This window comes from Pantoea sp. R102, assembly GCF_004916815.1.
Classification (GTDB): domain Bacteria; phylum Pseudomonadota; class Gammaproteobacteria; order Enterobacterales; family Enterobacteriaceae; genus Pantoea; species Pantoea dispersa.
Map to the genome: position 1 here is coordinate 1 of NZ_SDFT01000041.1, position 54847 is coordinate 54847.

The following is a 54847-nucleotide window of genomic DNA, read 5'->3' on the forward strand; positions in this document are numbered from 1 at the left end:
CCATATATATATTTATCTTCTTAAGATTAGTATAATCCAGATTAGTTCTCCTTCTCGATCATTTAAAAACAAGATGCTGGATATTTTCAGGTTTGCTCATGATAAAGCTTGTTTCTTTGCTGTTAGAGAATTAATTGTTGCGGCTGAGTTTTTTGAAAAAGGGACGGATTTTAAATTTTTTAATAAAATACACAAAAATTCAAAAAATATTTGGCAAGCTCTTAGAGGCATGACTTGGGATCTTGTTCATTATAGGTACTTAGAGCAAGCAATAACTTTTAATATGGGAAATGGTGAAAGGTATTTCTTCCCGGGCTTGCTTACCTGTGATAAGGGGTTCATTGAGGTTATGGAGCTTACTTCTTTAAAAGCAGTGGCTTTCAATTCTAATGGAGGGCCACCAATTCCTTTCTTTCACTCTAAAGACATGGAGAAAATTACTGCAAATATACCAGAATTGTATAATTTTCATAGTAAACTGAGCACTAAAGAAAATGTTGAAAAAAGAGAAAGTATGCGTAACTCGATAGACTACAACTTAACTTCACTTGTCATTGAACTGGAGACAGAACTGGCAACTGTTTCAAATGTTGCTTGTCCAAAGTATCTTACCTAAGATTGCCTGGGCCATAACATCGCCTCAATTGAAGGTAACTGCTTTATTTTCAACAATAATATAACATTTGAATTTTCTCACCACAGCTCTTATTTGTCATGGCCGTGTTAAACAGTGAAAAATAAAAGTTTTCTAAATCTGATGCTTTTTAGCTGGAATAAAGGTGACCAAATCTAACCACTTAAAATTTTAAACGCGGTGCAGTCACCGCTTCGTCACACCAGAAATTTATCAATAAAATTTATTACCCCTTGTGTTAATCCGCCAGACGTGCGTTAATGCGTCTCCGGTCTGATAAGCAGACAGTCCCATAGTTAGTTCGTTTTGTATCTCTCATCTGTGTTAGTGCCTTTCCTGTGCCTTTCTCTTTGAGTTTTATCTCAGGTTCTGATGTGTCGCTGCGGTTCAGCCTCTAATGCCATATGGCTCATTATCAAGGTATAAACATGTCAAATAAAATGCTCGGTACAGTAAAATGGTTCAACGCTGAGAAAGGTTTCGGCTTCATTTCTCCGGAAGACGGCAGCAAAGACGTTTTCGTCCATTTCTCTGCCATTCAGGGAACTGACTTCCGCTCACTCGATGACGGTCAGAAAGTTGAATTCTCTGTAGAAAACGGCCCTAAAGGTCCGTCAGCTGTTAACGTTACAGGTCTCTGATTATTACAGTAATTAATGCTATGAGATGCCCACAATGTCAGGGCTCTCAATATCGCCAGTCCATTTTTGACAGGAACAGGCAAAATCCACTCGGCGCAAAATGTATTTTTTGTAAGTCGATTATGATTGCCATCGCCTCGTCGTTGTATGTGATGAAAGAAGCGAATTAATTCAGTTGTGTTATTCATGTGGCGAAATAAATTAATAACCACACCTGATGACTAACGCAGCGAGTACCCTATTATTGGTCACCTTCGGGTGGCCTTTTTTGTTTATCGCGTTAGCCGAGGGCAGGCGATAAGCAAAGCGTTAACCCATAACTAATTTACTTCTTACGCTTAATTCACAGATGCGTGATAAACCCGCCGGGCTGAAGGATAACGCAACTAAAATAGTTATTACCCAATGTGGGGTATGGAGGTGCTTATGTCAGAACGACCCGATGATGTCACTCCGCTGCCTGATGATGCGCAGGTGCCCGGCGAAGAGCCGCTTGATGACGATGATGATACCGGCACCGGATTGCCTGAAGACGATGGGCAAAAACCGATCTAATCGATAAACCTCCCGCGGGAGGTTTTTTTATCATGTGGGTATTGGCTGTGGTGGAATCAATAGCTTCCCCAATCATCCACATTTCCATTCAGCGCGGTGGTTTATGCTGTTCACGTTGAGGCGTTTTTCTTCGCGCGCCGGGTACGCAGATATTCTTCCAGATAAGGCAGCAGTTCAAACACCACGATTGCGCACAGTACGCCAATAATATAACCCTGCGGCAGCGGATCGGCACGTAGCGTAAGAGTAAACCGGGGCGTTTCATTGCCGGCCCCAAACAGCGCGAGAAATTGCGGCCAGTGACGGGAGATCACCAGTAGCAGCGCCATCAGCGGCACCATTTCGAGAAAACTGTGGATGTGTTGTTCGACCGGCGTCACTTTTCTGCTTTTCACCGCATAGCTGACGTCCCACAACGCAGTGGCTTCATGACAAAAAAACAGCACGATCATTAGCGCAATAATCAGCGCATTCACCTCAAGAAATAATGCCAGCAGCAGCGGAGTGCCCATCTCCAGAAACATTAAAATATGTATCCACGTCTCTTTAACGCCGGAGGTTTGCTCTATTTCGGTTGCGCGATGACAAAGCCAGTCGGCAAAACCAGCAATAAGCCAAACCGGTAAGACAAAATAGAGTAACAGCAACATCTGTGGATCAAGACTGTGCATCAGCATATCCTTTAGTTCAGCGTGATAACCAAGCATAGCCATGAAAATTTAATCAGGGTAATGGTGGTGGGTGTTAATTAAGCCAGACGTAAAAAAGCCGCCGGAAATAATACCCGGCGGCGATAAAGACGATAAATTTTCAGGACAGACCGTTATGAGCGCTGAAGCGGCTAACGGTCAGGCCTGCGGCTGACCTACCGGCCCTTTACTCATTGGACCGCCGGGCACCGGTTGTTCTGCAGGGACATTAGGGCGTCCGTCCGGACCAATTGGCCGTTCAGGTTGCTGACAGCCAGCCAGCGCGGTCAGGGTGGAGAGGATTAACAGACTGGCAAACAGGCTCTTCATGCGATGATTTCCTGCGAATGGGATGATAATGTCCGCCGCACACGCGACGGCGGACCGGACGATAACGCATTAAGGTTCTTCGATACGTGCAACATCCACACGGGTATTTTCGCCCCGGCCATACACTTTGCCGCTCACCCGGACCTGATCCTCGGCGTTATAGGTTTTGCCTTTGAAGGTATCGGCTGCAGCCTTAATGGTCACGGTGCCGGTGCTGTCGCGAAACTGATAATTATCACCGCTTAACTTTTTAACGATATAACCTTCCAGCGTGACATAGCCGCCCTGACGAAAATCCCGAATCTGTTCGATATGCGTCTGGCCGGTGTCTTCAGAACCTTTATAACCGGCGTCCTGTTGTTTCTGCGGCGGCGGGGTTTTACCGCCCTCAAAGCCGCCCTGTTCAGCGATAGCGCCCAGACTAAACACCATCAGCAGTGACGCCAGTACCGTTTTCTTCATCATAATCATTCCCTCTTGATTGCAACATTCCACAATGACTTAAGCCTGGCACAGGATCGCGCATCCCGGGAGCCGTTACGCTGAATCGTTATTTAACACGCTGGCCGGAATGTCGATGCGATCGCCCAGCGACCAGCGTTTTTGCCCCAGCACGCGCTGCGGCGTGGTGTCCGGTACGTTGAAATAGTAACCGGCGGCGCCGTTATCGTCGGGCTGCGCTTTAAACAGCGTGTCCGGACGGATGCCCATCTCATTGAGGTCGTCGTGGCTTAACGCAAGGTAGGTGGCTAATGCATACTGGCTCATGGCTTTCCTCCTGTCTTATGGGTACGTATTCAGTTAAGCATCGATTGGTATTTATGCCATCGGCTGCGCTTAATGCAGGCGGTGATGATTTGACGAACGCCAGATGCTGTTCTTGACTGAGTCGTACAGGCATTAAATTGAGGTCGCTACCATGACTGAGCTATTCCATATTATTTCCGTCGGTACCCTTGTTGCCGGACTTTATTTGCTCAATTAGCGCATTTATTAAGCGCAATAACATTGCGTGAGATAATACGCAAGTGACGTTGTCACATGTGATGCATTGTTATGCTGAGCGCAACACAGCGGATATTTGCAGCAGCCAGCCATAGCGAAAAATGGTATAACAGGGCGCATTGATTGATGGCCGCTTAACAGGATTTCGCATGGCAGCAAATACACACTATCTTCTCTGGGTAATGATTGGCACGCTCACCATTCTGAGCATTTTTATCGGCGCGATTGTCGGTCAGGCCAAAACGCCGCGCACCGGATTGCTGACCTTTGCCGGTTTGTTTGTCGGTTTTATGCTGGCGATCTTTTTAATCACGCGTTAACCGGGGATTCGTCATAGCCAACCTATGATTCTCTGCTGCGCCGTTACCAACCGCTGCCGTTGCGAATATGGCCCCAGCGCGGGGTGATATTCTGCTCAAGCTGATATATCAGCGCCAGAATCAGGTTGAGGTTATAGCGGGTCACCTCATTATGTTGCGTGATACAGGGTGATGACGATTCGATCAGATTGAAATTACTGTATTTTTCCAGCAGCCCGAGGTGCGGTAACACTTCCTGCTCGCGCTGATGATCGGCCAGAGCAGTAAACAGATAAATATTTTTCTGCGTCTGGCGATCGCGTCGCAGGGCATTGGGCAGGTATTTATTTAGCAACGCGACCGCAGCCGGGCTTATCTCTCCCATCATCGCTTTACCCACACTGGGCCAAATCTGGCTTGCATAGTCACCGAGAAAAAACTGCGGCACTGCAGTAATAATGTTTCTGATGTTGTGGCGGATACCGAAGTAGAGCGCGGCACTGCCGCCTTTCGACGCGCCGAGAATGGTCACGTCAGAAGGTTGGGTTAGCTCAATCACCGCCCGGATGAGCTGGCTGACGCCGTGCTCGATGTTGAACTGAAGATTGTTACACAGGTAATACGCTGGCAAACTGTTGAAATCGTCTTTGATCCATAACACGGCTGCGCGGGTGTGCTCCAGCAAAGTAAAATCATACACGGTAGGATCGGGCAGGTTAAACCCGGACATGACAATCAACAGATGCTGATTATCCAGACTGGCCGGTTTATAGCGATAGTGCACATCCAGGCCATCCAGATAGTTAAAGGTGTAGTCAGTGATCATGCGGGCTCCTGTGGGATTCAGCAGACAGAAGCGACACAAACGCAACGGGCATTAACAGCGTGCCAGATCAATAGTTGAGAATGATAGTTAATATCATTTAACTTGTTCGGAATAATCTTAAGCGTTACAGTAGATGCCGTCCTTTACAGAGCTAACACCTTGATTGAGTGCCGGAGATAAGCGCCGGGGGGAATTTTCACAGGGCTGCAGGATGCAGCCACTGCTGAAAACCTTACAGCGGCCTGCGCGCCGCCAGCAAAAACAGCATCGGACGCTCGCGCTCCTCGTCCAGCGCCGGATTCTCCGCTACCTGCTGTACATCCGGACCCCACTCATCCAGCCGTTCAATCACCAGACCGGCGGCAATCAGCGCATTGATCCACGTTGCCAGCTTGCGGTGCTGCTTCTTCACGCCAGCGGCAAACCAGTTGCTGATCCGTTCCCCTTCCTGCTGATACTGATTGACTGGCCAGCTGCGCTGCCCGGCATCATCGATGAACCACTCCTGCTGACGCGGAGCGGTATAAATCGGATGCTCGCATGAAAACACCAGCGCGCCGCCGGGACGTAACGCATGAAAAATCGTGGCAAACAGGGCGTCGATATGGCTGAGATAGTGTAGCGCCAGCGAACTGTACACCACATCAAAAGTGCTGCTGAGCTGCAGGGTTTCGAGGTCAGCGCGCTGGTAAGTGATGCCTGGCCGATCGGTCATGGCAGCGGCCTGCGCCAGCATTTTTTCTGACACATCCAGCCCCAGCACTTCACGCGCGCCTTGCTGCTGCGCATAACGACAAAACCAGCCGTAGCCGCAGCCCAAATCCAGCACGCGCTGGTCACGCAGTTCAGGCAGCATTGCCCGCAGCGCGGGCCACTCGGGCGCGCCGTCCAGTCCGTTGACCGAACGCGGCAGGGTGGCGTAGCCAGCAAAAAAATCGGGGTTATCGTAGATATTCTGACTCATGGCGACTCCTTTCAATAAGACGCAAAGGAGTGTAAGCGTTTAGCGCGGTATGAAACACCGCTCAGCCAACAAAAAGCAGATGCACCAGGCGCGCGAGCGACTCCAGCAGCAGCAGACTGCCAATAAAAATCATCACGAGGATGCCAACAAACTGTTTCCGACTGCTCACGCTGATGCCTCCGCGGCTACCCCTCACCGGACTATACTTTATGCCGGGTTTACTAAACTTCCAGTCAACCGGGGCAGATTACATGTTTTATCAGACGCTGCGTGCAAATAACTGGCGCAATATTTGGGTGGTCGGTGATTTGCACGGCTGCCGCGCGCAGCTTGATGCGCAGCTGCTGCGGCAGGGCTTTGATCGGCAACAGGATCTGCTGCTATCGGTCGGGGATTTAATCGACCGCGGGCCGGACAGCCTCGGCTGTCTGCAACTGCTGGAAGAGCCGTGGTTCCGCTGCGTGCGCGGTAATCACGAGCAGATGGCGCTCGATGCGCTGCAGGGCGACGATCCGATGCTGTGGATGATGAACGGCGGGGACTGGTTCTGGCAGCTGAGCGGTGCGCGGCTGATTGCCGCGCGTCATGCGCTGAAGCGCTGTGCCGAACTGCCGCTGATATTACATCTGCAATTCGAGGAGCGCGTCATCGTCATTGCTCATGCCGACTATCCTGCCAGTGCCTATGCACTGGGACAGGATGTCGACTGGCATCAGGTCGTCTGGAGCCGCGACCGGCTCGCTCGCCATCAGCGCGGCCGCTCGCAGCCGATCGCCGGCGCCAGTGCGTTCTACTTTGGCCATACGCCGCTGGAGCAGCCGCTTAACGCCGCGAATCAGCATTACATTGATACCGGCGCGGTATTTGGCAACCGGCTGACGCTGGTGCAATTGCAGTAATGGTTGTTAACGGAACAGCCGGCCGTCGCGCACCAGTTCACGCGGATAGCTGTTTTTGATGCGGCTTCCGACGCGTTTCGCCAGGCCCAGCGGCTGCTGCTGGTAAGTGACAATCACCTCATCGCGCACGGGCGGCGTGTCGGGATGAATATCCTGACCGCGATACCAGCTTTCCGCCTGCGCTTCGTCCAGTTCGAACGCCAGCGCGCTGTCCGGTTGCGCCAGCGCCACCACCGCTTCATGCTGCCAGCGAAAACCTTTCGGGAAGGTTTCTGCCAGTTTGAGACCGATACGCGAGAAACGCACTTTGCTGAGCCAGCTCTCCAGCGCCGCCGGGAACAGCCACAGCTCTTTGTCGCGCTGCCACAGTGTCAGGCTCTCATCCCAGTGCAGTCCCACCTTGTGCGCGGCCTGCGCCACCTCCGCCACCAGCTTGCGGCTGGCGGGCGAGAAGGGCAGCTTGCCGAGTTTGTAGGTCGGCGCTGGCAATGGCGGCACGCTGGCAGTTTTGCGCAGCCGCGCGACGAAAAAGCCTTCGCTGTCGAAGATATGCGGAAACACGTGCAGGAAGCCTTCCGGCGTCAGCGCGCGTTCGGCGCCAGCGAACAGATCGTTGAGCGGCACAATTTCCAGCGCCTGCGGATAGCGCTGCTGCAGCCAGGCAATCACCTGCTGGTTTTCGATGGTATTGAGCGTACAGGTCGAGTAAATCAGCGTGCCGCCCGGTTGCAGCGCGTGAAAAGCGCTGTCGAGTAAATCGCGCTGGGTGGCGGCGATGGCCTCGGTGCTGGCCAGCGTCCAGTTGCGCAGCGCGTCAGCATCTTTCCGTACCACGCCTTCGCCGGAGCAGGGCGCATCCAGCAGTATGGCATCGAACTGTTCCGGCAGCGCGGCACCAAAGACGCGCCCGTCAAAATGGGTCAGCGCCACATTGCTGACGCCGCAGCGGCTGATATTGGCATGCAGCACTTTCACCCGGCTGGCGGAGTATTCATTGGCGAGGATCGCGCCCTGATTGCGCATCAGCGCGGCCATCTGCGTGGTTTTAGAGCCCGGCGCAGCGGCCACGTCCATCACCTGGCGGGCATCCGGCGCGGCGTCAAACAGCGCGCTGACCGGCAGCATTGAGCTGGCTTCCTGAATATAGAACAGACCGCTGAGGTGTTCCGCGACGCTGCCGAGCGGCAGCGATTCGTCATCACGCGCAATCCAGAAGCCTTCCCGACACCACGGAATCGGCGTCAGCTGCCAGTCATAGCCCGCCACGCGCGTGAGAAAATCCTCCACGCTGATTTTCAGCGTATTGACGCGCAGACTGCGGCGCAGCGGCTGCTGACTGATGGCGAGAAAGCGTTCGAGTTCGGCCTCGTCGGCCAGGCTGGCGCGCATCAGCGCGAGAAAATCTTCAGGAAAACGATCGGACACGGATATCTACCGGACTAACAAAGTGAGGGCGAAGTGTAACGCCGAGCCCGGCTCAGGTACAGCCGTGCGCAATATCCCTGGCGCAAATAAGTCGGGCAGCCCGCAGGCTGCCCGTTGTCTTAGTTTGGCGACGGAATCGCCGTGCCCCAGTTGCGCCACTCTTTTGGCGCTTCATCCTGCAGCAGGAAGTGCTTGTCGGCACCGGCCTGTGGCGCCAGCGGCACCGTCGGTGGTGTGGCAAACTGGATGCCGCCGCGAATGAACTGCTGGAAGGTGCCGGTTTTCACCACGCCGCCAATCAGGCCAAAGTCGAGGTTATAACCGGAGGCCAGCCAGAACACCGAGTTGTTACGCACCAGATGCTGATACTTTTTGCTGATGCGCAGTGCGATTTGCACGCGGTCGGCCATGTTACCCAGCGAAGTGCCGGTTACCGTGCCGACTTCTACACCGCGGAACAGCACAGGCGTGCCAATCGACAGCGAACCGGCTTCGGTGGTATCCACATAGATATTCAGCCCGTTAAGGTAACGCGAGTCGGTAATGGTGCTCTCCTGCAGTTCAAAGCTGCGCGCCAGCGCGCCTTTGCCCGGATCCACGTTCACATACGGCTGCAGCAACGTTTCCAGGTGATTGACGCCGGCGGGCGAAATCTCCGGCGAGACAACAGAGAAGCGGCTGCCGATGCGCGCGAAGTCCTGCACATACTCCGGATAGAGCACCGCTTTCGCCACCACCTGGTTGTTATCCTGGCTCAGCGCCAGCGACTCCACCTGACCGACGTTGATACCGAGGTAGCGGATTGGCATGCCGGCCGACAGTTTGCTGGCATCAAAGGTGTGCAGGGTAATCTGGCTGCCGACCGCACGCGCGGCGGTTTCTGACGGATAGAGTACGCGCTTAACGCCTTTCGCCGCCTGCGCGCCCGTCAGGTTATCAAAGCTGATTGCGCCTTTCAGCGCGCGGTTCAGCGGTGAAGCCTGCACGGTCAGACCGCTGCCGTTGAGCTGGACTTTGGCACCGCCTTCGGCCCAGAACACGCTTTCGCTGGTCAGCAGCTTGCGATACTGCGGCTGGATATGGACCGAAATCTCAAACGCATCGGCGCGCGGCACCACATCCACCACTTCACCGACCTGGAACTTGCGGTACAGCACCACCGAGCCGGCCTGTACATCCGGCAGGCTGTTGGCGGTCAGTTTGAGCGTGGTCGGCGGCTGATCGCCGGTAATGCCTTCCGCCGCGCGCTCTGAGTCGGCGTACAGCGGATAGCGGCTGGACGGCTGACCTTTCGCACCCGGCACCAGCCGGATACCGCCGTCGACCCATTCGCGCGCGCTGGCGCCCAGCACCTGCATGCCGTCGAGGCCAAATTTAACGTCGAGACGGCTGTTAACAATGAACTTACTGTCGGCGTGCACCAGCTGGCGGTGCTCCGGATTGATGGCCGCCACAAAGCTGATGCCGTTTTCATCCAGCCGGCGCGAAATAACCTGACCGATCTTCACGCCATACAGCATCACCGGCTGTCCGGCGTCGATACCGTAGGTTTCCGGCGCGCTGAGCTGAACGGTGAGCACATCCGGCTTCTGCAACAGCGTTTCGCTGGCCGGCAGCACGCTGAAGTGATCCTGCGGCTCACCTTCGCCCGGGACCAGTTCCAGCGTATTGCCGGTCAGCAGGCTGCTCAGGCTGGTGTCGGTCAGGCTGAGTTTCGGTGCGCGCATCTCAATCCGCGTGCTGCTGCGCATCAGGCCGGTAACGGAGGGATCGATCGTCAGCTCGCCGGACACTTTACCGCCCGGCAGCAGCGTCAGTTTGGTCAGAGTGCCCACTTCCAGCCCCTGATACATCAGCGGTGTGCTGTCGGCTTTCAGGTTGTCGCCGTTGGGCAGATCGAGCGAAATCAGCACGCCGCGCTGGCTGTGTGCCAGATCCGAATAGAGCTGATAGTTTTGATCGCTATTGGCCTGTTCGCCGCTGTCCGGCGAGTCAAAGGCAATCGCGCCATTCACCAGCGCGGCCAGGCTCTCCAGCTTCACTTTGGCGCCGCTCAGGCTGACATCGGCGTCAACGCCCGACACATTCCAGAAGCGGCTCTGTTTTTTTACCAGGTTGGTAAAGCGCCGCTCAATCAGCACATCGATGGTCACGCCATCGGTATTACCGTTGATGCTGTAATCATAGACGCGGCCGACCGGAATTTTACGGTAATAGACCAGCGAACCGGTGTTGAGCGAGCCGAGATCGGGCGCGTGCAGATGAATCAGCAGTTCGCCGGTGTTTACCCGGTATTTCGGCTGGGTATCCAGCGCGGTGAAGTGATCGCGCTCTTTGCCGTCGCCGGGCATCATGCCGATGTAATTACCGCCCACCAGCGCATCCAGCCCGGAGACGCCCGCCAGCGAGGCTTTTGGCGTCACCAGCCAGAACTGGGTGTTCTCCCGCAGCGCATCGCGCATGTCGCTCTTGATGCTGGCTTTGATCTGAATGCTGCGGTAGTCATCGCTCAGCACAATGCCCTGCACGGTGCCCACTTCCACGCCCTGATAGCGAATCGGCGTGCGGCCCGGCACGATGCCGTCCGCGGTCTGGAAGTTGATGGTGATGGTGGTACCGCGCTCCTGATAATTGGTCCATAACAGCCAGCCGGCAATCAGCAGAGCGATAATGGGCAAAAGCCAGAACGGCGAAATCTTGCGTTTATTACGCAGATTAGCGCTAGTCGGTGTAGTCGGCGTTTCCTGTTGCATGTGCATCCCAGATCAGGCGGCTATCGAGCCACTCAACGGCCATAATGGTCAGGATGACTGCCGCGCCAAAGTAGAAGGCGGCAGGTCCCATGGTAAAAGCCAGCAGCTGGTCACGATTGACCAGCGACATGGTTAAAGCAATGACGAACAGATCCAGCATCGACCAGCGGCCCACCCAGGTGACGGCGCGCAGCAGACGGATGCGGGTTTTCAAACCCTGTTCACACTTAAAATGGATGCTGAGCAACAGCGTCAGCATCACTAACACCTTGGTAAATGGCACCAGAATACTGGCGATAAACACCACTGCCGCTACCGGCACGTTACCGGAGGCGAGGCCAAGAATACCGGAGAAAATGGTGTCTTCGCGCCGCGCACCGTTGACATACACCACCGAAATCGGCAGCAGGTTAGCCGGGATCAGCAGCACAATCGAGGCGATCAGCGCCGCCCAGGATTTTTGCAGGCTGTGGCGGCGGCGAAAATCGAGCGGCGTATGGCAGCGCGTACAGCGTCCGCGTTCATCGGGCATACCGGTATGGTGGCAGTTCAGGCAAACCTGCCACCGCTCGGGCGGTTCGTGCGGCACCGACTGCGGGTAATAATGTTCCCACAGCTCCTCCACGTTGAGATGAATCAGCGTCAGCAGGCTCATGATGGTCAGCGCGATATAGGCGACCAGCCCGTAGCCGACCTCCAGCGCGGCATAATCCTGCACCTTAATCGATGCCACCGCCACGCCGACCAGATAGATATCCAGCATCACCCACTCTTTGAGTTTCTCCAGCATCAGCAGGACCGGACGCAGGTTCATGCCGAGCGCGTGGCCAATCCACAAATAGCAGATGCCGGCCACCAGCGTCACCGGCGCGCCAATGGTGCAAAACGCCACCATGGCGGCCGTCAATACGTTGCCCTGTTGCGCCATCTGCAGCACGCCCTCCAGCAGGCTGGCGTTGATGCGCATGCCAAGCAGGCGGATATCCACCAGCGGCAGGCTGAAGGCGAACGGCATCAGTACGATCATCGTGACGGCCATGGCGGTGAGCCGCGTCATTGACCAGTCGCGACCGTTCTGAATACGGGCATGACAGCGCGGGCAATAAGCCGACTGATGCGATTTCACATCCGGTAAGGAAAAAAGGGTATCGCATTGCGGGCAACGCTGATAACGTGCGTGGGGCAACGTCTGGCTGATGGCGTGAATTTTCATAAATGACGCAAGGGGCCCATTGTTCGTTACAGTTACCGGCATACGGAGCAGAGCACGTCTGTCTGCATCAATCTATGGTACGAGAATAGTCTCAAGCATAGCGTGCTAAGGGTATAGTAACTAACACAATGATTCACCTTGTGGGGTTGGATTATTAGTGCTTATTTTAACAACTGAGTGACAACAAGGTCACGCCAGTGATGAGTTATGGTTAAACAATGAACAAAAAAGCCTTTTACGAGGATTTAAATCGCGATGTCCGCGCACTGTTAGCGGGCGAAACTTCTTTCCTGGCGGCGCTGGGCAACTGCAGTGCGCTGCTGTTTGAACGCCTGGAAGGGGTTAACTGGGCAGGCTTCTATCTGCTGACCGAGCCGGAGACGCTGGTGCTGGGGCCGTTCCAGGGCAAAATCGCCTGCGTACGCATTCCGGTGGGTAAAGGCGTATGTGGCACCGCGGTTGCGGAGGATAGCGTGCAGCGGGTTGAAGACGTACACGCTTTCCCGGGGCACATTGCCTGCGACGCCGCCAGTAACGCGGAAATCGTGATTCCTCTGAAAGTGAATGGCACGATGGTCGGTGTTCTCGACATCGACAGTACGGTTTATTCTCGCTTCGATAGCGAGGATGAAGCGGGGCTGTTAGCCCTTACCGACGGGCTTTGTGCAGTGCTGGCGAACAGCGACATTGAAAAATTTCTTCAGCTGACGCGCAGCTAATCGACTGGATCACATAGCATTTGGCGATGTTGTCATTATAATGTCGCCTGTTCATGCCTGCTCTGGTCGGCAAACCCGTTGTAATCAGGAAATTTCATGGAAAATCAACCTAAGTTGAACAGCAGTAAAGAAGTCATCGCCTTTCTGGCGCAGCGTTTTCCGCACTGCTTTAGCGCCGAAGGTGAAGCGCGTCCGCTCAAAATCGGTATCTTTCAGGATCTGGTGGAGCGCGTTCAGGGCGAAAACAGCCTGAGCAAGACGCAACTGCGTTCGGCCTTACGCCTTTATACCTCAAGCTGGCGTTATCTTTACGGCATTAAAGCCGGTGCCACCCGTGTCGATCTCGACGGCAACGCCTGTGGCGTGCTGGATGAGCAGCAACCGGGCTTCGTCGGCACCTACGCCGCCAGCGGCAGCCGCGAAACCGTGCGCGCGGCAATTGAAGACACCGATGTCACCCTGTGCGTCGGCGTGCGTTTTACCGACACCCTGACCGCCGGGTTTACCCAGCAGCTGTCGGCGCAGCGGGTGATTGATCTGCAGCCGTTTCATGCCAGCGTCGCCGGAGAAACCTTCGCACCGCTGAGCATGGCGCAGGCGCTGGCCGAGCTGCTGCCGGTTTATCAGCGCCACTGCGCGCACTGGGCTACGGGCGTGGCCGACATGCCGGACGATGCACCGCCCGCTGCTGCTGCCGTAATCAGTCAGCAGGCTTTCTGGCAGGCGATGCAGCGTTTCCTGCAGCCCGGTGATATTATCCTTGCCGATCAGGGCACGGCGGCGTTTGGCGCTGCCGCGCTACGTTTACCGCATGATGCGCAGCTGCTGGTACAACCTTTATGGGGTTCCATTGGCTATACTTTACCCGCCACCTTTGGTGCCCAGACGGCGCAGCCCGACCGCCGCGTCATTCTGATCATCGGCGATGGATCGGCGCAGCTGACCATTCAGGAACTGGGATCGATCCAGCGCGACGGCTTAAGCCCGATCATTTTTCTGCTGAATAATGAGGGATACACTGTCGAACGCGCGATCCATGGAGCGGAACAGCGCTACAACGACATCGCGCAGTGGAACTGGACCGCGCTGCCGCAGGCAATGAGCCTGAATTGTGCGGCTCAGAGCTGGCGCATCAGTGAAACGGCGCAACTCGATGCCGTGATGGCGCTGCTCAGTCAGGCGCGTTGCCTGTCACTGATTGAAGTGATGATGGAGAAACAGGATTTGCCGCCGCTGCTGCGCACCGTCACGGCGGCGCTGCACCAGCGCAATAGCCACAAAGTTTAGGACAGTTGCCTCTGTACAGTTGGGCTGGCGACAGTCAGGCTGTGCGTCGCACTGAATGACCAACGCTCATCGTGCAAGGTGAGCGTTGTTGTTTTATTGGCAGGCTTTTATAGTGTCCTGCACTTGTTTATGACCCAAGCGGAGCAGCAGAAGAATGACAAAATACGCCCTGGTCGGCGATGTGGGCGGCACTAACGCTCGTCTCGCCTTGTGTGAGGTGGAGACCGGCGCCATCTCCCAGGCCAAAACATTCTCAACATCAGACTACGACAACCTTGAAGCAGTTATCCGTCACTATCTGGATGAGCAAAAACAGGAAATTACCGACGGCTGCATCGCCATCGCCTGTCCGATCACCGGCGACTGGGTGGAGATGACCAACCATGACTGGGCTTTCTCAACGCGTCAGATGAAGGAAAGTCTGGGCTTTACTACGCTGGAAATCATCAACGATTTCACCGCGGTTTCCATGGCGATTCCGATGCTGACGGCGCAGGACGTACTGCAGTTCGGCGGCAAATCGCCGGTGCAGGATAAACCGATTGCCATTTACGGTGCTGGCACCGGGCTCGGCGTCAGCCATCTGGTGCACGTTGATAAGCGCTGGGTCAGCCTGCCGGGCGAGGGCGGTCACGTTGACTTCGCGCCAAACAGCGAAGAAGAGGACGCGATTCTCGAAGTGCTGCGCGCCGAACTGGGTCACGTTTCTGCCGAGCGCGTGCTGTCGGGTTCCGGACTGGTTAACCTGTATCGCGCGATTGTGAAATCCGATCAGCGCGAGCCGGAAAACCTCAAGCCAAAAGATGTCACCGAGCGGGCACTGCAGGATAGCTGCATTGACTGCCGCCGCGCGCTGACGCTGTTCTGCGTCATCATGGGACGGTTTGGCGGCAACCTGGCGCTGAACCTCGGCACCTTTGGCGGCGTGTACATTGCCGGTGGCATCGTGCCGCGCTTCCTCGAGTTCTTTAAAGCGTCCGGCTTCCGCGCGGCATTTGAAGACAAAGGTCGCTTCCGCGATTATCTCGTCGATATTCCTGTTTACATGATTACTCACGACCAGCCGGGCCTGCTGGGTGCCGGTGCCCATCTGCGCCAGGCGCTGGGGCGCGTGCTGTAATCTGACGGGCGAACGGCTTCCCGTGCCGTTCGCCTTCAAAGATGCATCAGCTGGCGAAACGCCTTCACCTTGCTGCGACTCACCGGCACCTGCGCATCCATATCGCGCAACTTCACCAGATAGGTGTTGTTAAACCACGGTTCGATCTCGCCAATTTTGCTCAGATTAACGCAGTAGGAACGGTGGCAGCGAAAGAACATCGACTCAGGCAAACGGCTGCAAAACTCGCTGATCGCCATCGACATCACATAGGCTTCGCGCCGCGTGTAGACAAACGTCAGCTTCTCATGTGCTTCAACGTAATAGATATCGTTGATATCGGTCACGATAATGCGCTCATCTTTAACTAAATTCACCGTTTGCGGCGCGCTGGCTGCCGGATTGTGCTGCTGCGCCTGCTGCTGTTGTGCGCTGGCCTCCAGCTTGTTCAGCATGGTGATGATGCGCGACTCGTGATACGGCTTGAGGATGTAGTCAAACGCCTGCAGTTCGAAGGCCTCGACCGCGTGCTCTTTCCACGCGGTGATAAACACAATCAGCGGCTTATGGATAAACTGGTTGATGTTCTGCGCCAGCAACATGCCGTCAAGCGACGGGATGTTGATATCGAGAAAAATCACGTCCACACGATGAGTCTGCAGATACTTCAGCACTTCCAGCCCATCATCAAAGCAGGCTTCGATGCTGATCTGGCTATGCTGCTGGATCATCCAGCTTAGCTCCTGCTGCGCCAGGAATTCGTCTTCGACAATAATGGCTTTCACGCTGAGGTTTCCGCTAACGGGGTGAGCGGGCCGGACAGCCGCTGACCACTTTTGCTGAGGGTAAAGGCGATTTCCGTACCGGGCTGATGACGGGTGATGGTTAAGCCGTGGCCGGACAGCAGTTTCACCCGGTGATGCACATTCAGCAGGCCAATTTTATTGCCCGGCATTTCGTTGCGCCCTACCCGGCTGACCACCTCTTCGCTGATGCCGGCACCGGTATCGCGCACCGCCACGCGCACGCGATCGCCCAGATCTTTCACGCTCAGCGTGACCACGCCTTTGCCGCGACAGGGCTGAATACCGTGCACGATGGCATTCTCTACCAGCGGCTGGATCAGCAGGCTGGGCAGCGAAAAGTGCAGATCTTCATCGATGTCGTAAATCATCGACAGCTTGTCGCCAAACCGTGCCTGCTCAATGGCGATGTAATCTTTCACCTGCCACAGCTCTTTTTTGATGTCGATGGGTTCATCGTCGTTGAGTTCCAGGTTGTAACGCAGGTAGCGCGACAGATTAATCACCAGCTGGCGCGCCGTGTCCGGATTCAGGCGAATCGATGAGGAGATGGCATTCAGCGCGTTAAACAGGAAGTGCGGGTTGATTTTGCTTTGCAGCGCGCGCAGTTCCGCTTTATTGGCCATCTCGCGCAGCTGCTCGGCACGCGAGACTTCCAGCTGCGTCGAGATGATTTGCGACAGACCGACCGCCATCTCTTTCAGTGAACCAGTAATACGATGGGCGCGGCGATAGTAGATTTTCAGCGTGCCGGTCACTTCCCCTTTTTCCCAAAGGGGAATCACCAGCATCGAGTGAATATCTTTGGTGCGGTGTGCCTCATCATTATTCTTAATGATAATTTTACCGCTGGCGATCGCCTGCGCGGTGGTCGGACTGATGCCGTCGTCGCCGTTGTGGTAGTTCTGCTCGCCGTAGCCGACGTAAGCCAGAATCTGTTTGGTGTTAGTGATCGCCACCGCATCGGCATGGATGTCGCTGCGAATGATGGCGCACACTTTGCGCAGCGAGTCGCTATTAACCTGACGAAACAGCGGCAGGGTTTTGTTGGCAATCTCCAGCGCCAGCTTGGCCTGACGCGCGGCAATCGCCTCCTTTTCCCCTTCGACGCTCTGCACCAGCAGCACAATCAAACCAATGCTCGACGCGCCGAGAATCATCGGCAGCGCAATTTCCGACACGATGGTTAAACCGAGTGACATCGGTTTCGCCCACAGCACGATCAGCAGCATGGTCAGGCTTTCACACAGCATGCCGCCGAGGATGCCGGCGCGCCAGCGCTGCTCTTTGCTGACGAAGCGGTTGATGGCACCGGCGGCGATACCGGCGATGATGCTGGTAATCAGACAGGGCACCGAGGTGATGCCGTCGATATCAATCAGGAAGCGGTGCACGCCGGCAATCACGCCGGTTGCAATGCCGACCCACGGCCCGAACAGAATGCCGCCCGCCATGACCGCAATCACCCGGACGTTGAGCAGTGAGCCGTCAACGTTGATGCCGGACCAGGTGCTGAACAGCGCAAACAGCGAGAAGATGGCGGTCACCACGGCTTTTTCGCCGATTGAGTGTTCATCTTTTTGCAGTAGCTGACGAAATACGCGGGTGCGGGTCAGGAAGAACAGGCAGATCAGCATCAGCGCGGCGCGGTCAAACACCGCCAGCAGCATGTCGAAATGGGAAGGCACGGTGTTCTCCGGAGCAGGCAAGGTTGCGGACATGATAAAAAATGTGATCGCGATCCGCCAGCGTCCCGGCAAGCTGCAGACGTTTCTCATAGCCTGGATCAATTTTTAAGGTGCGCGCTGCCGGTGCGCATCAATGCGCACCCTACAGGACCGCAGATGCATTGCAGGGGCGCCATTTATGGCGACCAGATTGGAAGATGCGCGCCGTGTAAAATTGGCCACTGACACACCGTAGGGGCGCCATTTATGGCGACCAGATCCGCCCGTAACACCCGTCCCTGAAAGGAAGCAAGGCAGATTATCCGCTATGAAACCTGAAAAGAGGAAATCCCGAGTGCCAAAAAGAGGATTGCTCAAAGCGTGCAGCGGTCACTGGTTGTCACGGATGCGGTTTGCTATGTTGCCGTAAGCACAACAGCGGAGCGTGGCCATGCAATTACTCACCCCTCGTTTGTCCCTCAGCCGGTTACAGCCGGAAGACTGGCAGATTTTCAAAGCGGTCCATGAAGATGCCGCGACCATGACCTGGGTGAGCGAGATCCCCGATGAAAACGATATCCGCCAGCGCTTTAACGAGCGGCTGGCACCGTGGCAACCCAGCAGTTTTCACATGCTGTGCCTGGTGGCGCGCCTGCGCGACAGCGGTGAAGCGATTGGCCTGTTTGGCTGCAGCGCCGAGTGGCATCCGTATCGTCAGGCCGAAGTGGGTTACATGCTGCGCCACGCCTGTACCGGTCAGGGCTACGGCAGCGAAGCGTTGCAGGCGTTGTGCACGTTCCTGCTGCAGGCCGACTTCCATAAACTTAAAGCGCTGGTGATTGAGGGCAACTGGCCGTCGCGGCGCATTCTGGAAAAGAACGGTTTCGCGCTGGAAGGCACGCTGCGCGATAACTACCGCCTCAACGGCCAGTGGGTAAACGATTGGGTGTTTGGGCGCTTGAACGAAGCAGGCTAAGAAAATTTGCCGTCCCCCCTCGACAATATTGTTATCAGCGCGTTATGTTCTTGTTTCGGTCACGGCAGTGACCAGCGTCGCTCGGACGGTCCGGGCGCTAACGTAATCCAGAGGACATCATGGCTGATAACAGCACACCCCGTCGTTTCTCGCGTATTGAACGTCTGCCCCCCTATGTATTTAACATCACGGCTGAATTGAAGATGGCTGCGCGCCGGCGCGGCGAAGACATCATCGATTTCTCCATGGGCAACCCGGATGGCGCGACACCGCCGCACATCGTGGAAAAGCTCTGTCAGGTGGCACAGCGTGAAGACACGCACGGCTACTCTACCTCCAAAGGGATTCCGCGCCTGCGTCGCGCCATTTCGCGCTGGTACGCCGAGCGTTATCAGGTGGATATCGATCCGGAATCCGAAGCTATCGTTACCATCGGCTCGAAAGAGGGGCTGGCGCACCTGATGCTGGCGACGCTCGATCACGGTGACACCGTGCTGGTGCCCAATCCCAGCTACCCGATTCACATCTACGGTGCGGTGATCGCCGGCGCGCAGGTGCGCTCGGTGCCGCTGGTCGCTGGGGTAGATTTCTTCAATGAGCTGGAACGCGCCATCCGCGAAAGTTACCCGAAACCGAAGATGATGATCCTCGGCTTCCCGTCCAACCCGACATCGCAGTGCGTGGAACTGGACTTCTTTGAGCGCGTCATCGCGCTGGCGAAACAGTACAATGTGCTGGTCATCCACGATCTGGCCTACGCCGACATCACCTATGATGGCTGGAAAGCGCCGTCAATCATGCAGGTGCCGGGCGCGCGCGATGTGGCGGTGGAATTCTTTACCCTGTCAAAAAGCTACAACATGGCGGGCTGGCGCATCGGCTTTATGGTCGGCAACAAAGAGCTGGTGGCGGCACTGGCACGCATCAAAAGCTATCACGACTACGGCACCTTCACACCGCTGCAGGTGGCGGCGATTGCGGCACTGGAGGGCGATCAGCAGTGCGTGCGTGATATCGCCGAGCAGTATAAACGCCGGCGCGATGTACTGGTGAAGGGGCTGCATGAGGCAGGCTGGATGGTCGATCTGCCGAAAGCGTCCATGTACGTCTGGGCGAAAATCCCCGACCATTACGCGCATTTAGGCTCGCTCGAATTCGCCAAACGACTGCTGCAGGAGGCGAAAGTGTGCGTCTCGCCGGGCATTGGCTTTGGTGACTACGGCGATACCCACGTGCGTTTTGCCCTGATTGAAAACAGCGATCGTATTCGTCAGGCGGTGCGTGGCATTAAAGCGATGTTCCGCGCCGACGGTATTTTGCCGGGAACGGTAAAAGCGGTGGAAGAAGCAGAGTAACTACAAATCGGGGCGACTGAGCGGTCGCCCCGGCTGGCGTCTTTACAGCATCAGCACGAAGGTGCCGACCCAAAGTAAGACGAAGAAAGAGATTCCCATCAAGGCGTATTTCACAAAACAACTCCTCTGAGCGGTTACAATGATGGCGATCCCAAACCAGCGTAACCCGAACAGAATAAGAGAAAGGTGGAGTTCATCATCGCTACACGCTTTCTACTCAGGTCGCTTCGGGCTGCCCCGAAACAGGATCGAGCGCTAATTTACGCGGAATCGATCCGAAAATAAATAGGTCACTTCTGAGAAGTTGCTCACATTTTCATCGGGTCTCAATCTGCGGAATCGCCGACATGCCGACACGTAATTGCGCCAGATCGCTCTGATGCGGATCCAGCACAATTTTCACCGGCAAACGTTGAACCACTTTAGTGTAGTTGCCGGTGGCGTTATCGGGGGCAATCGCGGAAAACGTGGCGCCGGTAGCGGGCGCAATACTGTCAACGTGACCGGTGAAGGTCTTGCCGGGCAATGCATCAATCTTCACCACCACTCTCTGGCCCGGGCGCACATCCGCCAGCTGCGTCTCCAGATAATTGGCGGTGATGTAAGTCTGCTGTAGCGGCACCACGGCCAGCAGACGCGTACCCGCGCTGACCCAGGCTCCCACGCGCACCGAACGCTGACCCACCATGCCATCCACCGGCGCAATAATACGCGTATAAGAGAGATTCAACCCAGCCTGGTCGACGCTGGCCTGCGCCGCCGCGACATCAGCCTCCGCCTGACGCAGCGCGGCCTCAAGCACCTTCACCTGCTGTTCGGCCGCCGCCAGCGCTGCTGCGCTCTGGCGCACCGTGGCGGCGGCGGAACGCTGGGTTGAGCTGGCTTTCTGCTGATCGTCAGCGGCTATGGTGCCGCTCTTGTACAGCTGGTTGTAGCGCGCCGCGCTCTGTCCGGCATACTGCGCCGATGCCTGACTGGCGGCCAGCGTGGCGCGGGCCTCGGCAATGGTGGACTGCTGCTGGTCGAGCTGCGCCTGCGCGCTCAGCCGTTTGGCGTCGCTGACCTGCAGATTGGCCCGTGCGGTCTCCAGCGCCACGCGATAGTCGCGGTCGTCGAGCGTCGCCAGCACGTCGCCAGCCCGCACGCGCTGGTTATCCTGCACGTTGACGTGGGCGACATAGCCGGACACCTTCGGAGCCACCAGCGTATAATCGGCATTCACCCAGGCATCATCAGTGCGATGATCGTTGCCGGTCATGGCTGACCACAGCCAGAACGCCATCGCCAGCAAAACCAGCAGCAGGGCGCTCAGCAGGAGTGTTCGTTTCATAGCAAAAGCGTGCATAACAGTTATTCCGGAGTTTTGGTAACAGGTTGAATCAGGGTTTGCGGTGGCCAGACGCGTTTCGCCAGGCACAGCGTCAGCACTAACAGCCCGACAGCGAAAGCGATCAGCATCAGATACGCATCGCTCAGGCTCAGCACCATGGCCTGATGCTTCAGCAGGGTGGCGAAGCCGCTGAGATTGGCCGCGCTGCTGGCGCTGCCGTTGGCCAACAGCGGCAGGCTGCTGCTGGACTGCTGGCTATCCGTTGCGGTCATCAGCCAGCTGCGACTGGCAGCCTGATCGACCAGCACGCTGGAGTGAAACTGCTCACGATGGCTGATAAACCACTCCACCAGCGTGCTGGCGGCAATGCTGGCAAAGCCGCGTACGGTATTGAACATGGCGGAGGCGAACGGTCCTTCCGGCGGCGCGACCACGCTGGTGGCGCTCATCAGCACCGGCAGAATCACCATCGGCTGACCAAACGCCTGCAAGACCTGCATCAGCCAGAAGTTTTGCCGCGCCCAGTCGGTGGTGATCTGCATGCCCAGCAGGCAGGCGGTCGCCAGCAGCAGCACACCGGCGCTCAGCACCCAGCGGCAGTCAATCCAGCGGATATTCAGCAGGCTGGCGACCAGCGGTGCAATCAGCAGCTGTGGCAGGCCGATGGTCAACGCCAGCGGCGCGAACTGCAGCGTGCGAAACCCCTCCACCTGACCAAAATAGGCCGACGGCAGCGCCGAACCGGACAGCGCCAGAATCAGTACACCCGCCAGCGCCAGCAAACCGTGCGACAAATTACGGCGGCGCAGCATCTGCAACTTAAACAGCGGCAGCGGGTGAAACCATTCATTAATAAAGAACACAATCAGCAACGCCAGCGCGCTGAATAATAGGGCGACAAACAGCGGCGAGCTGAGCCAGTCGAGACGCTCACCCTGCGTCAGCGCCAGAATCAGCAGCGCCATGCCCGAGCAGCCGCTCAGCATGCCGAACAGGTCAATCTGTTTAAATCGCTCAGTGCGCAGCGGATCCTGCGGCAGACCCCAGCCGATCAGCAGCATGGCGATCAGCATGGCCGGCACCACCTGCCAGAACACAAACATCCAGCTGACGTCATCGGTCCAGAACGCCGCCAGCGACGCCGCCAGATTCGGGCCAAACGTGGCGGTGAGGGCGTAAGCACTCAGCCCATAAAGTTTGATCGGCGGTGGCAGAAAGCGCAGCGCCACCGTCATCAGCAGCGGCGGCAGAGCGCCGCCAAACAGTCCCTGCACCACGCGCAGCGCAATAAACAGCGGGGCCGTGGGCATAAAGGGCAGCAGGACACCGCACACCATGAAACCGGCCGACACCGCCAGCGCGAAGCGGCGCAGCGAAAAGGTGACGGCGAACCACGGTGCAATCATCATCGCGGCGACTTCCGCTGCCTGATAGGCCGAGATAATCCAGCTGCCGTCATCGTAGCTAATGCCGATTGCGGCACGAATATCGGCCAGCGCGATGTCGGTGACGCGATCGTTTAATCCGGAGGTCAGCGCGGCGATCAGCACCCCTACCAGACCCAGCGCGAGGCGCAGGGTAAAAGGATGCGGTGCCGGTGCCGCCACGGGCTGGGCATTCATAGCAGGTGTCTCGTTATTGGTTGATGCAGTGTATTGCGATGTGATACAGCTCGCATCTTACATTTCGATATGGTGTATTGCAATGTGATACAGGGTGTAAAAGTGCGATCGTTCGCGCTAAAGTAGGGCAGGCCAAAAAGGAACGTATCATGGTAGAACCTCCCTCAAGCCGTGAGGATGAAAAAGCGGGTGGCATTCAGGTCATTGCGCGTGCGGCAAAAATTTTAAATGCGCTCGGTGAGCATCCGGGCGGCATGAGTCTGGGTGAAATTGCGCAGGTGGTCGATCTGCCGCGCTCGACGGTGCAGCGCATCGTGGCGGCGCTGGATAGCGCGCAGCTGGTGCGCAGCGGCGGGGCCGGCGGGCTGCGCCTCGGTCCGGCGTTGCTGAAGCTGATCTCCAGCGTGCACAGTGACGTGGTGGAAATTGTCCGGCCGTTCCTCGAACAACTCTCGGCGGAAATCAATGAAACGGTGTCGCTGGCGCGGGCCAGCGGGACGCAGCTGGCGATTGTCCATTACGTGGTGGCCACGCGTGAGCTGCGCGTGGTGCCCCACATCGGCCTGAATCTGCCGCTCTACAGTACGTCCGGTGGCCGGGCGCTGCTGGCGCTGGAGAGCGACGAAGATGTGCGGGTGATGGTCGGTGAAGCCTATGCGGAACTGACGGAAATGACGGTAAAAACGCTGCCGCAGTTGCTGACGCTGATTGCGGAGGTGCGCGCCAGCGGACTGGCTATCGATCGCGGCGAAACGCTGGAGGGCATTTCCACCATGGCGGTCGCGATTGATACGCTGTTCGGGCGCTTCTCGATCTCACTGCTGGTGCCGACGGCACGTTTTCACCGCCAGGAAGCGCATTACCGGACAGCGCTGATAAAGTGTAAAGAGGCGCTGATTCGCGAAATTGGCAAAATAACTGCTGCGGAAGGATAACCGACTGATGAAAACCTTGCTGATGGCCATCGATAACTCACCGGTGGCGGAAAAAGTGATCGCTCTGACCATTGAACAGGCGCTGGCGCAACAGGCGCAGGTCACCGTGCTGTGCTGTGTCGATCCGGCTTATTCGTCGTGCAATCAGCCGATTGAGATTGACGCCGGGGAAGATCCGGACGATTTTGCCGTGGCGCAGGATGAACAAAACACGGCTGAAATGGTGGTACGCCATGCGCTGGCACCGCTGCTGCGCGCTGGCACCGCTGCTGCGCGCTGGCATTGACGCACGCGGGCTGATTCTGGCCGGTGAAGCGGCGGAAACCATTGTGGCGCAGTCTGAGGCGTTGCACGCCAGTATGATTATAATGGGCCGTCGTCACCTGTCGCCGCTCAACCGCCTGCTGAAAGGCTCGGTAAGCGCAGCAGTGATTGAACGCGCCAGCTGTCCGGTTTTAATTGACGTTCGCAAGGATTAATGTCGCTCCATGTTCTCGCTTTTCCCGCTCACGCTGGCCGCTTTTGTGCTGCTGGCGATCATCATCGTGATACTGCTGCGCACCACCGCGCTGCGCGTCTGGCAGGGTGTCCTGCTGTTTTTGCTGCCTGTGCTGCTGGCCAATCTGCTGTGGTTTAGCTGGCTGCATCCGCGTCAGGAGCGCGAGGCGCTGGCGGCGCAGGTGGCTACCCAACTGAGCGACGCGCCGGGTTATCGCGTACTGAAAGTGCAGGAGCCGGCGCTGTGGCAACTGCTGAATCGCGAGTTGCAGCACAAGCTGGCAGAGGGCGTACCTGCGGAGCAGGCGCTGGGCGATATGCGCGGCTGGCTGATGGATTTGGTGAATCAGCGCATGGCGCGCGCCAGCGATGCGGCGATCATCAACTACATCCGCGTTTCGGTGCAGGAGATGCAGGCGCTGCAGCAGCAGGATACGCAGCGCTGCTTCCGTTTCCTCTATCCACAGGTCAGCGGTGGCGTCAATCTGCAACAGGTGCTGTCGCCGGAGCTCAATCAGCGCGATGGTGAAGCGCTCGAGGCACTGTTGCAAAACAGTACCGGCGATGAGCTGGCGGTGGATCAGCCTCAGGCGCAGCGCGATCTGCAGCGCGTGGTGGAAAAACTGTATGGCAAGTGGGGCGATAAGCTGCAGCAGCTGAATATGCCGGCGGATACGGCGGTGGATCGCGGCACGATGTGCGCGATGTCGATTGATCTTTACAGCGGAATTCTCGCATTGCCGGACAAACAAGCGGCCAATCTTTTGCGTAAGATGGTCAGCCTTACCGGATAACGGGCGAAAAAAAAGCCCGCTCAGCACGGGCATAAAGGTCACTTTCAGTATGTCTTTTTGTGGGTATCACCTGGTGTGGTGCAGACTTCGTTTTGTCTGAAGTCATCTTCTCACTGCTGATGTGATAAGGAAAACCGTTTGGTTTTATTGATTTGATTGGCGAAAGCTTTGCATTAATCGGACATTTCGCGTCTTTTTCCTATAGAGGCGTGTGACGTTGCCTTTTACACTGCAACGTCTGATGAGGACACCCTAATGAATAAAATGCTTATTAGCGCGTTAGCGCTTTTTATGCTGGCCGGTTGTAGTGTCAGCAAACCCGGGGGTTTTGAGCGCGTGGATGAAGATGCCCGTTCAAATACCGTACAGTATCGTTACGATCCACAGAAGCTGGATAAAGATGCGCTGGAACTTGATCTGGCGAATTACTGTAACCAGCGCGGCTTCGATAAAGTCGAGTCGCTTCCGGCGCAGGACAGCAATTTGCCTGGCCTGAAGAAAGTCTGGTATCAATGTAATTACGCGGTGAAAAGCTAAAAAATAAGGGCGGGATTGATTCCCGCCCTTATTTTATTCATTTTTTATTATGTGCTGTGTGTGCTTTGCCCAATTACCAGTGACGATAGCCGCCATGGCCGTGATGCCAGCCGCCGCCGTGCCCGTGGCCCCAGCCGGGACCGCGTCCATGATCGTGCTCGATAATACACCCGCTTAGCATGGTCATAATCGCCACCACCGAAGCAGCTTTTATTAACTTCTTCATGGAGAGTCCTCCTCTTTTCCAATGAGGCCAGATTAACCGGGAAAAGTGGAGTGAAGATGCAGTGAATGTAGAGTTATTTCCGTAATTATTACCAGATATGTCAATTAAAAGCTAAAAGTGACAGGGCGGGAAATAAACCAATCGGAATAAGCTGAATAGCGCCTGATAATAACCCGATTACTCTGAAATGCAAGGTTAAATAACAGTCATTCTCAACGCGTGATCAATTCTGTGGTCATCAGTAAAAAGCCTGCCGTGCAATTACACGGCAGGGTGGTGAATTAATTATGCAGTACCGGCGCGGCCAGGTTTTGACGATTTGGCAGACGGATACTGAGCGACAGCACCAGCGAGATCACCAGCAGTGTCATAATCAGACTGAAGGTCACGGTGAAGCCGCCGAACACCGAAGCCACCAGCGAGCCAAGCACGCTACCGATGCCGAAGCCGAGATAGATCAGGCCGTAGTTTTTGGTCAGGTTGTTAAGGCCGAAGAAATCACTGACCAGTGACGGAAAGACGGTGATGGTGCCGCCAAAGCTGAACGCCACGCAGGCCAGCGACAGGAAGAAGGTAGTTTCATTCATGTGGGTGAACAGCAGGATGCTCATGCCGCTCAGCGAAACCAGCTGTGCCAGCGAAATAACCCGGATGCGCGCCATTTTGTCCGACAGTACGCCGAGAATCAGTCGTCCGCTCAGGTTGGCAATGGCAATTACCGTCACCGCATTGGCCGCCGTTTGCGTACTCAGGTGCACCAGGCCTTCACCAATATCTTTCGCGACGCCAATCACATACAAACCACTCATGCAGGCCGTCAGGAACATCAGTGCCAGCATCCAGTACTGCGGCAGACGCACCGACTGTGCCAGCGTAAACTCCTGTGCCGCCTGCTGCTGACGTGAGCCAGCCTGCTGCAGCGGCGCATCGCGCATCATCAGGGCACCGGCAATGATCATCGCCATCGCCAGCACGCCCCAAATCATAAAGGTATTTTCCAGCCCCTGACTGCTGAGCAGCGCGCCGCAGATAAATTTAAAGCCGAGGCTGCCGAGGCCGTAAGCGCCGATCGAACAGGCCGAAATCAGCCCTTTGCGCTCCGGAAACCACTTCACGCAGTTAGAGAGCGTCATCAGATAGCCCGCGCCATCGGCCAGCCCGACCAGAATACCGGCGCTCAGGTACAGCATCATCAGGTTGTCGGCATGAGCGGTCAGCCAGAAGCCAATCGCCATCAGAATACCGGCGCCGATGGTGACGTTGCGCACGCCAAAGCGCTCCTGCAGCTTGCCGGCCAGCGAGGAGGCAATCGCCAGACCAAGACTGAGCAGACCAAAGGAAAAAGCCACCTGGCTGACTGGCGCATCCAGCTTTTGTGCCAGCTGGCCGTTAAACAGACTCCAGGTGTAAACCGAGCCGAGCGCGAACTGGGTAATGATGGTGCCGACGAGGGTAAGAATACGAATACGCTGATGATTAGGGTTAACGGCTGTTGTCATTTTCTCTCTCCCATCCGGGAATACGGAATCTGCAGCGATAATAAGCCTCACGCGGGCGCGGGTGGTGCGGACGGGCGTGAACGGAGCGGGAGACGGAATGAAATGCTGTGAAACCGGTATGAATGGTATTGCGCCTTTGCTTAAGCGCAGCGCGGATGTCGTCACATGAACAGGCATTGCGACAGGTGAGCATGTGTAACAGGGTGTTTTAAGCGCAGCATCTGCGCGGCAAAACGCAGGAACTTTGCCAGGCTTATAGTTCATTCAACAGGAGGAAATATGAAAGACCGGGCATATGAATCCGTATCCAGCGGGGATGAGGTTTGCTGCATCATCGGTCAGGCGGTTATCGAGTTAAGCGATGAACAGCAGCCTGTGACCAGGTCCACCCTGTCGCTGAAATTACTGGCGATGGCCGACCGCGACAGAGATGATGAACGCGTTCTGCTTTACTGGATTGCCAGAAAAGCCATTAACCAACCTCACCAGCTCAACATCGGCGTCGGGGGCTGGCGCTAGAGGAGTGACAGAGCGGGCGCCATGCCCGCTCTTGCTTCACGCCAGACGTAACCGGCGATGAGCCGGCCAGCGCACGAACATCACCATATTCCCTGCCAGAATCATCACCAGCCCGACGATAGCATTGCTATGCCACTGATAGCCTTCATACAGCGTCGAAAGCGTCAGCGCCACCAGTGGAAACAGCAGGGTGCTGTAAGCCGCCTGGCTGGCACCGATGCGCCCCACCAGCGTGAAGTAGGCACCAAAACCCAATACCGATCCAAACAGCGCCAGATAGCTCATCGCTCCCAGCCACTGCAGATTGAGCGCCGGCGCCAGCGCGTCGCCATTTACCAGCGCCAGCAGGGCCATGATCAGCGCACCGTACAGCATGGCGTAGCTGTTGGTGGTCAGCACGTCGCGCTGACGATGCTGATGGCGGGTGGAAATCATATTGCCGAAGGAGAAACCGAGCGTGCCCAGCGCGCTCAGCCCCACGCCCGACAGCAGCTGCGGCGCAACATGGGCTGACTGAATATCCTGCCAGAACAGCGCGACAATCCCGCCCAGACCCAGCGTGGCGGCGGGCAGCAGGCGGAAAGGCGGGCGCTGGCGGAAAAAGATCCAGCTGTTGAGCGCGTTATACAGCACCGCCATCGAAAAAATCACCGACTCCAGTCCGGTGCTGATCATCGCTGCCGCGTGGTAAAAGCAGACAAAATTAAAACCGAATACGCAGCCGCCCTGTAACAGACAAAACAGGTGGTCACGCGCATCCAGCGTACGCAGACGTTTCAGCAGCCGGAGAAGCACCAGCATGGTCAACGAGGCGAACAGGAAGCGCCAGAATACCGCCACCAGTACCGGCGTATCGGCGGCCTGCTGCTGCAGAAAAATCGCAATCCAGGTGGTGCCCCAAATCAGCACCACCGCGAGGTATAACATCAGGTTCATCAGAAACTCTCCGGCGGAATCAGGCTCGCAGTGTGCCTGAGTGACAGGAGCGCGGCTTGCATGGCTTTGCGCAGCACTTGCAAATTCTTGCGCTTTTTCCCGCCTGGTCCGGCATTGGCCTGTTTTCTGTCCGGTCAGTTGCGTAAACTACAGGACATCAACCCAGAGAGCGATGTCAGACCATGCCGGAATATCAGACATTTACTATGCTTCAGCGTCACAAAGCACAGCTGCGCGATAGCGTGCAGCTGAGCGGCGGCATTCGGCTGGCGGCGTGGTTCAACAGTGGCGATCGCGTGACCAACCTCAGCGATCACCATACGCTTAGCCTTTATGTGGCTGACGGTTACGATACCTGGCACAAAACACCGCACGGCTGGCGCAACGGCGGCGCGCCGGATCGCTTTTGCCTGATGCCGTCTGGCACTGAGTCGACCTGGGATCTGCGCGCGGATTTATCCTTCGTGCACCTCTACTGCACCGATGCGCATTTGCGTCACCTCGGTGAGCAGGTGTGGGATCGCAGCCCGGCGCAGCTTAACCTGCATGAGAAGATTTTTGCCGACGATGACCGCATCACCCAGCTGTATCGTCATTTTCTGCTGAGCGCCGACTGGCAGCAACCGGCCAACCAGCTGATGCTGAGCAGCGCCTCAACACTACTGATGACCCATCTGCTGCAGCGCTACAGCGAGGTACAGTGGCAGCTGCCGCAGGTACGCGGCGGACTGGCGCCGGCGGTATTGCGCCGCGTGCTGGCGCTGATCGATACGCAGCTGGATCAGCCGTTAACGCTGGCCCAACTGGCGGCAGAGGCGGTGCTTAGCGAATACCATTTTGCACGTATGTTCCGCAGTAGCACCGGCGAAGCGCCGCACCAGTATGTGATGCGCCGCCGTATGGAAGCCGCGCAGCAGCTGCTGCAATTCAGCACGCTGTCGCTTACCGAGATTGCCCTGCGCTGCGGTTTCCACTCCTCCAGCCACTTCAGCAACCGCTTCCGCCAACTGCACGGCATGGCACCGTCGGCATGGCGTCAGCGCTGACGGGGCAGTTGGAATGAAGTTTGTGAGGAATAGATTACTGAATTAGCAGCGGCGCGATTGATCGCGTACGTCATTATGTCGTGAACCACGCTATCCTGATTGATTCCCTCTGGTCGCATCCGAACGTTATTTATACGAAATTTCCCACATGGGTGGTGATTTATACGATTACGTTGAACGGATGTAGCACGGGGCTTAGTTGCGCTCTGTTTTACCTGAAATCTTTACTTCATCTCATTACCGTCCTGTATGAAATTCCGCACTGCTTTTATCCGCAATTTTTATCTTTTTATGTCATTTCTTTCTTGATGGTGGGATGGTTTCTGGCGGATTTTTTATTTTGACCTGAATCAATAAATTCACGCTTTGTTAATATTAATCCACAACTTTATTTTTTATTGGCATTAATGTGCGGCCTTTAATGTCTTTGCCAGTTTTTTTAGCTGGTTTCTGGTGACAATGATCTGCCTTTTTTAGTTTTAATGGTTTTCGTGTGTCACTTTAGCAGCTTAAAGATCTGTGTATTTGCTTTTCTGTCGATCATTGCTCTGTTGTTACCTCTAAAGTAGTATGGCGCGAAAAATGTGCGCTGAGATAAACAGAGGGATGATGAAATGGCAGATAGTTTCCAGAATGAAGTGCCAAAGGCACGTATTAACTTAAAACTTGACTTGCATACCGGTGGCGCAAGCAAGAAAACCGAGCTTCCGCTGAAATTACTGGTGGCGGGCGACTTCAGTCATGGTCAGGCGTCCGCACCATTATCAGAGCGAGCCAAAGTTAATCTGAACAAAAATAATTTTGACGCAGTGCTTTCCGAATATACGCCCAAAGTCACGGTTGCCGTTAAAAATACGCTGGCCGATGACGGCAGCGAAGACAGCATCAGTCTGACTTTCCAGAGCATGAAAGATTTCTCTCCGGAACAGGTCTCCCGGCAAATACCTCAGCTGAAGGCCATGCTTTCCATGCGCAATTTACTGCGTGATTTAAAAGCCAACCTGCTGGATAACCAGGCCTTCCGAAAGGAGCTGGAAAAAATTCTGCTGGACCCGGCGTTAAGCGCAGAACTGCGCGCTGAGCTCTCAACCCTGGCACCAAAACAGCCATAACCATCACGATGATTTAACGGATTAATAAGGAAGATGCTGATGTCTGTAAATAATGAGAATGCGACGGGTGGCGAGAGCGTGGTGCTGGAACGTCCGGCAACCGGTGGGGTCTATGCCACCCTGTTTGAAAAAATCAATCTTAACCCGGTTTCTGAGCTGAGCGCGCTGGATATCTGGCAGGATGCGCAGGCGATGTCGGATGCAACGGCGGATGAGCGTTTAACCGCCGGCATGCAGGTATTTCTGGATTGCCTGAAAAAATCAGGCGCAAAAGTTGAAAAACTCGACAAAAACCTGATTGACCACCATATCGCCGCGCTGGATCACCAGATCAGTCGTCAGCTGGATGCGGTCATGCACAGCGAAGAGTTCCAGGCTGTGGAGAGCCTGTGGCGCGGTGTGAAATCCCTTGTCGATAAAACCGATTTCCGCCAGAACGTGAAAGTCGAACTGCTGGATATGTCTAAAGAAGATCTGCGTCAGGACTTTGAAGACAGCCCGGAAATTATCCAGAGCGGCCTGTATAAACACACCTATATTGATGAGTATGACACACCAGGCGGCGAGCCGATTGCGGCGCTGATTTCCGCTTATGAGTTTGATGCGTCTGCGCAGGATGTTGCCCTGCTGCGCAATATTTCAAAAGTGTCTGCTGCGGCGCATATGCCGTTTATCGGCTCTGCCGGCCCGCAATTCTTCCTCAAGGATTCAATGGAAGACGTGGCGGCCATCAAAGATATCGGTAACTATTTTGACCGCGCTGAATACATCAAGTGGAAATCCTTCCGCGAGACGGACGATTCGCGCTACATCGGTCTGGTGATGCCGCGTGTGCTGGGTCGCCTGCCGTATGGCCCGGACACCGTACCGGTGCGCAGCTTCAACTACGTTGAAGAAGTCAAAGGCCCGGATCACGACAAATACCTGTGGACCAACGCCTCGTTTGCCTTCGCATCCAACATGGTGCGCAGCTTCATTAACAATGGCTGGTGCGTGCAAATCCGTGGTCCACAGGCCGGTGGTGCGGTGCAGGATCTGCCGATTCATCTGTACGATTTGGGCACCGGTAATCAGGTGAAGATCCCGAGTGAGGTAATGATCCCGGAAACCCGCGAATTCGAGTTCGCCAATCTCGGTTTCATTCCGCTGTCCTACTACAAAAACCGCGACTACAGCTGCTTCTTCTCAGCCAACTCCACCCAGAAACCTGCGCTGTATGACACTGCGGATGCCACCGCCAACAGCCGCATTAACGCCCGTCTGCCGTATATCTTCCTGCTGTCGCGTATCGCGCATTATCTGAAGCTGATTCAGCGTGAAAACATCGGCACCACCAAGGATCGGCGTCTGCTGGAACTGGAGTTAAACACCTGGGTGCGCGGTCTGGTGACCGAAATGACCGATCCGGGCGATGAGCTGCAGGCTTCTCACCCGCTGCGCGACGCGAAGGTGGTAGTGGAAGATATCGACGATAACCCGGGCTTTTTCCGCGTCAGGCTATACGCCATCCCACACTTCCAGGTGGAGGGCATGGACGTCAACCTGTCACTGGTTTCCCAGATGCCGAAGGCGAAATCGTAAGGCGAGGGGAAATCAGGGATGAAAATTTACCGCCCACTTTGGGAGGATGGGGCCGCTCTGGCCCCGCAACAATTCCAGCAGCAGGCTCGCTGGAATGAACACGTTGCCGACATGGTCGCGCGGATGGGGGTTTCTCATCCCTGGGGCGTGGTGGCGGCAGAATTTGACGATGCAGCACTGGCGCTCTCGCGCCTGAACGCCACCCGTCTGGTGGTGCGCTTTCAGGACGGTACCCTCATTGATACCGACCTGGCTGACACGCTTCCTCCGGTCTGTGATTTGTCTTTTGCCGCCGGCAGTGAAGCTGTTGACGTTATTGTCGCTCTGCCGCTGCTGAGTGCCAGCGGTGGCACGCCATCTGAAGCAACAGCAGTATCTTGATACCACAACCCGTCTGTAAGGTCAGATAGCATCATGTCAGTAAAGTCACAGTTTCTCGAAAAACTACAGACCAGACAGTCTGCACCGGCTTCATCTGTCAGTAAGAATCAGGCAGATATTGCGGAGTTTTGCCTGCGAATAACGCAACTTCAGGAGCAGATGAATACGTGGCTGGAAAGTACAGGACTGCATGTTGAGACGTTTACCGTCTCTGTTACAGACTTGTTGCTGGAGGGCGGGGCTTTTGATATTGCCGCCGTCGTTCTGCGTATGGACGACCGGTATGTAAAATTTGTGCCGGCATTCCTTTATGGTCAGAGTGTAACCGGGTGTGTGGAGGCGACCTTCCATAATGGAAGACTCGTGACGCCTCTGGGGCGATTATTTATGCGGTCTGGAACGATGAACAAGTGGGCCTTTACTCCGCCTGGTGCTTTATCTCCCTCAGGACAGGTTTTTGATGAGAGCACATTTTTTGGTTTAATTCTGGCGCTCCTTTCGTAGCAAAACCGGAATGAGCAATAGTTTTTTGCATATCAGTCATTGCATCCAGGCATGAAAAAATACTTAAAGTTGACGTGGAGAATCCCAAAATAACGAAATACACCACAGATCTGGAAATGTGAAAACCTACCAACTAACATGCGCGCCTCTGATATATGGTGATCAAGCCGTGATGGGGGCGTGTCGACGTCAATAGATATTTCTTGAATATCAATGCTACTTATAAAAGGAATGACTTTGGATAAGTTTACAAAAAAATTGCTTAATAGTCTTTCGGTAGTGCTGACTATCCTGGTTTTGTCAGGTTGTGCAACAAAACAACTGAGAAATGACATAAAAAATCATGAAAATGGCCGAGAGTTGTATAACGATGATGTGATCACTGCAGCAACCATCACCGAATCAGTAAAGGAAAATTACAGCTGGGTTTTTATTGGTAATCATTTTGATTATGCCCTTACCTCAGGCGCGAGAGATTTTTTGCGCGCACTGGTGTCTGGTAAAATTGATAAAGGCAGAGTCAGGGTATCTGAAGATGGTACATTCATGCTGAATAAAGGAAAAAATCAGTTCAGCGGCGAGATTACCCTGAAATATAGCTATCGGGATCAGTCTGAGAAAATGCTTATCTTAAATATTCTCAAGCTATCAGAGTGGTATTGCCTCGGTGATAATAAAGGTGCTGGTGAATGCGAAATCAGACTCTCTGAACTTCGGGGCACCATACATCAAAAAGCGCATGTTCCTGCTGATGTTTTCCGGTTTGACCATCCGATTAAGGTGAAATTCTATACCAATAATACTCTCTCTGCGAAACGACTTCTCTATCCGGCTGCAGTGGCAACAGATGTTGCGCTGTCACCACTATATCTTCTTGGTGGCGTCGCTGTTTTATCTTTCTACGGCATTCTGCTGCTGCATTAATAGTCAAACCCTATTTGGGGGGCATCAGTTTGATTAATAAAGGAACTAACAAGTCGAGTAGGGATGGCGAAATGTGCAGGTATACCTGCGCGCTATTAAATGGATAGTGATGTCAACGAACACCATAGCCAGCATATTTAAAATGTGCGGGAATTTCACTGTGTCTTATTATTGGCAGTGAGTATTGAAATGCCAGGTAGTGAATGTTTTTTATGATAAATGGACTATCAAATTAAAATATGACTCTTTACGATATTAAACCAAAATTTCAGGATTTATTACGGCCATTAGTCCGCGTGTTGTTTCTGCGGGGGGTAACGGCTAATCAGGTAACCGTCAGTGCGGCAATTTTCTCGATGATGCTCGGTGCGGGGTTGATGCTGTTTCCCGACCCTTGTCTTTACATTTTACTACCCGTCTTTCTGTTTCTTCGTATGGCGCTGAATGCGATAGACGGCATGCTGGCACGCGAGTTTAATCAGAAAAGCCAGCTTGGGGCCATTCTTAATGAGATCGGAGATATCATAGCTGATGCAGCGCTTTATCTTGCATTTGCATTTTTGACCGGTATATCGCCATGGCTGGTTGTTCTGGTTGTGTTGTTGTCGTGGCTGACAGAGTTTGGTGGTGTTATCGCTCAGACGCTTACAGGCATACGAAATTATCGTGGTCCGATGGGGAAAAGTGACCGTGCCTTTGTGCTGGGGGCTTTGGGGCTGTTTATCGCGCTTTGGCCGCAGTACATCATCGTCGCCAATATCGTCTTTGGTATCCTGGCTGTGCTGCTGGCCTGGACCTCAATCAACCGCTGTCGCAGTGCGCTGGAGGTCACCAATGCCTGATTCCCTGCACACGTTGTATTACTGCCTCGGCGGGATCTTCAGTGTTTTAGTGCTGGCGACCGCCATCATTTTCATCTTAGAAAAGTGCCACCCGCAGCGTGACTGGCTGGAACTCCAGCAGCGTATCAACAGCTGGTGGGTCATCGTTGGCTTATTTTCACTGGCGATGCTGTCACCCAAAGGGTTGGCGCTCACCTTCTTCGGATTTCTCAGTTTCCTGTCCCTGAAGGAATATCTGACGCTCGCTCCGACACGCCGCTCTGACAGCATGCCGTTGCTGTGGATGTATGCCGCGATCCCGCTGCAATATATCTGGGTGGGCATGTCGTGGTACGGCATGTTCATTATCTTCATCCCAATTTACGTCTTTTTATTCCTGCCCGCCCGCATGGTGCTCGTTGGTGATACGAAAGGGTTCTTACACTCAGCATCCGTTATGCACTGGGGCATGATGACGACGGTTTTTGCTTTAAGCCATGTTGCGTTCCTGATGGTGTTGCCGGGCATGGATACCAAAGCGGGGGCACTGCTGGTGATCTTCCTGGTCGCGACCACCGAGCTTAACGATATTTCGCAATATTTGTGGGGGAAATCACTGGGCAAAATCAAGGTTACGCCGAAGGTTAGCCCGAATAAAACGCTGGCCGGATTGCTGGGGGGCGTGCTGACCACCACGCTGCTGGCAGCCATTTTCGGTCCGTTGCTGACGCCGATGAACTGGATCCATTCGCTGGGCGCCGGAGTGATTATCGGCCTGAGCGGATTTTGTGGCGATGTGGTGATGTCGGCCATCAAGCGTGATTTTGGCGTGAAAGATTCCGGGAAACTGCTGCCGGGGCACGGCGGCATCCTTGATCGTCTGGATTCGCTGATTTACACCGCGCCGCTGTTCTTCCACTTTTATTACTACTTCTATGTATAAGGGGCGCAGATGAACCGTTTTCTGCGCTGGATCTTTACACTGTGCATTGCGTACCCCGTGGTCTGGGTTTGGCTGGGCGTTCGCGTGTCGGGTCGTCAAAAGCTGCCTGTGGAAGGCCCGACCATTATCGTAGCGAATCATAACAGCCATCTGGATGTGCTGACGCTGTTCACGCTGTTTCCACTTTCAACGCTGATAAACGTGCAGCCGGTGGCGGCGGCAGATTATTTCCTAAGAAATAGAGTGATTGGTTGGTTCGCTCTAAAGGTCATCGGCATCATTCCTGTTTATCGCGGAGTCCATCAGGCTAATCCGCTGCAAGCCTGCATCGATGCGCTGGCAGCAAAGAAAATTGTGATTATTTTCCCCGAAGGCACGCGCGGCGAGCCGGGGAAATTCTCTGAGATCAAATCCGGCATCTGGCATCTGAGCCAGCAATGCCCGGAGGTGCCGATTATCCCCATCTATATGCACGGGCTGGACCGCTCAATGGGTAAAGGTCAGAAAATTCCCGTGCCGTTTTTTATCGACATCTTCATCGACGAACCGCTGTTTTACGACGCGGATAAAGCCACGTTTAAGCAATCGTTATTCACTCGTTTTGTCACGTTACAACAGCAGGCAACAAGGAAAATCACATGAGTAAGGAAGCACGTTTATTTCAGGAAAGCACATTTGCAACCAGCGATGATCAGTCGCTCTATTTTCGCCACTGGCCTGCAACGGAAGGCAACGCTAAGAAAGTAATTGTGCTGTTTCACCGTGGACATGAACATTCCGGACGTCTGCAACATATTGTCGATGAGCTGGATATGCCTGACACGCATTTTTACGCCTGGGATGCTCGCGGCCACGGTCAGTCGCCGGGTGATCGTGGTTACAGCCCGAGTCTGGCTCGCTCTGTTCTGGACGTGGATGAGTTTGTGCGCTTCGTGGCGAAGGACGCGCAGGTCAGCCTTGAGGACATCGTAGTGATTGCACAGAGCGTGGGGGCGGTACTGGTCTCTACCTGGGTTCACGATTATGCGCCGAAAATTCGAGGAATGGTGCTGGCTTCTCCGGCCTTTAAGGTCAAACTGTATGTGCCCTTCGCCAGGACGGGCCTTGGTTTGATGCAGCGTGTCCGTGGCCTTTTTTACGTCAACTCGTATGTGAAAGGGAAATACCTTAGCCACGATCCGGAGCGTGTCGCCAGTTTTCAAAAGGATAAGCTCATCACGCGGGCAATTGCGGTGAACATTCTGCTCGATCTCTACAAAACCGCTGAGCGCATTGTGTCCGACTCTGCTGCCATTACGCTGCCGACCCAGTTACTTATCTCTGGGGATGATTTTGTAGTACACGCAAAGCCACAAAAACAGTTCTACGCCGGTCTGCGCAGTGCCATCAAAGAGCAGCATATTTTGCCTGGCTTCTATCACGATACGCTGGGCGAAAAAGATCGCGCCCAGGCCTTCGATAAAATCAAAACCTTTGTCGACAAACTCTATGCGGCAAAACCCTACACCTTCGATTACAGCTATGAAGACCAGTGGAGCCCGAGTGCCGACGCCTACCGCGAACTGCAGGCACGACCGAAAGCATGCTCTCTGGAGAGCATATTTTATTCTTCGTTAAGCTATGGCATGAAAACCGTCGGCAGACTGTCAAATGGGATGCGCCTGGGCTACGAGACGGGTTTTGATTCCGGCAGTACGCTGGATTATGTCTACCGAAACTCCCCGGAAGGCAAAAGCATTCTGGGCCGAATGATAGACAAACACTACCTCAACAGTGTCGGCTGGCAGGGGATCCGGGTTCGCAAAATCAATATTCAGCAGGTCATAGAACAGGCTGTCGCAAGGCTGAAAGAATCAGATATGCCGGTACGCGTAGTGGATATCGCGGCGGGACATGGCCGCTATGTGCTCGACGCACTGGAGAAACATCAGGATATCGAAAGCATCCTGCTGCGTGATTATAGTGATCTGAACGTTGAGAAAGGTCAGGCCAAGATTGAAGAGCGAGGGTTAAGCCACGTAGCTCAGTTCAAAAAGGGCAATGCCTTCGACTATGACTCTCTCGCCACACTTGATCCCGCTCCGACATTGGGGATCGTTTCCGGGCTGTATGAACTCTTCCCGGATAATGCCTTAATTAAAGCCTCGCTCGCCGGGCTGGCTGCGGCAATACCGCCTGGCGGTGTGCTGGTCTACACCGGGCAGCCGTGGCATCCGCAGTTAAAAACTATCGCTTATACCTTAACCAGCCATCAAAACGGCATTCCGTGGATGATGCGTGTGCGCACGCAGAAAGAGATGGACACGCTGGTGGAGCAGGCGGGCTTCGAGAAATGCCATCAGATGATTGATGAGTTTGGTATTTTCACCGTCTCGCTGGCCGTGAGAAAGCCGCATGGCTGAATCCGCGCTCATGCAGAACAACGCCAGCCTCTGGAAACGGGGGCTGTGCTGGCTGGTGTTGCTGGGACCGCTGTTTTTCCTCAGCTATGGGCAGGTTAATCAGTTCACGGCTACACGTCATGATGTGGGAAGCATGGTCCTTAAGTGGGAACATGCTATCCCGTTTATGCCCTGGACCATCGTGCCTTACTGGAGCATTGACCTGCTGTATGGTATTTCGCTGTTTATCTGTACTTCGAAGCAGGAACTGACCCGCCACGGCTGTCGGCTACTCGCCGCATCGCTTATTGCCTGCGTGGGCTTTCTCCTGTTCCCGCTGAAATTTACCTTCGTGCGCCCTGAAACGCAGGGGATGTTTGGCTGGCTATTTCACCAGCTAGAACAGTTTGATTTGCCTTATAATCAGGCCCCGTCGCTGCATATCATCCTGACATGGCTGCTGTGGCTGCGTTTTCGTCATCATCTGGGGAAGGTGGCAAGGCTGTTTTCCGGTGCGTGGTTTTTGCTGATCGCGGTATCGGTTCTCACCACCTGGCAGCACCATTTCATCGATGTTGTTAGCGGGATTGTGTTCGGGTTGCTGATTAGCTATGCCATCCCGGTTGAAGGCGGTTGGCTGTGGCATCGTCCGTCAGCGCATGCCTTGCGGCTAGCCATGAAATACTGTGCTGGAGGAGTCATGTTTTTGATGGCGGGATTATTGCGTTCTTACAGCTCTATATTACTGTGGCCTGCTGCAGCATTATTGACGGTGGCGGCAGGCTATGCCGGGCTCGGGGTGACGATATTTCAGAAAAACAACCACGGCGAGTTATCCCTCTCTGCCCGCTTGTTGTTGTTCCCCTATTTAGTCGGGGCAGGGCTTTCGAAAAAATGGTTTTCCAGACGAATATCTCTGAGCAGCGTTATTTATGACGGTGTGTCTTTGGGCCGGTTTCCTGACACCACCGTGGCGCAGGCTGCCGTTTTTGACCTGACAGCTGAATTTCATAAAGGCAGCCACAAAACTAAACACTGGAAAGCTTACCCGATGATGGATTTGGTGGTGCCAGGTGTACGGGACCTCCGGCAGGCCGTGATGAAGCTCAGCCAACTGCAGCAAGTACATAAAAGTGTGCTTGTATGCTGCGCCTTAGGCTTATCACGCAGCGCAACGGTTGTAGCGGCCTGGCTGCTAAGTGAAGGGCATACCGAGTCTGTATCGCAGGCTGTGGCGTTAATTAAATCCCGGCGCCCTCAGGTAGTACTTACGCCTGCCCATCTTCAGGTTCTGGAAACGTTTCACAAGGAGTTGAGATGTCGAATACCATCATGACCAGCCGAATCATGCAAATTCATCTGTCGAGCTGGCGCTATTTTGCAGTGCTGACTCTGCCACCGATGGTGCTGGTTTTTAATCTCTTATTTTTAGTCGATTGCGTATTACTGATGGGACTCTTTTTGTTGACTCATTATTACTGCTGGCGCCTGTGGCTGGATGAACGACTTTTTCAGCTTATCGCGAGTCAAAGCGATATCACTGAGTTCGATAACGGGATGGCGCATATGTGGGCAAAAAGAAAGGAGGAGACACGCTCTATGGCTGAGCGATATCACGGTGCTAAAATAATATTTTATAAAGCTATTTTTTCATTGCTAGCGCTGTGGTTTGCTTCATTGTGCATACTCTTTTACAAGACTCCTGTTTGAACAGGCAGGACTTAAACGTCTATCAATCCCTGTATCTTTTGAGCGATTGATTCCTGGGTTTTGCATCATAAAAAGACCTTATCAAGCATCGCTCTTGCTTAGACGAATCGATAGAAGAGCTTTTGACCAATATGTTTCAGATCCGGTGGCATCATCGTATCTGCAGAGTCTCGAACAGGCAAAAAACCAAACTGCGTAATTAAGTATCCTCCCACGCTGTACATACCTCACAGGGACAATAAGTCATGAATGACATGCTTGCCCGTCGGATTAAAACCGGCAGCGACCCGCGTAAGCTGCCGGATTATGCTGCTCTGCGTGAAGAGCTGAGCAAATTGACCCATCCGGCACGGCCAGATATAGACTGGCTTTATGTTGAACAACGCTGCCTTTCTCTGTTCAAACAAAACGGAGTGGAGTTGCAGACCGCGGCCTGGTACACGCTTGCCCGCCTGCAACTGGCTGGTTTGGTCGGATTGAATGAAGGTCTGGCGCTACTGGAAGCGCTGGTGAGTCATCAGTGGGGTGTGCTGTGGCCGCAACCGATCCACGCGCGCATGGACATTCTCACCAGCCTGAGCCAGCGCGTGCAGCAGCAGATGCGCACCCTTTCCCTGAATTATGGCGATCTGAGTCAGCTTTATCGTGCTGAACAACTGCTTACCCGCCTGGGGACCGTATTACAGCGGCTGGAGCTTAAACACCTTAGCCAGCTTGATACATTGCGTGCTCTGATGCACAACAGTGCCACCAGGCTGGAAAGTCGTGACGGTACGACCAGCGACATCTTGCCCGGCACCACGATAGTTAACGGGGCAATATCCGCACATCCGCATGAAACGAAAACTTCGCATAGCGCCAGATGGGCGTATGTCGCGCAGCAGCAACATCAGCCAAAGATTAAGGTGCAGACAGCGGCGCTGGCCCGTCGTAATAACTGGCAATTTTTCAGTGCCGGGATGTTTACCATGCTGCTTATCAGCGTGGTCGCGGTGGGCGGCTGGCAATATCTGCACCGGCCCGATCCACTGCAGGCTCAGCTGGTGGCATCGCTGGGTCCTGTGCCCGCCACACTCACGCCACAGCAGCGGGATGTGCTGCGGCAGCGGACCTCCTTACCATCAGCCTTGATCGCCGACACGCAGCAGCAGTTATCTCGCCTGGAGCAACTCGCGCCCGACTGGAATATTGCGTATGGCCAGCAGCTGGTGGAGCAGGCGCAGGCGCTGTGGCCCGAACAGACGGGTTCGTTATCTGCGCGGTGGCAGCATCAGCTTGAGGCCAGCACGTTGCCAGCGCAAAACCTTGCGGCCTGGCATCAGGGAATGATGAAGCTGGCACAGTTAAGCGAGCGGCTGAATGGACTGGATGAGCAAAAAGGCAAATACATCACGGTGAGTGAGCTGAAGTCCTCGGTATTTGGCATGATGACCCGTTTTCAGCAGGCTGAGCCCATCGAGGAACAATTGCGGCAAATTCACTCGCTACCAGCCAGTGCGCCCCAGCGGCAGCAGCTTATCCGCCAGCTCGAACAGCACCTGCGATCGCAGATTTACACCTTGTGGCAGATGAAAAACAGCATTGAGGTGGCAGAGGGAGAGGAGCAATAAGCGAAGCGGCAAACCAAAGCAGAAGAGCTGTTACTGGTGTCCCCTGCAGACATCATTTCTGCTGGACAGTTATATGATATGTAAGCGGTTTTCGAGTTCAGAAAATGGGCTGTGCCCACAATTATGCCCACAATGAAACAGGTGTACGTTCAGGCGTCTGATTTTCGCGAAAATGACGCCTTCCAGCGCCGATATTCCTGGTATTCCCACCGGGACACCCGACCATACTTACGGGGCGGTGGCAGTCTGCCTTTCTCGATTTGCTTGTAGAAGTAGCGGTCGGTAAAGCCAGAATCCTGCATCATAAATTTCATGTCAATCAGTGAATCGTCACGAAGTTCCATCATTTTTCTCTTGGTATTCAATCTGCCGGTCTGTTCACGATCACCCGGCGCAGGACTGCCGGATACAGGGGCCGTCAGAAACGGTGCCCGGCATTAAAACCGGGCACCGGCTTCAGCGGCTGATGAGCATGGCCATTACGGATGAGGCCACTGCCACACTGACCAGACCGGTCATCAGACCGGCCCCGATCGCTAGCGCGACCATGTAGATGTACCCTAACTGGCGCATCGATTTAAACCTCCGTTCATGATCGGTTTTCAATGGAATTCCTCCTCTTTGCAGATGCCATCACCTCTCCCTGGCGTTACACCGTCGGCACGGTGGGTCAGTGCCGGATAAAACGCGAAAACGGTGATGCAAATCTGAAATAAAAGCCCTGACGCAATAAGCAGGGTGATGGTCAGAAAGCTCCCGTCAGCGACAGCTGGCTGCTCACAAAGGGGATCAGGAAACCACGTCATGTCTTTCCTCCTCCTGGCTATCAAGGCGCCCCCAGTCACGCTTCAGCGCGTTATTGCAGAGCGCTGAGCGTTCATTTGCCCACCGGCGATTAGCGTCACGTCGTGCCAGTCCGGCAGCCGCCGTCCATGCCGCTGCGGCAAATCCGTAAGCGCCGGCGTTCTCAGCTTCTGCAGCAATAATGGCCAGCCGTACATAAGGCGCAGGCTTCTGCCGGGAAGTGTCTTTATTCATGGTGTCCCCCTTAACGGGCTGGCGGCATCTGGCCTGTTAAGCCGGATGAGACGCCCGGCTGACAGGTCCGGCTGGTGGAGAGTTCAACAGCGCTGAGAGGCGGATAATTGCGCTGCGCCTGGCCATAAGCCAGTTGCCAGATGAAATACTGATACGCCTCCTCCGCATCGGCCTGTTCACAGCACGCCTTCACTTCGGCGTCCTGCCGCCAGTGACGAAAGCCGGAAAGGTAAGGAGGAAAGCGCTGCAGCAGGCGTGCAGTTTCATCATCAATCCACTGCTCTTTTTTAATAATTTGCTGCTCTTCCTCGCTGAGTTCATGTCGGCGATGTTCCAGCTGGACAAACGGCATCATGGTTTGCCCTCCTGCACCCAAATACGCACAACATGTTTCAGCCCTTTCTTCAGCGCCGGCAGAGGGGGCAGGGGAGGCAATGCGGGGGGCGCGGAAGAGGAAAAGCTTGCGCTGGTCAGAATGTTCTTACGGTCAAACTCAATATCGTGTATGGCGTCAAAAGGGCGAGCAAAAGCGGCATCGCCCCTGATGTGTTGTTGCATCATGGGAAATGTTCCTTTGAACAGTCAGTTAACGATAATGGGTGCCGATACGTCCGGCTGTAGGGCGAAGCGGCAGAGGTGAGGCAGGCGTTACGATTTCGGGAAAAGCCGGCATCTGAGCCCGCCGTTATCCTTCTTCTTCACGACGGGCAGCGCGGGTCGCGTTGAGAATTTGTGCCGGATCGCCGGAGATGCGCGTATGAATCACAAACGTGCCCGTGTGGGTGACGCGGGCACCCGGCGCGGCCATCAGTGCTGCCCTGATCACGCGATCATGCAACCACGCCCGAAAAACGCTGGTTTTGATCAGAAGCGTGGCGTGCGTGGGCGTCGCGCTGTAATGAATCTTCATGGCTGTCATTCCTCTGGATGAATAAAAATACCGAAAAGCTGTCAGTCACGGCTGGCAGACCCAGTCAGGCCGTTCACCCACACCGAGATAACAATCGAGAATATCCAGCAAGCGCGGGTAAAAGCTGAGCGCACGTTCCCCATCCATTTTAAGGATGTCCCCGCGGCTGAATGCGCGCCATTGCGCTGGCGTATGCATCTGGCAGCCTGCTTTTACCCAGTCGCCGTGGGTGATCTGGATGTCGTAGGTCTCGCCCAGGATTAACCAAGTTTTCTCCGGCAACCTCGTGGTCAGCGTTATCACGCCGCGCAGATCAGTCCCGTTCAGGCGGGCATCCCGCAGGTCAGCCACACGCAGATCGGTCGACAGAAACGTTGCATGATTCATCGACGCATGATTGAGCTTTGCGTGAAACAGTGAGGCAAAGGAGAGATTGCACCTGTCCAGGGCTGCGTATCGCAGGTTTGCCATTCGCAATTGGGCGCGCTCAAAATCGGCCCCGTAGAAGAGGGCATGTTCAAGATTTGCCCGGGTCAGATCGGCACCGGCCAGGCACTGACCGCTCAGGTTGAGCCGTTTGCCCTCCGCGCCCGCAGTTACAAGCCAGCGTTTATGTTCTTCAAGGTGATGGTGTAGTTTGTCCGGTTCCATAATGCGTTTCCTCTCTGGCCGGTATAGCCGGTTGACGAATGACAATGCCGGTTCAGATTTGTTTGTCATAATCGGCGTGGCTGAGTAATTCCCAGCTCCGACCGTTGTTGCGTGAAAGCAGGCGCCATTGCGGGTTAACGCGCAGCGACAGATACTTTTCACGGTAAGTGCGTCTCGCATGGATCTGTCCGGCACGCCACTTTTCGAGCTGCTGTTTTGCGCGCCGGGATATCCTGTCGGGTACATGAGGCTTGGACATCACGGAAACCTCATCTCAGCGGCGCAGGCGGCGGCCAGCCTCTGCACAAACACCCAGGCAACGCCTTCCCCGAAACTGACAATCTGCCGGCTTCTGTTCAAAACGCTGGCGGTGAAGGTGTACCGGCCAGTGCGGATCTGAATAACCATAGAGAACCTCCTTCAGGCATAAAAAAACCGCCACAGCGGGCGGTCTTTAACGTTGTGCTCAGGTGTTCAGCTGCCATGCTGTCCCTTACCTTCATGGGCGATTGCGCAGGAACTGGCAGGACGCAGCTCTGGATAGCGTTCAAAAACGGAGGTTAAGGTGGATACCAGCATCTTATCCAGCGGGCCCATCACGCTTTGACGATACAGGTCTGCTTCCGCCGAACTGACTTTCCCTTCCTGCACCAGGGCATTGATTTGCTGGACTGACGTCGTAAGAGTGTTAAAAACGGCGAGCATGGTCTCTGTCACGTATTGTGCTGCTTCACGGTTCTGCATGATGACCTCCGGGTCAAATGATTACCCTGACGGGCGGGGTTAACGTGGTGACGCATCAGAACTCATGGTGACCCTGATCATCTATCACGATGATACGTGTGGTCCTGATAAACTCAGCCAGATTAGCGCCGGTATGTTGCCAGTGCTCCAGCGCCAGAAGCACATCGCTGCGGGTCTGGCAATGGCAGGCATTCACATATGCCTGAATGTGGGTGAGGGTGAGGCGTTGCATCTCTTCCTGAGACAGTACTTCAGAGGATTTGTTTTTATGCATGGTGTTCTCCGGGTCTGGACGAAAAAAAAGCCGCATAAGCGGCTGTCTCAGCTCTCCCTGGCGAGGATTGAAAAGGGGGCCAGGAACAGCGCTCCTAACTAAAAAACGTCGAAATGCCTCCTTGTGGCAGGTTAGCCGGGTGTCCTGAATGTGGCGAACGCAAGGCTCCATTCGGTTGCAGATTAAAGACAGCAACATTCTTTGCCGGCTTCAGTTTTTAGTGGGGGGAAAGGGCTCTGTCCATTAGCCACACCGCGCCTCCCTTCGCAACCGTGATACTCCGGCCTGTTCAGATAAGCGGTATACTTCGTTTGTACGGCTTCTGCACTGCGCTGATCTGGCGTCCTGCTTCGTTACAGACCTTCTGGTATTTACTGCTCATGCGCTGCTCAACGTACTTCGCCGCGCTGTCCAGAATCTGTTTGTGATACCCCGTTTCCGTCTCCACTGCTTTATCTACGCGATTAGCTGCCGGACATTTGTACTGTAACGTGACATGGTCTGGATCAGGGCAACTCACCACTTCTACGCTTAAGTTGGCTTCACGCTGAAGATGAACGCGGCGAGCACGACGACGGCTTGACGCTGTACCTGTGAATGGAGTTCTTCGAGTCATAGATACCTCCCGAGTGAATTTTGGTGATGGTTTGCGCCCATCCCGAAACTCACGCTTTGGTAATGACTGGCTTTTCAGCCACGTAGGTGCTCCGTCACCATTGTTAAAGAGCGTGCTATCCGTTTCGTACTGCGCCAGCGTCCTGCTGACATTGATGATGTTGAACCTAAAGTACGATTAAATCAAGTACCAAAGGTACGGAATATTATTCAAATATCGTACATTTGGTTTATGAGGTTGAATTTACTAGAAAAATAATTTCATGCACAAGAAAGCCCGCTTGGTGGCGGGCTCTTAGCTTTTAGTTATCAGATTGAGAATCTGACGTAGTTCATGGCTAGCTCTCCAGATGTCGTCCTGAGTGTCGCCATCCCATTCGGGCGTCATTTCTCTCTCAGCCTGAAAATACCGTAATCTGATGTGTATCTCTGCGATTTCGTCCCGCCCGCATTTTGCTGCGATTCGGTGAAGACCCTCAATTGGTGTCGGCTCCCAGGGCCTCAGGTTTAGTCGTTCTCGCTTGAATAGTAGCGCTAGTTTTTTGCTCATATGGTAAGTGTAAAAAGCCCGCTCAGTGGCGGGCTGGGTTGCTGCGGTCATGAAAACCCCGCGCGGGGGAAGGGTTTCTAAGGTTAAAGTATGCTGGCGAGATATCTAAGCTGTTTCTGATAACGGGTTACAGACTGGTTAACTTGGAGTCTTTTACCTTCACTGACAGTGTGGAATCGGCCAACTTTAAGTTGAGAAATGGGGATGCTTTCTGCTCCGCTTATTTGCCCGCTTGAGACGAAATCATCCGTCACAACAAACGCCTTGCTAACATCCTCATCTGCAAATAAATGACTATATTTATTTGCAATTCCAACAGCTCTTTCAATATACATCTGAGATGCTTTGCCGGGGGTTGAGGATAAGCGGCTTTTAGAACCCGCCATTGTCATTACAATAGCTGCCACCTTAGGTGAGCTTAAACCGCCAGCCCTTTCATTCCACATCTGAAAATCTTTTTCTTTCTTAGAAAGCATATTAAGTGTCAGATTTAACGACTCAATAGAATGCTCATCAACCCTAACAGGGATGATTAATGCTTCTGCCGCACACCACGCTAAGTGCGTGCCTCCAGCGTAAAATGGACTCGTGTCCATGAGCAAAATTTCACATTTCTTGTCTGCTGCTTCTTCTTTCATAATTGTATGCAGCGAAGTCAAGAGGGTAGCTACAGCCTTAGGCTCACCTCGGGATAATGCCACTTGTAGCTGTTGATACATGCTTGATGGAAAAGCGAAAAGTTCAGGATCACCTGGAATCGCGTAGCAGGATTTACCACCTTTAAAGTCATCTATGTAGGTGCTAACTCTGTAAGAGATATCTTCAGGTTTTTCACCAAATGCAGGACCTAGCATCTTGGGGGTCAAGGCATGCGCGACAGTAACTTTTGGGTTGGCACCCTTTAAAATAGTTTCCGTTAAATTACATTGAGGGCAAAGATCAGCGACTAATACTGAATTTCGGCGGGATATCTCATATGCCAAATTGAACGTCATTGTGGACTTACCAACACCACCACGAAGATTAGAGACAGCATAGCTCTTGAAGCGTGGGCCGCCTTCTGCAACATATCCTTCTTCAACTACCTGCGCATATCTTGTGAGAACTTCTTCTACTAAAGTTGGCATGATTTTCCCCTTTGATTGATGATGAGCATTTAACCACCACAAAACCGCAGGATCAAATAAAAAGTGCAGGTTTTAAAAATTAAAGCAGGTTTTGCATTGAAGTGCAGGTTTTAATATTTGCTGCAGGAGCATGGAAATTGTGCAGGACCGCCGCCCTAAAAGGGAAAAGGCCGCATCTCTTCGACCTCTTCTAACCCAAACGTCTCTTCCGGCCACTGAGCCTTAAACCAGCCGCATCTTCGTCTCGATCGCTACACCTATTACCTTGCAGTTTCCATTAACCGGTACCATAGGCCATTGTGGGTTTAGGCCTTTGAGATACTTTTGGCTGCCGTCGATGATGAGCTTCTTGAATGTAGCTTCGTTGTCGTCAGTGAGTTTGGCCACAACCAAGCTCCCATTCACTGCTTCGCGCCCGGTATCAAATAGCACAAACGTACCTTCAGGAATACTGAGACCCATGGGTGCGGTCATTGAATCGCCTTCAACTTCAAGCCAGAACGCATCGCCTTGTGTATGCGCGTCAGACTCAAGCCATAAGTCGATATCTTTAAGAGTATAGGGTTCGCACGCTTCAGCCCACGCGCCTGCCTGTACCCTACTCAAGACTGGATATCGCACTCCACGGGAGGGGATTGGATTAGAGATGTTTGTATCAATCCCTTTATTATCGTCGTTGGACTTTTCGCCCTCATATTTACTCTTTAAAGAGTCGGCATGCAGACCAACAGCACCATGCTGTAACCAAAAGGGACTCACATCCAGGTAATTAGCAAGCTCATTCATTTTATCTTGCCGTGGCATAGCCTCAGCATTGAACCATTTGCTGACTGCTTTAGATGTGACGCCAAGCGCTCTTGCGATGGCTATTCCACGACCATGCTCATCTAACTTTGCACGGCGTGAGGCCTGCGCCAGCCTCTTGGAAAATTCTTCGCGCAATTTATCTCTTTGAACCATGAGTACGATAGTAAACCAGTTGTAAAAACTTTCAGTTCATCTAATATGCGTACTGAAAGTACGAAAGAGGAAGGCCCATGCATAACTTAGATGAGCCGATCAAATTTATCGGCATTCCCGAAGTAGCTAAGGCTTGCGGAGTCAGTGAAAGGGCCGTCTATAAGTGGCTTAAAAACGGATTTCTCCCCAAGACAGAGTTTTTTGGGAAAACACAATACGCATTAACAATTCAAGAGATTTCCAACGGGAAAATTCAGGCTAAGGATTTATTGGATTTAAGCCGTAAGAATCTTCTCGCTGCTTGATTATTAACCGCTCTCTAAAAACGGACATGAAGTCCTACGTCGCTGAAAAGCGAACCTTTCAACAAACGATTCTACACCGTGACCATCATTCAGCTGTCACACAATTAATAATTCAAGAGCAGGCGACACCGTTGCTTTGTAGTGAATGCTTTAGGGCAAATCTTTGACCACGACATTAACACGAAACCAGTACAACTCTTTTACTTTGCGGAGGATAAATGAGCCGTGCAGCAACAGAATGGGTCTGGGGCCTTGACCTTAAGGCTTCACAAAAACTTCTTCTCCTTTCCCTGGCAGACCGGGCCGACGAATTTCACCGCTGTTATCCAAGCACGATGAGGCTGGTTAACGACACAGGCCTCGACAAGAAAACGATCGGTAAATGGATCAATCAAATGATCAGCGAAGGCCTGATCACAGACACTGGTGAGCGTAAAGGTCCCACAAAACGGGTCCGGGTTCTGCAGCTAAATCTCGATTTTGAATTTACCCGAAAACGGGGTAATTCAGTCAGAGGTAATGAACCCAAAAACGGTAATGTTCCCAAAAACGGGAATGTACCCAAAAACGGTAATGTACCCAAAAACGGGTCTTTGAATGTACCCAAAAACGGGTGTTTGAATGTACCCAAAAACGGGTCACAGAATCAGTCATTAGAACCAGTCATAGAATCTAAATATATAACACCCGTTGCTGACGCAACGAATGCGGAATTTATACCGCGATCGCGATACGCCTTCGAAGGCAACATCGTGAAGCTCAACCACGCGGATTTCACATCGTGGCAGAAGCTTTATGCAAACGTGGATCTGGTTTACGAGCTGCGAAAACTTGATATCGAGTTCACGCATGAAAAACCCAGGAACTGGTTTATCACAGCCAGCCAGAAACTCAGCTACCAGAACAAACAGGGAGCCTGGCACGGTCAGCCATTGACGGGCGTTGTAAACCAGCCCCACTGGAACGATCTCAGCGAGTGGGAGAATAATTTCATATGACGCATCGTGAAGCCGTTTTCTATGACCTGCCACAAAGCAAAGTAGCAGAAACGGAGGGGAGCAGCGCGCAGCCTGACAATCGCGGTTTTAGCTCAGCCATTGAGCAGCTGGTGGACATGCTCTTCAGCGCGCTTAAACTGGTCTTCCCTGCATCCATCAGCACGACGCTGAAAAACCCCCGGGACGAAGCCGCAGCAAAGCGTCAGTGGGTGGCTGCATTCGCCGAAAACGGCATCACGTCCAGACAGCAAATATCGGCTGGCATGAAACGAGCGCGTGCCAGCGGTTCCCCGTTCTGGCCATCTCCAGGACAGTTCATCAGCTGGTGCAAAGAGGGTGAAAGTGGGGCTGCAGGCTTACCGGATGAAAATGCGCTGTATGACATGGTCATGCGCTACAGTGCACGACGCGGCTTGTATCGCTCCCCGGAAGCCTATCCGTGGCAGGCTAATGCGCACTACTGGATGGTGACGAACCTGTACAGCCAGATGCGCTTAAAAGGCCTCAGCGAATCAGAATTGCGTGGTAAATGCCGCATCGAACTCCATAAGATGGCCAAACGGATTTTGGGAGGTGAATACATCCCGCCGCCACGCCCTCAGGTTGAAAAGCTCTATGTGCCCGTAAACAGTGAAACTGCGCTTGCATATATTGGGCAAATGAAGGCGCTGCTTAAAGCAGATGGGACAAATCAAAAAGGTGATATGTCGGCATGATTGGGCAGCAAATCCACTTTCAATAAGAACGCATCGCTGATACTGTCCGGACAGTTCATGTTAAAACCCATTTAGCATTCATCTACGGTCAGGAAGGACCCTTAATGGTTACGGTTGAAGAATTGAAAGTTAAGTATCCAGGTGCAGAGGCTGGCCAAATGGGTGACAGTCCAGAGATGGCCAGCGAGCTCGCAGCACTGATTAAAAACGGGATGAAAACGGCCTCCTGCGGATCGTTTACCTCATACCAGAACGAAAAGACTGCGCCGAAGATTGGGAGCTATACCATCATCCTTGATGGTCAGAACGTCCCGGTCTGCGTCACACGGCTGATTTCAATGCGACTGGTGCGTTTTTGTGATGTTACTTTAGAGCTCGCCCGCAAGGAAGGGGAGGGAGACTTAAGCCTGGAATACTGGCAAAAAGAACATAAGCGGTTTTTCTCTAATGAAGGGCATTTTTCTGATGATATGGAGCTAATCGCAGAAGAGTTTGAATTGATTGAAGTGCTATAAGGCGTGATGAATTACCTGTCATCTTAATTCAAGGTTCTGCCCGGTACGTGTGAGTTTGAAATAAGGGCAATGTTAATTCATCTGTCGAGCTGCTGAATAGATAGGTTGCAAAAATGAATAAGTCACTAAAATCATTGGCGTTCATTACGATATGAGCGAACAGCGAAGGTTCGCCCGGGAAAGATGCATTTATGTGGCCATATATAGAGCAACGGCCAAACTAGCCATAATTGTAAATACTTGGGATTTTTTAAAATTACATTAACTTCAAATTCAACTTATTCCTGAGTTTAAAAAAGGTGAAAGTGTTTTTGTTATAGATAGCATATCTGTAATAAATATAATCTCCGCCCCCAAAAAAATTGCAGGTAAAAGATATGGGAAGTAGCATTGAATCAAAGCTGTAATCAATAAGAACAACCGCTTCAATCCGGTTATTTTATAATCCCCAGTCATTTCCAGCTTAGCTAGCTTATAATCGGATCTGGAATGATTCTCTGACTCTTTCAATACTTGGTTGTATTCTGAGTTTATTTTATCTAAATCAATTTTAGTTTGTTCTGGGTTTATGTCTTTAAATGTCCTAACTTCGCGAATTAATCTTTTTATTTTCTGGCCGCATTCATCGAGTTCTCTCGATCTCAAGTCATATCTTGCTGTTCCTATTGTTACCGAGTAAATGAGCACTGACACGGCTAGGAATATTTGAAGCATATTTAAGACGCTAACTGTGAAATTTAGCTTCACCCCTGAGTTTTGTAATAACGGAATAAGTATTAAGCCAAGAGACAATAACGTGGTTATAAAAAACGATGTTTTACTTCTAAGCGCCAATCTGTTTGATGCATTGAATCTACATTTTGAAGTTATTCTCATACTGTCTATGAGCTTTTCTGTCTGAGAGTTTTTAACTCGTTCCTCTGGATATCTGCTGAAAATCCAAGTTAAAGCGCTTTTTATCTTTTCCATTGTTAATTCTCTTAAGAATGTGAGGTTAGTACTTAATGTGACTGATTTATTTTAAGGTGAGTTATTTTAAATTAAAATATTTCGATAGCATTGCCTTTCGACGAGGTAAGAGTAGAAAATATCTTAGCTACACCCCTCTTAAAATGCTTATGAAGACAGGGTCTGAAATTTAACTTCAGTCCCTATCGACACATGACTTCAAGAGTGAGCTCAATAGATTAATATGGATATCAGCTTCGAAAAGTATTTTTATCTAGTGAATTTCATTTTAATTTCATTGTTTATTTACATGGCCATGATGGTTGTAACCCAACGCGGCTCATCAATCATTAAAGATTTATCGATCTCAATTTTCTCTATACGCGCATTGTATGTTCGTATCAACTTTGCCAAACCTAGTCGAATCTTATCCCCATCATAAGTCGATATCTCTTCAATGTTAGTACCGATAAATACTTCCGCTGCTTGCACTGATATCTGTTCAGACATCCCTACGTTATCGGCCATTTGTCGGGCTGCTTGAACTTTACTTTCCAGAGTCAAAATAACGGGTCTGTAGCCAGCACGCTTGTTTTCAACACACCGCGTAATCAGTTTTTCCATAGGGGCTGTCGTGACGTGGAACGCCGTCGTGCCCACCTGAAAGTCACCTTCCCGGTCTGTATGCATATCAGCAGCGTTAGCCCTGTCTAAGCCAATTTTTTCCTCCGGAAAACGTAACTGAAGTTTGGCACCCACAAGATGTTGAAGCACGGCACCGGTAGGTTTATCAGAACGTTCTGCAGCGGCTTTGAGAATATCGCTGACGACAGAAGACAAGGGTTTGGTATAGTCAATTTCGACCGTTATTCTCTGCTTGTCAAAGTAATCGAGTCTCACACATTTCGTAAAAAATGCCTCAAGCTTAGATGAGACAAATAATGCATCAATAGGATTGCCTACCGAAACGTGAGTGTCGTTAAGCACGTCTCTAATCGCCGCAGCGAGAAAGACAGTTCCTCTTGAAGTTCGGCCTCCTTCTCGCGTGAAGATTCGCGTTTCACCATGTTGCTCGAGGATCTTTGCAATTGCCGGCCCACTCAAACCACGCACCTGACTTTTGCCATTGCTATACAGCCTTTCATCTGTGATAGGCAAACCATCTGCCATCATGCGGGAAACAATGAGGCCCGCATTCATCACATTGGTGTTCATGGCACCATTCTCGGCGCGCTGACTTTCGTACCAGTCTTGTGCTGCTTTCAAAAATGCTTCAGTAGGGTTGTGCATGTTCATTCACTTTTTCTCCATGTGATTTAGCAATTCCTTCCAGATGAGGCAATATCATATGCTTGGCAACCCAACCTACAGCTGGAACAACAACTGCATCTCCAAAACCGTACTGTATATGTGAGTCGCGCAGATTATCCAGCGTGTACCAGCCGGCCCCCATTAGACGAGCATATTCAAGTCCGGTCATCCAGCGGATTTTAAGTAATCCATTACCCATGATTACTACAGCCTGTTTCGAAGAACCGCCGCGAGCGGTGCGCAGGCATCCTGAGATATCCTCGGGCCTCATTTCCCATACCGGGACGCCGTTACGTGTCCGCCTGTAGGCCGTACGGGCGGTTAACTCAGGCTGGCTGACAAATTGCTCCAGCCTTTCGCGCTGAACGGGGGCCATAGAATTTCTGAATGCCGCTACTTTTTCAGCAGCCCACCATCTGGGATCACTGTCTGGCATCATTTCTACCTCTTCGGTGAATCCCTGAGCCAGCAAATCCGGTGCTTTAGGTAATGGCATCATGAATGTGCGAAGCTCAGCATCTTTATGCAGCCATGAAAGCCAGTCTGGCCTTAAGCACGTATCCTGCTCACCGCCATCGATAGGATGCTTAACACCAATGATGAAGAGTCGGGGGCGTGACTGTGGAACGAAGCGGCGTGCATCTAAAGTTATCGCATCAACTGCATAGCCCAGCGAGTTAAATTCTTTTACTGCAGCTCTTAAATCTTCTCTGTTGTGAGAAGAGGCGAGTCCGGTAACATTCTCAAGAACGATTACTTCTGGCCTGCGCTCATGCATGTTCGCAATCAAATCGGTAAAGCCGAAGAAAGCGGACGATTCACGCCCCCCACGTAAGCCGACGCGTTTACCCGCAAGGCTCAGGTCAGTGCAGGGAGAAGACGCCCATGCGACATCTGCAGCAGGCAACTCTTCACTTCTGAGGGAGTGAATATCCGCAAGAATGAGATCGCCGGTACCCCAGTGACCTTCATACATTGCTTTTTTGTTCAAATCATAATCATTTGCCCAAACCGTTTTGATCCCTGCCAGCTCCATACCTGCTCTGGCCAGACCTATACCAGCAAAGAATTCCAAAGCGGTCCATTCAGACTCGCGACGGATAGGTATTATGTTCACGCAATCTCTCCCATATTCAT

64 protein-coding genes and 3 pseudogenes are annotated in these 54847 nt (G+C 53.4%); 33 read left to right on the plus strand and 34 right to left on the minus strand.

Features of this window, described 5'->3' with window-relative positions:
• The 4 genes and pseudogenes from ERD80_RS05115 to ERD80_RS22980 form a co-directional block, all read left to right on the plus strand.
• Positions 1 to 616, plus strand: a pseudogene (locus tag ERD80_RS05115) (hypothetical protein); the annotation flags it as partial.
• A 446-nt stretch (positions 617 to 1062) separates the two neighbouring features.
• The gene (locus tag ERD80_RS05120; RefSeq protein WP_021510003.1) at positions 1063 to 1275 is read left to right on the plus strand and encodes a cold-shock protein; all 213 of its coding nucleotides are present in this window, start codon (positions 1063 to 1065) and stop codon (positions 1273 to 1275) included.
• Positions 1276 to 1295: 20 nt separating this feature from the next.
• Positions 1296 to 1445, plus strand: coding sequence for a hypothetical protein (locus ERD80_RS22775; protein WP_230857119.1), 150 nt, complete (start codon positions 1296 to 1298; stop codon positions 1443 to 1445).
• Between the two features lie 256 nt (positions 1446 to 1701).
• Positions 1702 to 1830 (plus strand): hypothetical protein, encoded by a 129-nt coding sequence (locus ERD80_RS22980; protein ID WP_021510004.1) that lies wholly within the window; start codon positions 1702 to 1704, stop codon positions 1828 to 1830.
• Positions 1831 to 1940: 110 nt separating this feature from the next.
• Here ERD80_RS22980 and ERD80_RS05125 read toward each other — a convergent pair whose 3' ends face one another.
• From ERD80_RS05125 to ERD80_RS05135, 4 genes are all read right to left on the minus strand, one after another.
• Complete coding sequence (locus tag ERD80_RS05125) at positions 1941 to 2501, minus strand: diguanylate cyclase (protein ID WP_211145563.1); 561 nt, start codon at positions 2499 to 2501, stop codon at positions 1941 to 1943.
• A gap of 177 nt (positions 2502 to 2678) precedes the next feature.
• Positions 2679 to 2849, minus strand: a complete 171-nt coding sequence (locus ERD80_RS22410) for a hypothetical protein (protein WP_058774586.1) — start codon at positions 2847 to 2849, stop codon at positions 2679 to 2681.
• A 69-nt stretch (positions 2850 to 2918) separates the two neighbouring features.
• A complete protein-coding gene (locus ERD80_RS05130; RefSeq protein ID WP_058757753.1) occupies positions 2919 to 3311 on the minus strand; it encodes a NirD/YgiW/YdeI family stress tolerance protein in 393 nt (130 codons plus the stop codon).
• Between the two features lie 75 nt (positions 3312 to 3386).
• Complete coding sequence (locus tag ERD80_RS05135; RefSeq protein ID WP_136545991.1) at positions 3387 to 3617, minus strand: hypothetical protein; 231 nt, start codon at positions 3615 to 3617, stop codon at positions 3387 to 3389.
• Between the two features lie 386 nt (positions 3618 to 4003).
• Here ERD80_RS05135 and ERD80_RS22415 point away from each other — a divergent pair, with 386 nt between their 5' ends.
• On the plus strand, positions 4004 to 4174 hold the full coding sequence (locus ERD80_RS22415; protein WP_165899336.1) for a hypothetical protein: 171 nt from the start codon (positions 4004 to 4006) through the stop codon (positions 4172 to 4174).
• Between the two features lie 43 nt (positions 4175 to 4217).
• On the opposite strand, the gene ERD80_RS05140 is transcribed toward ERD80_RS22415, so the two are convergent.
• Positions 4218 to 4979, minus strand: a complete 762-nt coding sequence (locus ERD80_RS05140; protein WP_136545993.1) for a hypothetical protein — start codon at positions 4977 to 4979, stop codon at positions 4218 to 4220.
• A 232-nt stretch (positions 4980 to 5211) separates the two neighbouring features.
• Entirely contained in the window at positions 5212 to 5943 is a 732-nt protein-coding gene (locus ERD80_RS05145; RefSeq protein ID WP_058774587.1) for a class I SAM-dependent methyltransferase, read from the minus strand.
• 251 nt (positions 5944 to 6194) lie between these two features.
• Between ERD80_RS05145 and ERD80_RS05150 the strand changes: the two genes are divergently transcribed.
• Positions 6195 to 6842 (plus strand): metallophosphoesterase, encoded by a 648-nt coding sequence (locus ERD80_RS05150; RefSeq protein WP_127834766.1) that lies wholly within the window; start codon positions 6195 to 6197, stop codon positions 6840 to 6842.
• A 6-nt stretch (positions 6843 to 6848) separates the two neighbouring features.
• Here the strand turns inward: ERD80_RS05150 and rsmF are convergent, their stop codons facing one another.
• The 3 genes from rsmF to yebS form a co-directional block, all read right to left on the minus strand.
• Positions 6849 to 8267 (minus strand): 16S rRNA (cytosine(1407)-C(5))-methyltransferase RsmF, encoded by a 1419-nt coding sequence (gene rsmF, locus ERD80_RS05155; RefSeq protein WP_211145564.1) that lies wholly within the window; start codon positions 8265 to 8267, stop codon positions 6849 to 6851.
• Between the two features lie 119 nt (positions 8268 to 8386).
• Positions 8387 to 11020, minus strand: coding sequence for a PqiB family protein (locus tag ERD80_RS05160; protein ID WP_136545997.1), 2634 nt, complete (start codon positions 11018 to 11020; stop codon positions 8387 to 8389).
• The gene (gene yebS, locus ERD80_RS05165; RefSeq protein WP_058771236.1) at positions 10989 to 12233 is read right to left on the minus strand and encodes a membrane integrity lipid transport subunit YebS; all 1245 of its coding nucleotides are present in this window, start codon (positions 12231 to 12233) and stop codon (positions 10989 to 10991) included. Before yebS ends, ERD80_RS05160 begins: the two co-directional genes overlap by 32 nt.
• A gap of 218 nt (positions 12234 to 12451) precedes the next feature.
• Between yebS and ERD80_RS05170 the strand changes: the two genes are divergently transcribed.
• The 3 genes from ERD80_RS05170 to glk all read left to right on the plus strand — a co-directional run bounded on the left by ERD80_RS05170 (position 12452) and on the right by glk (position 15359).
• The gene (locus ERD80_RS05170; protein ID WP_136545999.1) at positions 12452 to 12952 is read left to right on the plus strand and encodes a GAF domain-containing protein; all 501 of its coding nucleotides are present in this window, start codon (positions 12452 to 12454) and stop codon (positions 12950 to 12952) included.
• A 96-nt stretch (positions 12953 to 13048) separates the two neighbouring features.
• The gene (gene proQ, locus ERD80_RS05175; RefSeq protein WP_136546001.1) at positions 13049 to 14239 is read left to right on the plus strand and encodes an RNA chaperone ProQ; all 1191 of its coding nucleotides are present in this window, start codon (positions 13049 to 13051) and stop codon (positions 14237 to 14239) included.
• A 154-nt stretch (positions 14240 to 14393) separates the two neighbouring features.
• Entirely contained in the window at positions 14394 to 15359 is a 966-nt protein-coding gene (glk, locus tag ERD80_RS05180) for a glucokinase (protein WP_136546003.1), read from the plus strand.
• Positions 15360 to 15394: 35 nt separating this feature from the next.
• On the opposite strand, the gene ERD80_RS05185 is transcribed toward glk, so the two are convergent.
• Both ERD80_RS05185 and ERD80_RS05190 read right to left on the minus strand, forming a co-directional pair.
• Positions 15395 to 16123: a LytTR family DNA-binding domain-containing protein gene (locus ERD80_RS05185; protein WP_021508252.1), complete on the minus strand. Its 729-nt coding sequence runs from the start codon at positions 16121 to 16123 to the stop codon at positions 15395 to 15397.
• The gene (locus tag ERD80_RS05190) at positions 16120 to 17811 is read right to left on the minus strand and encodes a sensor histidine kinase (RefSeq protein ID WP_136546134.1); all 1692 of its coding nucleotides are present in this window, start codon (positions 17809 to 17811) and stop codon (positions 16120 to 16122) included. Before ERD80_RS05190 ends, ERD80_RS05185 begins: the two co-directional genes overlap by 4 nt.
• Positions 17812 to 18259: 448 nt before the next feature.
• On the opposite strand from ERD80_RS05190, the gene ERD80_RS05195 reads away from it, so the two are divergent.
• Entirely contained in the window at positions 18260 to 18784 is a 525-nt protein-coding gene (locus ERD80_RS05195; RefSeq protein ID WP_031280018.1) for a GNAT family N-acetyltransferase, read from the plus strand.
• Positions 18785 to 18903: 119 nt separating this feature from the next.
• On the plus strand, positions 18904 to 20139 hold the full coding sequence (gene alaC, locus ERD80_RS05200) for an alanine transaminase (RefSeq protein ID WP_059012156.1): 1236 nt from the start codon (positions 18904 to 18906) through the stop codon (positions 20137 to 20139).
• Positions 20140 to 20181: 42 nt separating this feature from the next.
• Here the strand turns inward: alaC and ypdK are convergent, their stop codons facing one another.
• From ypdK to ERD80_RS05215, 3 genes are all read right to left on the minus strand, one after another.
• The gene (gene ypdK, locus ERD80_RS05205; RefSeq protein WP_006120362.1) at positions 20182 to 20253 is read right to left on the minus strand and encodes a membrane protein YpdK; all 72 of its coding nucleotides are present in this window, start codon (positions 20251 to 20253) and stop codon (positions 20182 to 20184) included.
• 202 nt (positions 20254 to 20455) lie between these two features.
• Complete coding sequence (locus tag ERD80_RS05210) at positions 20456 to 21484, minus strand: HlyD family secretion protein (RefSeq protein WP_136546005.1); 1029 nt, start codon at positions 21482 to 21484, stop codon at positions 20456 to 20458.
• Positions 21485 to 21489: 5 nt separating this feature from the next.
• A complete protein-coding gene (locus ERD80_RS05215; RefSeq protein ID WP_136546007.1) occupies positions 21490 to 23091 on the minus strand; it encodes an MFS transporter in 1602 nt (533 codons plus the stop codon).
• A gap of 149 nt (positions 23092 to 23240) precedes the next feature.
• Between ERD80_RS05215 and ERD80_RS05220 the strand changes: the two genes are divergently transcribed.
• The 4 genes and pseudogenes from ERD80_RS05220 to ERD80_RS05235 all read left to right on the plus strand — a co-directional run bounded on the left by ERD80_RS05220 (position 23241) and on the right by ERD80_RS05235 (position 25855).
• Positions 23241 to 24026 (plus strand): IclR family transcriptional regulator, encoded by a 786-nt coding sequence (locus ERD80_RS05220; RefSeq protein WP_021509102.1) that lies wholly within the window; start codon positions 23241 to 23243, stop codon positions 24024 to 24026.
• Between the two features lie 7 nt (positions 24027 to 24033).
• Positions 24034 to 24505 (plus strand): annotated as a pseudogene (locus ERD80_RS05225) (universal stress protein).
• A 9-nt stretch (positions 24506 to 24514) separates the two neighbouring features.
• Positions 24515 to 25318 carry a hypothetical protein gene (locus ERD80_RS05230; RefSeq protein ID WP_021509104.1) on the plus strand — a complete coding sequence of 268 codons (804 nt, stop codon included), beginning with the start codon at positions 24515 to 24517 and terminating at the stop codon, positions 25316 to 25318.
• 255 nt (positions 25319 to 25573) lie between these two features.
• On the plus strand, positions 25574 to 25855 hold the full coding sequence (locus ERD80_RS05235) for a membrane lipoprotein lipid attachment site-containing protein (RefSeq protein ID WP_021509105.1): 282 nt from the start codon (positions 25574 to 25576) through the stop codon (positions 25853 to 25855).
• 73 nt (positions 25856 to 25928) lie between these two features.
• Here the strand turns inward: ERD80_RS05235 and ERD80_RS22420 are convergent, their stop codons facing one another.
• The gene (locus ERD80_RS22420) at positions 25929 to 26081 is read right to left on the minus strand and encodes a hypothetical protein (protein WP_168926252.1); all 153 of its coding nucleotides are present in this window, start codon (positions 26079 to 26081) and stop codon (positions 25929 to 25931) included.
• A 281-nt stretch (positions 26082 to 26362) separates the two neighbouring features.
• Positions 26363 to 27580 carry an MFS transporter gene (locus ERD80_RS05240; protein WP_136546009.1) on the minus strand — a complete coding sequence of 406 codons (1218 nt, stop codon included), beginning with the start codon at positions 27578 to 27580 and terminating at the stop codon, positions 26363 to 26365.
• Between the two features lie 279 nt (positions 27581 to 27859).
• Between ERD80_RS05240 and ERD80_RS05245 the strand changes: the two genes are divergently transcribed.
• Positions 27860 to 28099 carry a hypothetical protein gene (locus ERD80_RS05245; protein WP_021313687.1) on the plus strand — a complete coding sequence of 80 codons (240 nt, stop codon included), beginning with the start codon at positions 27860 to 27862 and terminating at the stop codon, positions 28097 to 28099.
• Positions 28100 to 28135: 36 nt separating this feature from the next.
• Here the strand turns inward: ERD80_RS05245 and ERD80_RS05250 are convergent, their stop codons facing one another.
• On the minus strand, positions 28136 to 29035 hold the full coding sequence (locus ERD80_RS05250; protein WP_136546011.1) for an EamA family transporter: 900 nt from the start codon (positions 29033 to 29035) through the stop codon (positions 28136 to 28138).
• Positions 29036 to 29217: 182 nt separating this feature from the next.
• Here ERD80_RS05250 and ERD80_RS05255 point away from each other — a divergent pair, with 182 nt between their 5' ends.
• The 13 genes and pseudogenes from ERD80_RS05255 (at position 29218) to ERD80_RS05315 (ending at position 42048) form a co-directional block, all read left to right on the plus strand.
• On the plus strand, positions 29218 to 30081 hold the full coding sequence (locus ERD80_RS05255) for an AraC family transcriptional regulator (protein WP_136546013.1): 864 nt from the start codon (positions 29218 to 29220) through the stop codon (positions 30079 to 30081).
• 614 nt (positions 30082 to 30695) lie between these two features.
• Positions 30696 to 31193, plus strand: coding sequence for a type VI secretion system contractile sheath small subunit (tssB, locus tag ERD80_RS05260; RefSeq protein WP_136546015.1), 498 nt, complete (start codon positions 30696 to 30698; stop codon positions 31191 to 31193).
• 33 nt (positions 31194 to 31226) lie between these two features.
• Positions 31227 to 32774 carry a type VI secretion system contractile sheath large subunit gene (gene tssC / locus ERD80_RS05265; protein WP_136546017.1) on the plus strand — a complete coding sequence of 516 codons (1548 nt, stop codon included), beginning with the start codon at positions 31227 to 31229 and terminating at the stop codon, positions 32772 to 32774.
• Positions 32775 to 32792: 18 nt separating this feature from the next.
• Positions 32793 to 33125, plus strand: a pseudogene (gene tssK, locus ERD80_RS05270) (type VI secretion system baseplate subunit TssK); the annotation flags it as partial.
• A gap of 63 nt (positions 33126 to 33188) precedes the next feature.
• A complete protein-coding gene (locus ERD80_RS05275; RefSeq protein WP_136546021.1) occupies positions 33189 to 33659 on the plus strand; it encodes a hypothetical protein in 471 nt (156 codons plus the stop codon).
• 237 nt (positions 33660 to 33896) lie between these two features.
• Positions 33897 to 34583, plus strand: a complete 687-nt coding sequence (locus ERD80_RS05280) for a hypothetical protein (RefSeq protein WP_136546023.1) — start codon at positions 33897 to 33899, stop codon at positions 34581 to 34583.
• A 239-nt stretch (positions 34584 to 34822) separates the two neighbouring features.
• Positions 34823 to 35425: a CDP-alcohol phosphatidyltransferase family protein gene (locus ERD80_RS05285; RefSeq protein ID WP_136546025.1), complete on the plus strand. Its 603-nt coding sequence runs from the start codon at positions 34823 to 34825 to the stop codon at positions 35423 to 35425.
• Entirely contained in the window at positions 35418 to 36347 is a 930-nt protein-coding gene (locus ERD80_RS05290) for a phosphatidate cytidylyltransferase (RefSeq protein WP_136546027.1), read from the plus strand. Before ERD80_RS05285 ends, ERD80_RS05290 begins: the two co-directional genes overlap by 8 nt.
• Positions 36348 to 36356: 9 nt before the next feature.
• Positions 36357 to 36989, plus strand: a complete 633-nt coding sequence (locus tag ERD80_RS05295) for a lysophospholipid acyltransferase family protein (RefSeq protein ID WP_136546029.1) — start codon at positions 36357 to 36359, stop codon at positions 36987 to 36989.
• Positions 36986 to 38749, plus strand: coding sequence for a bifunctional alpha/beta hydrolase/class I SAM-dependent methyltransferase (locus ERD80_RS05300; protein WP_136546031.1), 1764 nt, complete (start codon positions 36986 to 36988; stop codon positions 38747 to 38749). The genes ERD80_RS05295 and ERD80_RS05300 overlap by 4 nt, the downstream gene beginning before the upstream one ends.
• Complete coding sequence (locus ERD80_RS05305; RefSeq protein ID WP_136546033.1) at positions 38742 to 40064, plus strand: phosphatase PAP2/dual specificity phosphatase family protein; 1323 nt, start codon at positions 38742 to 38744, stop codon at positions 40062 to 40064. The genes ERD80_RS05300 and ERD80_RS05305 overlap by 8 nt, the downstream gene beginning before the upstream one ends.
• A complete protein-coding gene (locus ERD80_RS05310; RefSeq protein ID WP_168926253.1) occupies positions 40046 to 40438 on the plus strand; it encodes a hypothetical protein in 393 nt (130 codons plus the stop codon). Before ERD80_RS05305 ends, ERD80_RS05310 begins: the two co-directional genes overlap by 19 nt.
• 245 nt (positions 40439 to 40683) lie before the next feature.
• Complete coding sequence (locus tag ERD80_RS05315) at positions 40684 to 42048, plus strand: VasL domain-containing protein (protein ID WP_136546035.1); 1365 nt, start codon at positions 40684 to 40686, stop codon at positions 42046 to 42048.
• 149 nt (positions 42049 to 42197) lie between these two features.
• On the opposite strand, the gene ERD80_RS05320 is transcribed toward ERD80_RS05315, so the two are convergent.
• The 14 genes from ERD80_RS05320 to ERD80_RS05380 all read right to left on the minus strand — a co-directional run bounded on the left by ERD80_RS05320 (position 42198) and on the right by ERD80_RS05380 (position 48917).
• Positions 42198 to 42395, minus strand: a complete 198-nt coding sequence (locus ERD80_RS05320; protein WP_136546037.1) for a hypothetical protein — start codon at positions 42393 to 42395, stop codon at positions 42198 to 42200.
• A gap of 255 nt (positions 42396 to 42650) precedes the next feature.
• Complete coding sequence (locus ERD80_RS05325) at positions 42651 to 42854, minus strand: hypothetical protein (protein WP_136546039.1); 204 nt, start codon at positions 42852 to 42854, stop codon at positions 42651 to 42653.
• Positions 42838 to 43086, minus strand: coding sequence for an ANR family transcriptional regulator (locus ERD80_RS05330; protein WP_136546041.1), 249 nt, complete (start codon positions 43084 to 43086; stop codon positions 42838 to 42840). Before ERD80_RS05330 ends, ERD80_RS05325 begins: the two co-directional genes overlap by 17 nt.
• 10 nt (positions 43087 to 43096) lie before the next feature.
• A complete protein-coding gene (gene gamL / locus ERD80_RS05335) occupies positions 43097 to 43441 on the minus strand; it encodes a host nuclease inhibitor GamL (protein WP_136546043.1) in 345 nt (114 codons plus the stop codon).
• Positions 43438 to 43647: a hypothetical protein gene (locus ERD80_RS05340; protein WP_136546045.1), complete on the minus strand. Its 210-nt coding sequence runs from the start codon at positions 43645 to 43647 to the stop codon at positions 43438 to 43440. Before ERD80_RS05340 ends, gamL begins: the two co-directional genes overlap by 4 nt.
• 124 nt (positions 43648 to 43771) lie before the next feature.
• Positions 43772 to 43996 carry a hypothetical protein gene (locus tag ERD80_RS05345; RefSeq protein WP_136546047.1) on the minus strand — a complete coding sequence of 75 codons (225 nt, stop codon included), beginning with the start codon at positions 43994 to 43996 and terminating at the stop codon, positions 43772 to 43774.
• Between the two features lie 45 nt (positions 43997 to 44041).
• Positions 44042 to 44647: a pentapeptide repeat-containing protein gene (locus tag ERD80_RS22985; RefSeq protein ID WP_136546049.1), complete on the minus strand. Its 606-nt coding sequence runs from the start codon at positions 44645 to 44647 to the stop codon at positions 44042 to 44044.
• A 52-nt stretch (positions 44648 to 44699) separates the two neighbouring features.
• Positions 44700 to 44906, minus strand: a complete 207-nt coding sequence (locus ERD80_RS05355; RefSeq protein ID WP_136546051.1) for a hypothetical protein — start codon at positions 44904 to 44906, stop codon at positions 44700 to 44702.
• The gene (locus ERD80_RS22425) at positions 44906 to 45055 is read right to left on the minus strand and encodes a hypothetical protein (protein WP_168926254.1); all 150 of its coding nucleotides are present in this window, start codon (positions 45053 to 45055) and stop codon (positions 44906 to 44908) included. The genes ERD80_RS05355 and ERD80_RS22425 overlap by 1 nt, the downstream gene beginning before the upstream one ends.
• Before the next feature lie 66 nt (positions 45056 to 45121).
• Positions 45122 to 45391 (minus strand): hypothetical protein, encoded by a 270-nt coding sequence (locus ERD80_RS05360; protein ID WP_136546053.1) that lies wholly within the window; start codon positions 45389 to 45391, stop codon positions 45122 to 45124.
• Between the two features lie 55 nt (positions 45392 to 45446).
• Positions 45447 to 45665, minus strand: a complete 219-nt coding sequence (locus ERD80_RS05365; RefSeq protein WP_136546055.1) for a hypothetical protein — start codon at positions 45663 to 45665, stop codon at positions 45447 to 45449.
• A gap of 289 nt (positions 45666 to 45954) precedes the next feature.
• The gene (locus ERD80_RS05370; RefSeq protein WP_136546057.1) at positions 45955 to 46281 is read right to left on the minus strand and encodes a hypothetical protein; all 327 of its coding nucleotides are present in this window, start codon (positions 46279 to 46281) and stop codon (positions 45955 to 45957) included.
• Positions 46282 to 46913: 632 nt separating this feature from the next.
• Positions 46914 to 47957 carry an AAA family ATPase gene (locus tag ERD80_RS05375; RefSeq protein ID WP_136546059.1) on the minus strand — a complete coding sequence of 348 codons (1044 nt, stop codon included), beginning with the start codon at positions 47955 to 47957 and terminating at the stop codon, positions 46914 to 46916.
• Between the two features lie 222 nt (positions 47958 to 48179).
• On the minus strand, positions 48180 to 48917 hold the full coding sequence (locus ERD80_RS05380; protein WP_136546061.1) for a LexA family transcriptional regulator: 738 nt from the start codon (positions 48915 to 48917) through the stop codon (positions 48180 to 48182).
• 77 nt (positions 48918 to 48994) lie between these two features.
• Here ERD80_RS05380 and ERD80_RS05385 point away from each other — a divergent pair, with 77 nt between their 5' ends.
• The 4 genes from ERD80_RS05385 to ERD80_RS05405 all read left to right on the plus strand — a co-directional run bounded on the left by ERD80_RS05385 (position 48995) and on the right by ERD80_RS05405 (position 51451).
• On the plus strand, positions 48995 to 49222 hold the full coding sequence (locus ERD80_RS05385; RefSeq protein WP_136546063.1) for a helix-turn-helix domain-containing protein: 228 nt from the start codon (positions 48995 to 48997) through the stop codon (positions 49220 to 49222).
• A gap of 218 nt (positions 49223 to 49440) precedes the next feature.
• Positions 49441 to 50220, plus strand: a complete 780-nt coding sequence (locus ERD80_RS22795) for a helix-turn-helix domain-containing protein (RefSeq protein ID WP_248295827.1) — start codon at positions 49441 to 49443, stop codon at positions 50218 to 50220.
• Positions 50217 to 50936 carry a replication protein P gene (locus ERD80_RS05400; protein WP_136546065.1) on the plus strand — a complete coding sequence of 240 codons (720 nt, stop codon included), beginning with the start codon at positions 50217 to 50219 and terminating at the stop codon, positions 50934 to 50936. Before ERD80_RS22795 ends, ERD80_RS05400 begins: the two co-directional genes overlap by 4 nt.
• Before the next feature lie 104 nt (positions 50937 to 51040).
• Positions 51041 to 51451 (plus strand): ASCH domain-containing protein, encoded by a 411-nt coding sequence (locus ERD80_RS05405; RefSeq protein WP_136546067.1) that lies wholly within the window; start codon positions 51041 to 51043, stop codon positions 51449 to 51451.
• Positions 51452 to 51724: 273 nt separating this feature from the next.
• Here ERD80_RS05405 and ERD80_RS05410 read toward each other — a convergent pair whose 3' ends face one another.
• From ERD80_RS05410 to ERD80_RS05420, 3 genes are all read right to left on the minus strand, one after another.
• Positions 51725 to 52420 (minus strand): SLATT domain-containing protein, encoded by a 696-nt coding sequence (locus ERD80_RS05410; RefSeq protein WP_136546069.1) that lies wholly within the window; start codon positions 52418 to 52420, stop codon positions 51725 to 51727.
• Positions 52421 to 52705: 285 nt separating this feature from the next.
• A complete protein-coding gene (locus ERD80_RS05415) occupies positions 52706 to 53695 on the minus strand; it encodes a DUF4928 family protein (protein WP_136546071.1) in 990 nt (329 codons plus the stop codon).
• A complete protein-coding gene (locus ERD80_RS05420; RefSeq protein ID WP_136546072.1) occupies positions 53673 to 54827 on the minus strand; it encodes a DNA cytosine methyltransferase in 1155 nt (384 codons plus the stop codon). Before ERD80_RS05420 ends, ERD80_RS05415 begins: the two co-directional genes overlap by 23 nt.
• Between the last annotated feature and the right edge of the window lie 20 nt (positions 54828 to 54847).

Bases quoted from the DNA above. Each gene is read 5' to 3' on its own strand.
- ERD80_RS05140 (WP_136545993.1), bottom strand. From the start codon at position 4,979: ATGATCACTGACTACACCTTTAACTATCTGGATGGCCTGGATGTGCAC.
- ERD80_RS05310 (WP_168926253.1), top strand. From the start codon at position 40,046: ATGTCGAATACCATCATGACCAGCCGAATCATGCAAATTCATCTGTCG.
- ERD80_RS22425 (WP_168926254.1), bottom strand. From the start codon at position 45,055: ATGGTTATTCAGATCCGCACTGGCCGGTACACCTTCACCGCCAGCGTT.
- gamL (WP_136546043.1), bottom strand. From the start codon at position 43,441: ATGATGCCGTTTGTCCAGCTGGAACATCGCCGACATGAACTCAGCGAG.
- tssB (WP_136546015.1), top strand. From the start codon at position 30,696: ATGGCAGATAGTTTCCAGAATGAAGTGCCAAAGGCACGTATTAACTTA.
- ERD80_RS05325 (WP_136546039.1), bottom strand. From the start codon at position 42,854: ATGACGTGGTTTCCTGATCCCCTTTGTGAGCAGCCAGCTGTCGCTGAC.
- ERD80_RS22410 (WP_058774586.1), bottom strand. From the start codon at position 2,849: ATGAAGAGCCTGTTTGCCAGTCTGTTAATCCTCTCCACCCTGACCGCG.
- alaC (WP_059012156.1), top strand. From the start codon at position 18,904: ATGGCTGATAACAGCACACCCCGTCGTTTCTCGCGTATTGAACGTCTG.
- ERD80_RS05145 (WP_058774587.1), bottom strand. From the start codon at position 5,943: ATGAGTCAGAATATCTACGATAACCCCGATTTTTTTGCTGGCTACGCC.
- ERD80_RS05285 (WP_136546025.1), top strand. From the start codon at position 34,823: ATGACTCTTTACGATATTAAACCAAAATTTCAGGATTTATTACGGCCA.
- ERD80_RS05190 (WP_136546134.1), bottom strand. From the start codon at position 17,811: ATGCTGCTGGCGGTGTTTGACCGCGCCGCGCTGATGCTGATCTGCCTG.
- ERD80_RS05195 (WP_031280018.1), top strand. From the start codon at position 18,260: ATGCAATTACTCACCCCTCGTTTGTCCCTCAGCCGGTTACAGCCGGAA.
- ERD80_RS05230 (WP_021509104.1), top strand. From the start codon at position 24,515: ATGTTCTCGCTTTTCCCGCTCACGCTGGCCGCTTTTGTGCTGCTGGCG.
- ERD80_RS05365 (WP_136546055.1), bottom strand. From the start codon at position 45,665: ATGCATAAAAACAAATCCTCTGAAGTACTGTCTCAGGAAGAGATGCAA.
- ERD80_RS05250 (WP_136546011.1), bottom strand. From the start codon at position 29,035: ATGAACCTGATGTTATACCTCGCGGTGGTGCTGATTTGGGGCACCACC.
- ERD80_RS05385 (WP_136546063.1), top strand. From the start codon at position 48,995: ATGCATAACTTAGATGAGCCGATCAAATTTATCGGCATTCCCGAAGTA.
- ERD80_RS05295 (WP_136546029.1), top strand. From the start codon at position 36,357: ATGAACCGTTTTCTGCGCTGGATCTTTACACTGTGCATTGCGTACCCC.
- ERD80_RS05330 (WP_136546041.1), bottom strand. From the start codon at position 43,086: ATGAATAAAGACACTTCCCGGCAGAAGCCTGCGCCTTATGTACGGCTG.
- ERD80_RS22415 (WP_165899336.1), top strand. From the start codon at position 4,004: ATGGCAGCAAATACACACTATCTTCTCTGGGTAATGATTGGCACGCTC.
- yebS (WP_058771236.1), bottom strand. From the start codon at position 12,233: ATGAAAATTCACGCCATCAGCCAGACGTTGCCCCACGCACGTTATCAG.
- ERD80_RS05160 (WP_136545997.1), bottom strand. From the start codon at position 11,020: ATGCAACAGGAAACGCCGACTACACCGACTAGCGCTAATCTGCGTAAT.
- ERD80_RS22795 (WP_248295827.1), top strand. From the start codon at position 49,441: ATGAGCCGTGCAGCAACAGAATGGGTCTGGGGCCTTGACCTTAAGGCT.
- ERD80_RS05355 (WP_136546051.1), bottom strand. From the start codon at position 44,906: ATGTCCAAGCCTCATGTACCCGACAGGATATCCCGGCGCGCAAAACAG.
- ERD80_RS05410 (WP_136546069.1), bottom strand. From the start codon at position 52,420: ATGGAAAAGATAAAAAGCGCTTTAACTTGGATTTTCAGCAGATATCCA.
- ERD80_RS05340 (WP_136546045.1), bottom strand. From the start codon at position 43,647: ATGATGCAACAACACATCAGGGGCGATGCCGCTTTTGCTCGCCCTTTT.
- ERD80_RS05345 (WP_136546047.1), bottom strand. From the start codon at position 43,996: ATGAAGATTCATTACAGCGCGACGCCCACGCACGCCACGCTTCTGATC.
- ERD80_RS05370 (WP_136546057.1), bottom strand. From the start codon at position 46,281: ATGACTCGAAGAACTCCATTCACAGGTACAGCGTCAAGCCGTCGTCGT.
- ERD80_RS05220 (WP_021509102.1), top strand. From the start codon at position 23,241: ATGGTAGAACCTCCCTCAAGCCGTGAGGATGAAAAAGCGGGTGGCATT.
- ERD80_RS05130 (WP_058757753.1), bottom strand. From the start codon at position 3,311: ATGAAGAAAACGGTACTGGCGTCACTGCTGATGGTGTTTAGTCTGGGC.
- ERD80_RS05215 (WP_136546007.1), bottom strand. From the start codon at position 23,091: ATGAATGCCCAGCCCGTGGCGGCACCGGCACCGCATCCTTTTACCCTG.
- ERD80_RS05125 (WP_211145563.1), bottom strand. From the start codon at position 2,501: ATGCACAGTCTTGATCCACAGATGTTGCTGTTACTCTATTTTGTCTTA.
- ERD80_RS05240 (WP_136546009.1), bottom strand. From the start codon at position 27,580: ATGACAACAGCCGTTAACCCTAATCATCAGCGTATTCGTATTCTTACC.
- ERD80_RS22775 (WP_230857119.1), top strand. From the start codon at position 1,296: ATGAGATGCCCACAATGTCAGGGCTCTCAATATCGCCAGTCCATTTTT.
- ERD80_RS22985 (WP_136546049.1), bottom strand. From the start codon at position 44,647: ATGGAACCGGACAAACTACACCATCACCTTGAAGAACATAAACGCTGG.
- ERD80_RS05315 (WP_136546035.1), top strand. From the start codon at position 40,684: ATGAATGACATGCTTGCCCGTCGGATTAAAACCGGCAGCGACCCGCGT.
- proQ (WP_136546001.1), top strand. From the start codon at position 13,049: ATGGAAAATCAACCTAAGTTGAACAGCAGTAAAGAAGTCATCGCCTTT.
- ERD80_RS05300 (WP_136546031.1), top strand. From the start codon at position 36,986: ATGAGTAAGGAAGCACGTTTATTTCAGGAAAGCACATTTGCAACCAGC.
- ERD80_RS05405 (WP_136546067.1), top strand. From the start codon at position 51,041: ATGGTTACGGTTGAAGAATTGAAAGTTAAGTATCCAGGTGCAGAGGCT.
- ERD80_RS05135 (WP_136545991.1), bottom strand. From the start codon at position 3,617: ATGAGCCAGTATGCATTAGCCACCTACCTTGCGTTAAGCCACGACGAC.
- ERD80_RS05235 (WP_021509105.1), top strand. From the start codon at position 25,574: ATGAATAAAATGCTTATTAGCGCGTTAGCGCTTTTTATGCTGGCCGGT.
- ERD80_RS05415 (WP_136546071.1), bottom strand. From the start codon at position 53,695: ATGAACATGCACAACCCTACTGAAGCATTTTTGAAAGCAGCACAAGAC.
- ERD80_RS05360 (WP_136546053.1), bottom strand. From the start codon at position 45,391: ATGCAGAACCGTGAAGCAGCACAATACGTGACAGAGACCATGCTCGCC.
- ERD80_RS22980 (WP_021510004.1), top strand. From the start codon at position 1,702: ATGTCAGAACGACCCGATGATGTCACTCCGCTGCCTGATGATGCGCAG.
- ERD80_RS05380 (WP_136546061.1), bottom strand. From the start codon at position 48,917: ATGGTTCAAAGAGATAAATTGCGCGAAGAATTTTCCAAGAGGCTGGCG.
- ERD80_RS05245 (WP_021313687.1), top strand. From the start codon at position 27,860: ATGAAAGACCGGGCATATGAATCCGTATCCAGCGGGGATGAGGTTTGC.
- ERD80_RS05150 (WP_127834766.1), top strand. From the start codon at position 6,195: ATGTTTTATCAGACGCTGCGTGCAAATAACTGGCGCAATATTTGGGTG.
- ERD80_RS05120 (WP_021510003.1), top strand. From the start codon at position 1,063: ATGTCAAATAAAATGCTCGGTACAGTAAAATGGTTCAACGCTGAGAAA.
- ERD80_RS05210 (WP_136546005.1), bottom strand. From the start codon at position 21,484: ATGCACGCTTTTGCTATGAAACGAACACTCCTGCTGAGCGCCCTGCTG.
- ERD80_RS05170 (WP_136545999.1), top strand. From the start codon at position 12,452: ATGAACAAAAAAGCCTTTTACGAGGATTTAAATCGCGATGTCCGCGCA.
- ERD80_RS22420 (WP_168926252.1), bottom strand. From the start codon at position 26,081: ATGAAGAAGTTAATAAAAGCTGCTTCGGTGGTGGCGATTATGACCATG.
- ERD80_RS05400 (WP_136546065.1), top strand. From the start codon at position 50,217: ATGACGCATCGTGAAGCCGTTTTCTATGACCTGCCACAAAGCAAAGTA.
- ERD80_RS05275 (WP_136546021.1), top strand. From the start codon at position 33,189: ATGTCAGTAAAGTCACAGTTTCTCGAAAAACTACAGACCAGACAGTCT.
- ERD80_RS05375 (WP_136546059.1), bottom strand. From the start codon at position 47,957: ATGCCAACTTTAGTAGAAGAAGTTCTCACAAGATATGCGCAGGTAGTT.
- tssC (WP_136546017.1), top strand. From the start codon at position 31,227: ATGCTGATGTCTGTAAATAATGAGAATGCGACGGGTGGCGAGAGCGTG.
- ERD80_RS05255 (WP_136546013.1), top strand. From the start codon at position 29,218: ATGCCGGAATATCAGACATTTACTATGCTTCAGCGTCACAAAGCACAG.
- ERD80_RS05305 (WP_136546033.1), top strand. From the start codon at position 38,742: ATGGCTGAATCCGCGCTCATGCAGAACAACGCCAGCCTCTGGAAACGG.
- glk (WP_136546003.1), top strand. From the start codon at position 14,394: ATGACAAAATACGCCCTGGTCGGCGATGTGGGCGGCACTAACGCTCGT.
- ERD80_RS05290 (WP_136546027.1), top strand. From the start codon at position 35,418: ATGCCTGATTCCCTGCACACGTTGTATTACTGCCTCGGCGGGATCTTC.
- ERD80_RS05320 (WP_136546037.1), bottom strand. From the start codon at position 42,395: ATGATGGAACTTCGTGACGATTCACTGATTGACATGAAATTTATGATG.